Consider the following 57,671-nt stretch of genomic DNA (forward strand, 5'->3'; position numbering starts at 1 on the left):
TGTTTCAAGTGACCACTGCTGCCGCCGTCCTAGCGGCAGCTGCCAATTCATATCAAATATCTCTTTTTATTTTTCTAAGTTCACTCCAAAGCAAATAGTAATAAATACAAAGCTAGCTTAAGACTGATGATTACTAAGTGTAGTGTTTGTCCGTCTCCACCCATACCTTACCGATAGAATTGTAAAACTTTGTAAGAACACCTACTAATAAATATGGGCGACTACACATTTAGATAATCCAAAATCTGTGACGTACTGGCGGGGAGTTGTAAGCCGTCCCCCAGCCCGGTGGCCTGTACTTTATTTACGATGCACCTGTGGATGGTGGCCCCTACTCCTCTTCGGCGAAGGGGTCGATTTTGATTTCGAACCAGAAGGTGGCGCCTTGGCCGGTGATGGATGAGACGCCATATTTGGCACCGTGGAGTTCCAGTACGTTCTTTACGATGGATAAGCCAAGTCCGGTGCCTTGAAGGGCTCGTTTGTGGGTTGTCTTGTCTTTGTAGTATCGGTCCCATACGTATGGGATGTCTTCCTGCTTTACACCATCGCCAGTGTCCACTACTTCGATGCGAAGTGTGTTGCCGATGACCTTTTGAATGACGGTGACCTTTTTGTCTTCGCCGGTGTAGTTGATGGCGTTGTTTACCAAATTGTAAAGAACCTGGTACATCTTCTGCTCGTCTGCATATACGTTGATTTCGTCGTCATATACAAAGTCTATGGTGTAGCCCTCTACTTCGCGAAGCTTGTTGTAACGCTCCAGGACATGACGAATGCTTTCTGTAAAGTTGTATTCCTCTGGCTGAATAGAAATGGTGCCAGCCTTTAGTTTTGAAATGTCCAGCATGTCATTTACAAGACCTGTTAGGCGCTCTGTCTCGTCGATGATAACCTGTACATTCTCTGGTGTGTTCTCGCCAGGGATGTCTCTCATAACCTCAGCGTATCCTTTTATCATAGTAAGAGGAGTTCTAAGATCGTGGGATACGTTGGCGATAAGCTCCTTTTGAAGGCTGTCGGCCTTTCCCAATTCTGTAGCCGCATAATTCAGAGTATTAGAAAGCTCGGCTACCTCCATGTAATCGTTGGCATTGAATTTTACACTGTAGTCTCCTGCTGCAAGCTTCTTGGCACTGTCATTTAGCTTGATGATAGAGCGAGATGTGCTCTTTGCTGTAGCTGCTGCAAGAATGAAAGCAATTATGATAATGATAACAGTGATAATTCGAAGCTGTGCTTTAAGTGTAGTAACTGTAGCGTCGACAGGTGTTAACACTGAGTTAATCATGACAACTTCTTCCTGCCCATCCACTTCGATTATGCGAACATAGATAACAGACTCAGCCATTTCATTACCAATGTTTTGTCTGAACTGCTCCTGCATCATTTCTTTTTCCTGAGGGATTGTGTATTCGATTTTTCCCTCGCCCTGACCAGATTGTTCCTCTGCTGTTTCATCCGCACTATCTGGAGCATTTTCCAGGATATTTTCAGGCTGTTCCCCGTCAGATTCCGGTGTAGCTTCAGATTCTCCATCTACACCCTCTGGCAGTTCCATGCCCGTTCCTTGATTAAGGTTTTCCCTGATGCTTCGCTGCATTTCGCTACCTTTAAACTCAATAACAGCCTCGCCACCATTAGCAACAGCCTCATCGTAAAAGAGACTGAACATAAAATGTGGCAATGAAGACATCTGGGAATTTGAAATATATTCCGCATTATAAAGAGAGTTGCCCTCTGAATCTGTAATAAATACACCCAGGTTGTAGCTTGCTGCAAGCTGGTCAATTTCAGATGCAGGATCATCAGATTCATGAAGAAGCACCTCTACCTTATCAAGAACATTTTCTGTTTCCTTTTGCTTTATCATTTTGTAGAAATCATTCAGATAGACAATCTGAAAAAACCATAGTACTCCTAAAAGTACTATGGCAAAAATCAAGAATATACAAAAGGTTTTCCATTTAATACTAATTTGACTTTTTTTCAATGAGTCCTCCACAATTAAGCCTCGAATCTGTAACCTACTCCTCTAAGTGTAACAAGCAGGCGACGATACTCACCTAGACTGTTTCTAAGTAGCTTTATGTGTGTGTCCAGTGTGCGGTCATCACCATAGTAGTCATAACCCCAAACTTCTGTAATAAGACGCTCACGTTCAAGTGCTATGTTTTTATTACGAACCAGATAAAACAGAAGCTCATATTCCTTTGGCGACATATCTACACGCTCACCATCAATAGAAACTGTTCTGGCAGTAAAGTTGATTTCCAGGCCTTCGTAACGGAAGATATCTACCGCACCTTCATCAGACTTGCTTCGGCTTGTAACAACATTCACACGCATCATAAGTTCCTTTGGTGAGAATGGCTTTACAACATAATCATCAACACCTGCTTCAAAACCGTGGATTCTATCATATTCCTCGCCTCTTGCTGAAAGCATGATAACTGGAATATCCTTTATCTTTTTGATTTCACTGCAAGCTGAGAATCCATCAAGCTCAGGCATCATAACATCCATGATGATAACATCATAATCGCTATTTGCCTTGACCTTTTCTATGGCATCCATTCCATCGCATGCCTCTGCTATTTCGTATCCTTCAAACTCACCGTACTTACGGATAAGCGAACGAATCTTTTCTTCGTCATCTACCACCAAAATCTTTTTCATACTGACCTCCTATAGCTAACCCAGCTTAGATTATTATATAATCCCCCCTAAATGTGAATTCTAAGTGACGATATTAGAATTTTTTACTGAATATATGTCTTCTTTGCTTTACGGATAAAGTATGAGAAAACACACCATACTACAACAAAAGCAATGAGAAATCCTACATTTACTGCATGAGGAAACTTTACGTAACCAGTGTCATTAAGCAATCCCTGAATTCCAAACACAATACAAAGTGCTCCAAAAATAGCTGACTTTGGCATCAAATACTTTGAAAGCCCCTTGATATCCGCACACTTTGCAAGCTCCTCTGCTGTGATCATCATCGGATCAACGATTCCAGCTTTAAGGCTTTTGATACTAACGAACACAAGATATACGCCCAAAACCCCAACAGCAATGTCAAATATTTTCATAAAACCAATATCCATTTTTAATCCTCCAATAAATTATTCTCGCCTATTATTATATAGATTATTTATTCTGTTTTCTATAACAAACAGGCCATTTATTATCTTCAAAAGTTTTCCCTCAATTCCTTGAAAATTAACAAAAATATCAGATAAATCCATTTGAATAAAACCTATTCTTATTGTATTATTATTCTATACTGTGCAGGAGGGATAAGACATATGGATATTACAGGCAAAAAGATTTTAATATGCGATGATTCAGTCCTTGCTAGAAAACAACTCATGGATGCAGTTAAAGAAGTCAGCACAGGTGCTACTTTTATTGAGGGGAAAAACGGAGCAGAGGCTGTAAATTTGTACAAATCAGAAAAACCTGATTTAGTTTTTATGGACATCGTAATGCCAGAAAAAGATGGCAATACTGCTCTATCTGAAATCAGAGAATTCGACAATGATGCAATCATCATTATCGTATCTTCCGTTGGTACTCAGGACCAGCTCAAAAAAGCAATTCAGCTCGGCGCAAAGGACTTTATTCAGAAGCCTTTTGAAAACAATCAGATTAAAGAGATAATCGAGCTTCGACTTGGAGGAAAATAGTCTATGTACACACAATTCTTGGGTAATTATTTGCTTCAAAAAGGAATTGTAAATCAAGAGCAGCTTTTCAATGCAATGTCTCGTCTTTCACAAACACATATAAAGCTTGGTACAATTGCCATTCACGAGGGTTTCATGACCGCAAAAGAAGTGGATGAATGCTTATATGTGCAAACTCGTGAAGACAGACGCTTTGGTGAAATAGCTGTTAATAGAGGATATCTTACAGATGATCAGGTAAATGATTTACTTACAAGACAGACTCCTGATTTTATTTTACTTGGCCAAAATCTTGTTGAAGATGGAATTTTTTCTTACGAAGAGTTAGAGCGTATTCTTTTCGATTATAAAAATGAAACTGAAATATATGATTTAAGTCTAGATGTTGAAAATGAAGAAGCTGTTCACGCCATCATTTCCAATTTCTTTGTTCTTGCAGAAATGCCTGTAAGTGAAGAAAACGTTATGTATTTGGAGCTAATGTTCAACAGCTTAATTAGATTTGTTGGAGAGGACTTTTCTCCTCTCACTCCTATGGTACTTGATGAATTTCCTGTCACATTTGGTGTTTCACAGAAAATATCCAGTGACAGAGAGTTTCTTACACATATTGATTGCGACAGGGAAACAGCCATTGCATTTGCTTCCCGCTACGCAAAAGAAGACTTTGGAGACTTCGATGAGTACGTTGTTGCAGCCCTTGAGGACTTCCTCAACCTCCACAATGGACTCTTCATAGTAAACATTTCCAACGCCTTATCAAAAGACATATCACTTGCTCCACCAGAAATCACCGCCGACGGTGTACTCTACGGAGCCAACAAATGCGTAGACTTTCCAGTCGCCTACCCATTTGGAACCATACACCTTATCATATGCTTTTAGTCTAAGAGAGCTACCCGTAGCCCGCTGGTTACGGTCTCAAGCCTGAGATATTACTTCCGTCGACTAGAACGTCTCCTGAAGCAACACTCAGAGCTTTATACCTACCAGCTCACTTAAACACATAATAAAAGCCAACCTGCAAATGGGTTGGCTCTTTTTACGGCTTTTTACGATTATTAGATTCCGAGGAAACGTTTTACCTCTGCACACATGTCCGCTACTTCTACGACGGTGTCGTGACGAACCTCTGCTGAGCGAATCTCTTCGATGGCATTAGGTACTGCAACCTTTCCAAGCTCTGAAAGCTTGTCTACGAGTACAAAATCTTCCTCGCTTTCATATGCTGAGTCGATTGCACCCATGACAGCACGTGTAAACTTGAATGGGCTGGCTGTTGAAGCAATGACTGTAACCTTGTCATCCTGTGTGTCAGCCTTGAATTTGTTATATACACATGATGCAACACCAGTGTGTGTATCAATGATATAGCCTGTCTTGTCATAAAGATTCTTGATGGTCTCACCTGTCTCTTCTTCTGAAGCGTAGTTTCCATAGAAGCTTTCAAGCTTAGCCTTCATATCTGAAGTAATCTCGTATTTACCAGTTGTCTTAAGAGACTCCATAAGTTCAGAATTCTTTTCAGCATCATCGCCAGCAATGTGATAGATTAATCTCTCAAGGTTGCTAGAGATAAGGATATCCATTGATGGAGAGTTTGTAAGAATGAACTCTCTGTTTTTGTCGTATTCTCCTGTAGTGAAGAAATCGTAAAGGACCTTGTTTTCATTTGATGCGCAAACAAGCTTATCAATAGGAAGTCCCATGTTCTTTGCATAATATGCAGCAAGGATATTTCCAAAGTTTCCAGTAGGAACAACTACATTGATTGTCTCACCTGACTGTACCTTTCCCTCTGAAAGAAGTTTTGCGTATGCGTATACATAGTAAGCAATCTGTGGAACCAAACGGCCAATGTTGATTGAGTTTGCAGATGAGAACTGGAAGCCTGCTGCATCAAGCTCTTTCTCAAGAGCCTTGTCGTTGAACATCTGCTTAACACCTGTCTGAGCCTGATCGAAGTTACCCTTGATACCAACAACATGAGTGTTAGCACCCTTCTGAGTAACCATCTGGCGTTCCTGGATTGCTGATACACCATTCTTTGGATAGAATACAACGATTCTAGTGCCCTCTACATCCGCAAAGCCTGCAAGAGCTGCCTTTCCTGTATCACCAGATGTAGCTGTAAGAATTACGATATCGTTCTTGATATTATTTTTACGAGCGGAAGTAATCATAAGATGTGGCAAGATTGAAAGTGCCATATCTTTAAATGCAATTGTTGAACCATGGAAAAGCTCCAAATAGTATGCTCCATCAGCATAAACAAGTGGTGCAATTTCCTCTGTATCGAATTTGCTATCATAAGCGCTATTTATACAATGCTTAAGCTCGTCCTCTGTAAAATCTGTAAGGAAAAGCTTCAACACTTCATAAGCAACCTCCTGATATGTCATTTCAGAAAGCTTCTCAAGTGAAACATCTAGAGCTGGAATGGATGTAGGTACATATAAGCCTCCATCATCAGCCAAACCCTTTAAAATAGCCTGTGAAGCTGTAATCTGCTGCTTTGATGCATCTCTTGTGCTAACGTAATTGATTCCCATGATTATTCCTCTCTAACTATATTTTTGTTTAACTATTCAGCTAGTACCAAACAGTTACACATACTGTAGCACAGTAAAGCATTAAATGCTAGTAATTTCTGTAAATTACTCTACGGCTTTCAGAGATTCTGTCATGCTTATTTCATCAAGCTTTTTGCCCATTAAAAGATTAATAATAAATGTAAATAATACCGTTAGAACAAAGGCCAATATGTAACTAAATGCAGTGACTCTAACATCAAAGGTAATCAGATCAACAACTATCTCACTCATAACAAAAGCATGGAGAAACTTACCTAAAACAAGTCCCACTGCTGCTCCCATTATCGCCAGGAGTATATTTTCTCTAAATACATATGCACTTGTCTCTTCCTTATAAAAGCCAAGCACCTTTACTGTGGCAATTTCTCTTACACGCTCCGCAATGTTAATGTTAGTCAAATTGTAAACAACAACTGCTGCAAGAGCCATAGCACTTCCTATTACAAGATAAACTATGATGTTCAAGCTCTTCATCATACTGTCTACTCGATCCAAGGTATCAATAGTAGCGGAAACCACAGAAATGCTCTTATTATTCATAAGCTCAGCTCCAACTGAGTGGGCATCCTCATCCTCTTTGATGTTCAAGTACACATTCTTCTTTTCTGGAAGTGTGCCGATGTTTGTTTCATATCCGCTTGTTGTCAAATATACATAGTTGTATATGAAGTTTTCATTTATGGCTGCCACCTTGAAAGTGGTAGCGTTCATAGAATCGGATGATATGGTTACTTTATCTCCAATTTTAATTCCATAACGCTCGCTTAAGCCTTTATTGACAATGATTTCATCATCTTTTAAATCTGCAAATACGATATGCTCATCTGAGCCATCATGCATATCATAGAAGTAGTCAATATTCGCATCATTATCATATACATTTAAATAAACATTCTTGGTATGCTTTCCAGCCTTCAAATCTACCGAAGTGTGATAATAAAGTAAATAATCATCTACCGTATATCCCATATTTTCAAGAGGAGCAACTGTATCTTTAGCACCGTCTTTTAGGGTGATATCCATATCGTACTTAGATATATTTGTAAACTGATTTACAGCAATGTCTGCAATAGAATCGTAAATACCAAATCCTGCCACAAGTAGAGCTGTACATCCGCCAATTCCAAGAACCATCATAAAAAGTCTTCCTTTGTAACGGAAAATGTTTCGAAGGCTAACCTTCTTTAAAAACTTAAGCCTGTTCCAGAACCATGGCAAATACTCTAAGAATATACGCTTGCCTGCCTTTGGAGCCTTTGGACGCATAAGTGATGCAGCCATTTCTCCCATTTCGTATCTGCAGGAAATAAAGGTAACTCCAACAGAGCATACAAAAGCCACTACAAAGCTAATTAAAAGCATGGTAGGACTATAGTAATATGTTATTTCTGATGTGTTGTACATCATCTTGTAGGCAAACCAAATGGCCTTTGGGAACGCAATAGTTCCAGCTATAAAGCCTAATGCAGTACCTATAAATGCAGCTGAACCAGAATAAAATACAAACTTCCCCATGATGCTTCCGTTGCTATATCCTAAAGCCTTTAAAACACCAATTTGGGTTCGCTGGTCCTCAACCATTCTGTTCATGGTGGTCATGAATACAAGCGCCGCAACCAAGAAGAAGAAAACCGGAAATACGTTAGCTATAGCTCCTACAATTGTAGAATCACTTTCAAAACAAACATATCCCACATTGCTGTCTCGCATTAAAAGATATGTATTTGCTTCCTCAATATCTTCGATTTCAGCTTCTGCATCTGCTATCTCAGCCTCAGCATCAGCAATCTTTGTATTGTATTCCTCCAGCCCCTCTTCGTATTCTGCAAGTCCATCATTATATTCTGCAAGTCCATTTGCATACTCCGTCTTTGCTGTTTCAAGCCCCACCTGAAGTGTATAAAGCTGTACGCTAAGCTCTCCTGCAGCTGCCTGCTGGTTTGGATCAAGAAGCAGCATATCAAGCATCGCTTTCAGCTGACTTTCCTGAGCCTCATATTCTTCTATCTGAGCTTTCGCCGAATCTAATTGCTTCTTTGCGCTATCAAGCTCTTCTTTGGCATCAGCCAATTCTGTTGCCCCATCTGCTTTGCTGGTTTCAAACTCTTCCTTAGCATCATTCAGCTCATTATACGCATCTGCTATTATTCGATCATATCTATTATCAGCAGCCTCATCCAAAGCAGCCTGGACCTCATCCTCTTTTTCATCAATAAGGTCCTTATATTCATCAGAATAGATTTCCAAGTCGCTATCAAGCTTCACATAAATATCGGTGTAATACTCTACATCAAATCCACCTTTATTAATGTAAATGAAGCCATCCAACACACCACTTCCAAGAGTAGTGCCACCTCGTTCATACTGGATATATAGTGGTGATTTTACTGTACCAACAATTGTGTACTGGCTGTATTTAAAGTTTTCTCTATCCTCTTTTTCATTATTGCTGGATATTTTTATTGTATTTCCGATAGTGGATTCATCAAACAAATATGAATCTACAAGACACTCATCATCGCTCTCTGGCAATCTGCCTGACTCCAATACTATGGTATTTACGTTAGTTGGAATGCTAATAGCTTTAATGGCATGTGATGAATCTGCATAGTCAGCCAACACATCAAAGGAAACGGAACCTTCTACGTCCCTTGCACTGACATTCTCTGCCACATACTCTACATCTTCCTCTTCAAATCCCAATGTTGATATCAATCTATAGTCATAAAAGCTGGTATCCTTAAAGTACTGTTGCATAGCCTGACGCATAGCAGGATCCGTTACCTTCAGTCCCGAAAAGAATCCAACACCAAGGGCAATGATAAGAACAAGAGCGATATATCGACCTATGGTCTCTTTTATTTCTCTAAAACTTGATTTTGCTAGCATTTATCTTCTCCAAAACAAAATAACCACTAGTAAACTATCTCATCCACACTCTTAGGATGCTCATTCAAAGTAATGTCCACAACCGTGCCTGATTTAACAGAAATAACTCTATCCGCCATTCCCGTGAGAGCATGATTATGAGTAATTACCACAACTGTTTTGCCCTTCTTCTTGCAAGTATCCTGCAAAAGCTTTAGAACCGCTCTACCTGTAGCATCATCCAAGGCACCAGTTGGTTCGTCACAAAGCAGTAGCTTAGGATTCTTTGCAAGGGCACGAGCTATTGCAACTCGCTGTTGTTCACCACCGGAAAGCTGAGCTGGGAAGTTATTCATTCTATCAGCAAGCCCTACCTGAGTCAGAATTTCCTCTGCTGGAATTGGATCACTACAAATCTGAGCAGCCAACTCCACATTTTCCTTAGCTGTAAGATTTCCAACCAGGTTGTAGAACTGAAAAACAAATCCCACATCATATCTACGATAGCTAGTCAGTTCCCTAGGAGAATAGCCAGACACGTCCCTATCAGCCAGATAAACACCTCCCGATGTAAGAGTGTCCATTCCTCCCAGGATATTCAAAATCGTAGTCTTACCTGCGCCGGAAGCCCCTACAATAATGCAGAACTCTCCTTCTTCTATTTCAAAATTAACATCGTGGAGAGCCTCTATCTTCACCTCTCCAGTCTTATATATTTTTCCAACATTCTTAAACTCTACAAAACTCATGAAAATACCTCCGCCTATAACACAAAATGGTGGCTAGCAATTTAATAGTATCACATAAGTGTGACGCAATAGCGAAAAGTAGTGTAAGGATGCTGTATAAAATGCACTTTGTTTCAACCTGCTAGACACATAATATCTGCCAAGTTATGTCAGTCAAGGGCAAGCCTTTGGAGCTTCGCTCCCTTGACTTCATAACTTTTGGCAGATAAATGTTAGTCAAGCAGGTTTGAAACTGGGACTGTGGCGAAGCCACCAGTGCTAAGGGAGTCGGGAGGACACGCGGGCTTTCCAAATCTTTAATTCGGCGTGTCTGTTTTGTAGGTCTCAGACACGCGCTTTGACCATACCTTCAATTCCGCGTGTCAATTTCTGGCTGCTCAAACACGCCGTTTTTCTATTTCTTTATTTGGGCGTGCTTTTTCTTCGCCTATGAGACACGCGGGTTCACTCTTTTTCAATTTTCGCATGCTTTTTGCCCTTCCAAGAGACACGCCATTTCACCGTTTTCTCTTTTTCGCGTGCTTTTTACGCTTCCATGAGACACGCAAATTCGTGTTTTTTTCATTTCCGCGTGTCTGCTATACTTCCTTCGGACACGAAGATTTGAGATATCCTGATTTCTTCGTGTCGCCAGTTTGCCTCTCAAACACGTAAATTCTACAATTCTCTTATTCTTCGTGTCGAAAATCTCTTCTTCTGACACGTAAATTAAAACATTTGCTCAATCTTCGTGTTTTTTTCACTCTCTCATAGACACGAAGATTTCAACTTTCTCTATGTCTTCGTGTCTATGAGCACTTTTACAGACACGTAGATTTCTGTTTTCCCAGTATCTTCGTGTCTTTTCACTTAAAACCCGACACGAAGATTCATCCCATCGCCAATTTTTCGTGTCCTTCCCCTCCCCTAACGCTGGTGGCTTCGCCACAGTCCTAGTTTCAAACCTGCTTGACTACCCTTTATCTGTGGAAGGCTGGAGTGTCAATAGTGCGAAGCACCCGAAGGGCTTGCTATTGATACTACTGGCTTCCCAGATAAACTGTAGCCAGCAGGTTGAAACCAAAACCTTAGGCTAGCCTACATTTTAAACAGGCCGCAAACAAAAAAGGAACTTAGCCATAAAGCCAAGCTCCCTTTATAAATCCTTATGTAATTGCTGTTATTCTACGGAATTAATAAGAGCGAAGATTTCGTCCTTGATTTGTCCGTTTACTTTAAGTGCGTTCTCTCTACTATCCTGGTTTGAATAGAAGTAGAACTTAATCTTTGGTTCTGTGCCTGATGGGCGAATTGCAAACCATGAGCCATTGTCTAAGAAAAGGCGGATTGCATTCTGTGGTGGGATATCCTCGTATCCATTGATGTAATCAATAACCTTTTCAACCTTTGAACCAGCTACTTCTGTAGGAAGGTTCTCGCGGAACCACTTCATCATACGCTGAATACGCTGTGCACCAGGAATTCCCTCAAGGATGATGTTTGGTTCATCCTCTGCGAAGTAACCATACTTAGCGTAGATTTCCTGAAGAACATCCCAAAGAGTCTTGCCCTGCTTGCGATAGTATGCAGCTGCCTCTGCAACCATCATACCAGCTGAGATACCATCCTTATCGCGAATATCTTCGCAGATAGCGTATCCAACAGACTCCTCATAACCAAAGAGATATTTGTATCCATTCTCGTGAAGATATGGAATCTTTCCGCAAATGTTCTTGAAACCTGTAAGTGTTTCAAACATTTCTACGCCATAAGCCTTTGCCATGATAGTAGAAAGTGTTGATGTAACGATAGACTTAACCATAGCTCCCTTTGCTGGAAGTGTGCCGGCATCCTTGTGTCCCTCAAGAACATAATTTACAAGAAGGTATCCTGTCTGGTTACCGTTAAGAGGTACATAGTTGCCCTCGCTATCACGAATCTCAATAGCAAATCTATCTGCATCAGGATCAGTAGCCATAAGAAGCTCTGCACCAAACTTGCGTCCATACTCCTCAGAAAGCTTGAATGCCTTTGGATCCTCTGGGTTTGGATATCCAACTGTTGTAAAGTTAGGATCTGGGTTCTCCTGCTCTGGGACGATTGTCCAGTTTGAGAAGCCTCTATCGTTAAGCATCTGTCTGAATGGAATTGATCCACATCCGTTAAGTGGTGTGTAAACAAGAGGAATAGAAAGATCAAGCTCATCACCTTCATGAATAGCTAAAGCTTCAATCTTATCAAGGTACTCTCTGTCATATTCAGCACCTAAAACGATGATTTTGCCATCCTTAACACCCTGCTCAAAATCTGATTTCTTGATGCCTGTCCAAATATCTACAGCATTGATGCACTCTGTCATACCATCTGCAATTTCAGATGAAACCTGACATCCATCATCCCAATATGCCTTGTAACCGTTGTATTCTCTAGGGTTGTGGCTAGCTGTGATGTTGATACCTGAAACTGTACCAAGACGTCTAATCATAAATGCAAGCTCTGGTGTAGGTCTAAGATCTGGGAATACATAAACCTTGATTCCATTTGCTGCAAAAATACCAGCTGCAAGCTGAGAAAACTCCTTTGAAAAATGACGTGGGTCGTGTGCAATAACAACACCCTTTTCGCAGGCTTCTTTACCCTTTGAAATGATAAAATCAGCAACACCCTGTGTAGCCTTACCAACAGTAAAGAAGTTCATTCTATTAGTACCTGCGCCAACCTTACCACGAAGTCCAGCTGTACCAAAAGAAAGATCCTGGTAGAATCTATCCTCTATTTCCTTTTCATCTCCAGCGATTCCCTGAAGCTCTGATTTTAATGGATCTGTATCTGAAAGCTTTTCAAGCCATTCATTGTAACGTGCTTTATAATCCATAATTCCTCCTAAAACTAAATTAATCACTTAAGTCGATGTCCAAGTTAAGATTAAATGTATATTGTGGATATTTTTCCTTAAGTGCATTATTAATACTTTCAAAAGTCTTTTTTCTATTTGGGTCATCGAATCTGATAACCACATCAAAGTTGACACTCTGATTAGCTTCATCATAGTAGAATCCATGAATCTGCTTAACATAATCGAATGTCTTCACAAACTTTGAAAGCTCTTTTCTAAGTATATCAGCTGGAGAATCCTTTTTGTTTTTGCAGTAGATGCCGATTCCTTCAAGGCCAACACCTGTCTCCTGATATACCTTATGAAAGATTTGTCTTTGAAGCTGATCAAGATGAGCCATTCCCATATCCTCATCAACCTCTATATGTATCGAACCAACGTAACGGTTTGGTCCATAATTGTGTAAGCTAAGATCATATGCCCCTAGAACTTCATCAAAGCTGACAACAGCTCTCTTCACATCATGAGAAAGCTGCATTTCAACACGCTCTCCAAGAATCTGTGAGATTGTTTCTGAAATCATATCGTAGCCTGATTTGATGATGATAACTGAGATGATGGCACCAAGCCAAGCCTCAAGACTTATACCAAATACAATAAAAATGATTGCAGCTACAAGTGTTGTTGCAGAGATAACCGAATCCAGCTTTGCATCCTCACCAGATGCGATAAGTGAACCTGAATTAACACTCTCCCCAACTTTTTTAACGTATGTTCCAAGTACAATCTTTACAACTACAGCAACAGCCACAATAATAAGGCTTGCTGTGTTGTATTCTGGATACTGTGGCTCAATTATTTTCTTAATTGATTCGATAAGTGATGTTATGCCGGCATATGAAACGATAATTGCAATGATGGCAGCAGTGATATATTCAACTCTACCGTGTCCCAGTGGATGCTTTTTATCTGGTGCCTTATTTGCAATTCTTGTACCGACAATGGTAATTACTGATGATAAGGCATCACTTAAGTTGTTTACTGCGTCAAGGACAATTGCAATTGATCCTGTAACAAGACCAACAAACGCTTTAAATCCTGCCAAAAAGCAATTGGCAACAATACCAATCAAACTGGTTTGAATGATCTTTTTATTTCTGTCCATTTTATTTCTTATTCCTTAATCCCTTAACATAATTTGTAAGCTCTTCTTTTGTTTTCTTGTTGAGCTTTTCCATCTTTTTGAGTACAGCATATTCAGCAGTTCCTTCGCTGGCGATGAGGAAATCTACCTCTCCTGCCCCTTTCGAAGGAATTGTGTCCTGAAGTAACTCAAAAGGTGAAACATCTAGTACGTCGCAGATTGCCATAATCTTGTCTGACGATGGATTTGTTTTCTTTCTCTTCCAATCGCTGATAGTGCTTTGTGCAATACCAGTCTTTTCAGCTAACTGAAGCTGAGAAACACCTTTTTCATCCATCAACTTAAAGATACGTTCACTAATAATCATCCTAATACCCCTCCATAACTGTAAAATCCCACGTTAATAACTCTATTGTATATACGATAACACAATATAACTTTATCCTCAAGACAACTGGTGATGTGACTGTTTTTCCACATACATCAGCTTGTCTATAAGTTCTTGGAACTGTTTAGCTGTAAGACTACTGTCGTGATTGTAGCTTTGGAAGCCACAGCTTATGCCAACTCCCTGAGGCCAATTATTGCGAGCGCTCTGCTTTGCAACGTAATCCCTCACCTCATCTATCTTTTCGTTTATCTGATTCATGTCCAATTCATCAGTGATTACGCAGAACTCATCTCCCCCAAAACGTCCTATGGCTGCCGACCTTCCAAAGGTATCTACAAGAATGTCAGCAATAATTTTGATTGCCTTATCCCCTTCCTCATGACCCATACTGTCATTAATATCTTTGAAATTATCAACATCCATCATGATTGCAGTAAAGTCTTTTCCACTGGAAATGGAACTTTTAACCATGTCCTGCATTTTGATATCCAGCCCTCTTCGGTTTAGTACACCAGTGAGGTAGTCGATGTTTACATCCCTGCTTTGATAGTAGAAAAATACAATCAAACATCCCAAAGATATGCCTGCGTATGTGCAATCGATATTGGCAATGAATATCTGTAGCAGTGCTCCGATTAATGATAACGCCGGCAAAAACAATACTGCTGTCTTGTATTCACTCATAATGTGCTTATTAAATACCAGCGCATAAACAAGCAACATGAAAATGAACAACAGCATAAATCCTGCTCTTATAAAGAAGAATGGACCACGATAGTAAATACCATTTTCAAAATAGAAAAACCATTTCAGCCCGAACAACGCTGATATTGAAACGAATACTATATTTAAAACTGCAAAGAGTTCGAAGCAATATCTGATTGGACGTCTATGCTTTAAATCTTCATCATCCATCCAGCAATCCAGATAATACATGGCGTACAATATATCAAGTGGATCCAATAGGAAGATTAAAAAGTACCCCAGATATCCCAAGAATAAATACTTGTCTGGATACATCTCGCCTATACGACCAATAGTTTCAGATAGTAACAAAATCAGTGTGCATACAAGGATTGCCGAATACTTGCGCCCTTTCTGCAACCTGGAAATCTGATTTTGAAATATCAGCAGCAATATTAATAAAAATGATGTAAAAAAATTAAGTATAACCCAGCTCTCTGCCTCAACCATAAAAAGCCTTTCGTAATAGATCTTTAAAGATAAAATATGCTAAAACAAACACTCCGTTTATTTTAGCATATTTATTGTGTAAAACTGTGAATTATTAATTCGTTTTATCGATAATGCTCATTACCTGAGCACTGTATTTAAGCAATTGTTCATTAGCTTCAAAATCCTTCTCCTGAATGATGCGCTTGAATTCTGCAAATTCAAAGTAAAGTCTATGACTTCCATCCGATAGTGAAACCTCTTTTGTTTCTGTATCAGCATCATTGAAAAGAACATCGTATTCTGTCATACCATTTACATGAGGGTAAATACAGATTGTTGCATCAACACCCTGGATTGTAGATGGGCCAGGTGCCACACAATCCTTTGCTCCAATGCAAAGAACCTTGAAATTGCCATAATCTGCAGTTAGTACACCGCTTGTATCTACGCCCTTTTCCATATTTGCATCATATCTTACAGAATCAGGCTCTCCAAATAGGCCAACCATTGCAGATATGTTGTACACATTTAAATCGCGAATAGCTCCTCCGTCATGAGCAGGATCAAATACTGCTGGCACCATTTCGCCGCTGTGGAACTTGCTATATCTACTAGACATCTGGCTGTAGTTAAACACGCAAAGCTTTATATCACCAACCAGCTTAACATCCTGCTGCAGCTGCTTGTAGGCTGGCATATGATAAATACTCATAGCCTCAAAATACATAACGTTATTGGCTTTTGCTAAATCCACAAGCTCCTGAAATTCAGCAAGACTCTTTGTAACAGGCTTTTCGCAGATTACATGCTTTTTAGCCTGAAGTGCTCTCTTTGTGTATTCATAATGCAAATCATTAAGTACACCTACGTATACAACGTCAACGTCAGACTTAAGCATTTCATCATAGTCCGTAAATACGGTATCTAAATGATATTTTGCTGCCATGGCATCCAGCTTATCTTTGCTTTTCTCTCTGCCACAGATATAAATCTTTTCAAACTCAATCTCGTCAATAAACGAAAGCACTTCCCCAACAATAACACCATTTCCTGCTATTCCTAAAACCATTATTCTCCTCGCTTTCTTACTGTTTTATTGCCCATCTCATCTTGGTAGATTTACTTCTAGGATTGATTCTGCATTCCTCCGCCGATGGACGTATCACATCTGAAGAAACATCAGCATATACTCCTGCTTTCTTCAATTCCTTAAATGATTTCTTTACCAGCCTATCCTCTCCTGAATGGAAGGTAAGGATGGCAACTCTGCCACCTGGCTTTAAAATCCCTGGTAACTTTTCAAGGAATGAGTATAACACTTCAAACTCGCTATTAACGTCTATACGAAGTGCCTGGAATACTCTGGCACAACTCTTTTTAATAGCCTGGTCCTTTTCATCCTTTGGAACCTTCCAAAGAGCCTCTGCAATTGCCTCTCGAAGGGCTGTGGTGGTGTCCATAGGATTCCCTTTTGCCATAAGTGTAAACACCTTGTGTGCGATTTCCTCAGCATATGGCTCATCTGAATTTTCTATCATCATCCCAACAAATTCTTCCTCAGTGATGTTGTGAAGACGTTCTGCTGCACTCTCACCATGGTCTGGATCTAGTCTTAAATCCAACGGGCCATCAATTTTATAAGAAAATCCGCGTTCAGGATTATCAATCTGCATTGAAGATACTCCTAAATCCGCAAGAACGAAATCAAACTTGCCTGCCTCTTCGGAAACTTTATCTATGTTTGCAAAATTGATAAGTCTAAACTGGAAGTTGTCCTCTCCGAAACCGGCGGTGCGCAAGCGTTCTACTGTTTTGGCAGATTCGATTGGATCAACATCCAAGCCGTACATAATGCCCTGCCCCTGAAGCTGCTCCAACATCTTTCTTGTGTGTCCACCATATCCAAGGGTGCAATCCAACCCCTGCTGCCCTGGCTGTATCTGCAAGAAATCAAGAATCTCCTGCACCATAATGGAAATATGCATGCCAGCAGGTGTTGAACCCTTGCTGATTACATGCTCAATTGTATCTGCATATTTTTCAGGATTATGCTCTTTATATTTTTCCTCAAACTTTTTTGGATATTTTCCTGAGTAATGAACTCGACGTTTATGCTTTTTCTCTTCCATATTTCTCCATATTTCTAATTTTTTCTTATTTAACAGATCTATTAAATTATAATATAAGGACTCAAACAGTATCAATAGGATTGAAAGTCCTACAGCAGTTTTGCTAAACTAATAGCTGGCGTTTTAAATATTTGACCTACATACAAAGGGGGATACTTATGATAAAAACTATTATTTTTGATATTGGCGGAGTCCTTATTGGATACGATTGGACTGCATATATGATGAAGGAATTTAATAACGATGCTGAGCTAGTTGAGCGAATCAAGGCTAATGTCTTTGGTGAGAAATGGGCTGAGGTTGACAGAGGCGTTCTTACAAATGACGAATTAGTAGCCTCTTTTATCAAGGATGCTCCTGATATAAAGGATGAAATCATTCACTTTTGGGAGACTGCTGGTGATGCTCTGTGGCAGTACGACTTTGCAAAGGATTGGATTCGCGATTTAAAAAATCGCGGCTATCAGCTACTTTACCTTTCAAACTGGTCTTCTCACATGAGGGAAGGCGCACTAAAGCAACTTGATTTTCTTCCAATGCTTGATGGTGGCGTGTTCTCATACGAAGAAAAGCTTATCAAGCCAGATCATGCCATCTATAATCGTATAATCGAAAAATATAATTTAGTTCCTGAGGAATGCGTATTTATTGATGACAGCGAACCAAACGTAATCGCTGCCAGAGAATGCGGTTTGAATGCCGTATGGGCAAAGGACAAGAATCACGAAATTGCCCTTAAAGAATTAGAAGCTCTTTTGCAATAAAAGAGCTTCTATTTTTTTATATTTAATTATTAATTAGCTGTGATAAAGCTTGTTGCCTTCGTAACGTGGCTCACATGTAAGGTGAACCCCAAGCTGCTTAAATACACCTACGTCTACAGAAGAAAGAATAACTGATGAATGTACCTCTGCACCTTCCATCATTGGAATGCAATCATATGCCTTCTTTGCATTTTCGTTGCTGATTGATTCCATTGAAAGAGCAATAAGAAGCTCATTCAAATGAAGGTGTGGATTGTGGTCACCTAAATGCTTTGTCTTAAGATTCATAATAGGTGTAAGAATCTCAGGTGAAATAAGCTTAATCTCATCAGGGATGCCTGCTAAATGCTTTAGTGAATTAAGCATCATAGCTGATGAAGCACCAAGCATCTGAGAAGTCTTACCTGTGATAATCTGACCATCTGGAAGCTCCATAGCTGCACATGGTACTCCAGTCTGCTCTGCCTTGATGTTTGCAGCAGATACAACTGGTCTGTCTGATACAGAAATGCCTGCCTTTTCCATTAAAAGCTCAAGCTTCTGAATAGCTGAATCACTTCCATCGCCCTTGCGCTTAGCAACTACGGCCTCATAGTAACGACGGATGATTTCCTGATTTGATGCATTTCTACAAACATCATCATCAACAATTGCGTTTCCTGCCATGTTTACACCCATGTCTGTAGGTGACTTGTATGGAGATTCGCCAGAAATCTTCTCGAACATTGCCTTAAGAACAGGGAAAACTTCAACATCACGGTTGTAGTTAACAACAGTCTCGCCGTATGCCTCAAGATGGAATGGGTCAATCATGTTGACATCATTCAAATCTGCTGTTGCAGCCTCGTATGCAAGGTTTACAGGATGGTTAAGTGGTAAATTCCAGATTGGGAATGTTTCGAACTTAGCATATCCTGCCTTTACGCCACGCTTTGACTCATGGTAAAGCTGAGAAAGGCATGTTGCCATCTTTCCACTTCCTGGACCAGGTGCAGTAACAACTACAAGTGGACGAGTTGTTTCAATGTAATCATTCTTTCCAAATCCCTCATCAGATACGATAAATGGAATGTTTGATGGGTAACCTGGAATGATGTAGTGTCTGAATACCTTAAGACCGAGAGCCTTAAGCTTTTTCTCGTATGCTACTGCTGATGGCTGCTCTGCAAACTGAGTAAGAACAACAGAACCTACGTAAAGGCCATAGCTTGTAAAAGCATCGATAAGTCTGAGAAGGTCCATATCGTATGTGATACCGATATCTCCACGAACCTTGTTTTTCTCAATATCGCCAGCCTTGATAGCGATTACGATTTCTGTTTTGTCTGCAAGCTCCTTGAGCATAGTGATTTTTGCATCTGGCTTAAATCCTGGCAAAACTCTTGATGCATGGTAATCATCAAAAAGCTTTCCACCAAACTCAAGATAAAGCTTTCCACCAAATTGATCGATGCGCTCTCTAATTCTTTTAGATTGCATCTCTGTGTACTTTTCGTTACTGAATCCTATTTTTCTCATGTTTTCCTTCTTCTAAATAAAATCAAATGATTGAAATATATCTTTTAATGGCTATAAGTTTATCATGGATGGGCTTTTAATCCAATAATTTTAGTATAAAAACAAATCAATTTTTAGCCACTAATAGTTAAATAATTGCTACGACAAATAACTCTGCTCGTTATAGTATCTTATTAGGATTTAAGGTAAATAATGTACTAGGAGGATAAGTATGGAAATTTTAAAAGTAACAGATCCAGAGTTTACCAACTATGGACGAATCATCGAGGGATATGATGCAGAAAAGAAAGCAATCATGGAGGCTTTAAGAGACAACACTCCTATTCCAGAAGGCACAGAGTATGTTGCCGAGGAACCAGCTCTCCAGAGCTTAGCTGCTGCAGACAAGATTTCTAACTCACTCTTTGGTGGCTCTCCAATGCAGTTTGGTTGGTGCAATGGTCACAACACAAAGCTCAACTGCCTCGAGTATCACCGCTCAAGCGAAATCAATTTAGGTGCTACAGATTTCATCCTTCTTCTTGCAAAGAGAGAGGAAATCGTAGATTACAAGCTTGATTCAAGCAAAGTAAAAGCTTTCTTATGTCCAAAGGGAGTGATGATTGAAGTTTATGCAACTGCTCTTCACTACGCTCCATGTCAGGCTCACAAGGATTCAGGTTTCCAGGTATTAGTTGGCCTTCCAAAGGGCACAAATGTTGGCAAGCCTGAGTTTACTGCTGACAATAAGGAGGATACTCTTTTGACTGCTACAAACAAATGGCTTCTTGCTCACGCTGAAAGCTCTGAAGCAAAGGATGGCGCATGGGTAGGAATTACAGGCGAAAATATCGATATCGCTGCTGACATCTAATATCTAAATAAGCATAAAAAATGGCGGATTAAACCGCCATTTTTATTTGTCTTAAATTGCTTCTGAATCCAGCTCCTCATCACTGGAAATAGACTCCATCAATTCCATTTCATGAAGCTCCTGTATATCCTCCAATGCAGAAAGCATAGGCTTTACATCCTTATGAAGAATCTTTCTTTGAACATAGTTTTGAGTAATCTTCATAACTGTTCCGCTAAGTGCAAGCACACCGATAAGGTTTGGAATAGCCATCATACCATTGAGAGTATCTGAAATATCCCAGGCAAGGCTCAAATCCATAGTAGCTCCTACTACGATGAAGGCTACGAAAATCACCTGATAAATCTTTACATTCTTTCTACCAAATAAATATTCAAATCCCTTGCTTCCATACTGGCTCCAGCCAAGTGTTGTTGAGAAAGCAAAAAGCAAAATCGCAATTGCGATAAAGCCGTATCCAAACTTACCAAATACTGTTGAGAAGGCTTCTGCAACAAGTGCTGTGGATACCTGGTCTGAAATTACAACGCCTGTTTCCAAATCTACAAGGCCGCTTGAAAGAACCGTAAATGCGGTAATCGTACATACGATAATTGTGTCAGCAAATACCTCGAAGATTCCCCACATTCCCTGAACTACCGGCTCTCTAACATTCGAGCTGGAATGAACCATTACAGATGAACCAAGACCTGCTTCGTTTGAAAATACACCTCTCTTCATACCCCACTGAACAGCCATGGCAACGCCACTACCTACAATACCGCCGCCAACAGCTCGCATACCAAAGGCTCCCTTTATAATAGAAGTGAATACCGCTCCTGCCTGATCAATATGGACAATACAAACGATTAACGCACAAATCAAATAAATAACTGCCATGAAAGGCACTAGTTTTTCTGTAACTGATGCGATTCTCTTAAGACCGCCAACAATAACAAGGCCACCAAGAATCATAAGGAAGATACCAGTTGCAATAGCTGGGATTCCAAAGGCTGATTTGATGTTTACTGCAATTGAATTTACCTGGCCCATGTTTCCAATACCAAATGATGCACCGATGCAGAAAACGCTAAACAATACTGCTAGCCAAGCTCCCACATGTCTCATTCCCTTTTTAGAACCAAGACCGTCTCTAAGATAATACATGGCGCCACCGCACCACTCATTTCTCTCGTTTCTTCTTCGATAATAAATACCCAACACATTTTCTGAGAAGTTTGTCATCATTCCAAAGAAAGCAACAATCCACATCCAGAAGATTGCACCAGGGCCACCTGAAGCGATAGCTGCTGCAACACCGGCAATATTACCTGTTCCGATTGTAGCTGCAAGTGCTGTACAAAGACTTTGGAACTGAGAAATCTGAGTATCCTCTTTATCTGTGTGTGCTGTAACATGTGAGTCCTTGAAAATACCACCGATAGTATTCTTTATCCAATGCTTGATGTGAGTAATCTGGAAAAACTTGGTCAAACAAGTCATCAGAATACCGGTACCCACTAAAAGAATGAGCATTGGTAATCCCCATACGAATCCATTTACTGCACTATTAACCTTTTCTACGATTGATAAAACTCTTTCCACAGGCATATCTCCCTTTACATCTTATTTGGCTAGTTGCGTCTTGCGCGGACATTTGTCCTCCTACGCAAGACAATTTTAGATATATTCTAACGCTTCACCAAGCTAAAGTAAAGTATTTTTTTATTCTTATAATTTTGTTAGCAATTATTGCTAAGACATACCCCAAAAATGCAGATATAATGTGGGAAAAGTGCCATAAGGAGAACGACATATGACAAGCAAGAATATTACAGATATGACTCAAGGGAACCCAACTAAACATCTTCTGTTATTCGCCCTTCCAACCCTTATTGGCAATATCTTTCAGCAAATATACAACCTTGCAGATTCTATCATCGTTGGCCGATTTGTAGGTGCAAACGCTTTCGCTGCTATCGGTGCCACCAGTTCTATCACATTTCTATTTTTTGCCTTGTGTAACGGAATAGGCGGAGGCGGCGGAATTGTTGTTTCCCAATTTTACGGTGCACACGAAGATGCCAATGTAAAAAAATGTATTGTTAATACTGCATTGATTATGCTTATCGTGCCACTTGTAATAGGTACTTTGGGCTTTATTTTTGTTCCTCAATTTTTACGAATTCTAAGCACACCGGAAAATATTCTTTTTGATGCCATTTCCTACACTCGATATATGTGCGTAGGTTTGCTTTTTGTTTCTTTATACAATTTTCTATCCTCTATGCTTAGAGCTTTGGGGGATTCAAAAACACCTTTATATTTCTTGATTTTCTCAATCGTTTTGAATATCACACTAGATATCATTATGGTTTGTATTCTTCATAAAGGAATTCAAGGCGCAGCACTTGCAACTATTATTTCTCAATTAACATCAGTTATTCTATGTAGCATCCACGCCTATAGAACAAATCCGTATTTCCGTTTTACATGTGATGATATTCAGCTTTCTCGTCAGATGTGTTACCGCGTCATACGACTTGGTGTACCTATGTCTATTCAATTCGGCTTGATTGCTATATCATCAATGGCTGTTCAGCGAATTGTAAATTCCTACGGCACTATCGTGGTTGCCGCTTTCACTGCTACAAACAGAATCGAGCAACTGATACATCAGCCATATACAACACTTGGCACCTCAATTTCTACCTTTAGCGGGCAGAATTTCGGTGCCAAGAAAAATGATCGTGTACTATCAGGATACTATTCGGGAATACGCATCATGATTATACTGACTCTTCTATTAATTTTTATTATGCAGTTCTTTGGTCGCGCCATCACTGGGCTTTTTGTAGATGATGAAGCCATCATCTCGCTTGGTGCCATGGGCCTTCGAATCACTAGCCTGTTCTACCTTGCACTTGGAATGATTTACGTCATTCGCGGTGTCCTAACCGGAATCGGCGACGCCTTCTTTTCATTGTTCAACGGAATTGTCGAGATCATCTGCCGTTTTACCATTCCAGCATTATTCTGTAGCTACCTAGGCTTTGGTGAAACCGGAATTTGGATTTCATCAGGCGTTGTTTGGCTCATTAGTGGCGTTACTGCATGGATTAGATACCTTACCTACTTTAGAAGCAAGATTTCCGTTGAAACAGGTACCTCTATTTAAAATACTTGAATATCAAAGCTTACCTGGAATATGTCTGTGATACTTAACGTATTTCCGTATTCACGTTCCTCTAATTTTTGATTGAAGCCAACTCTATCGCATCGTCCATACCATGGTTCGATACATACAAATGGTGCGTGCTTTCCTACTGGAGACCATACACCAAAAAGTGGTGCATCAAACTTAACTGCTATTACATCCTGACCGTTGTCATCAATGAGTGTCACCTTATCTGATTGTCTATCCTCAATGATAAGGGCGTCTCTGCTGAAAAGCTCATCTGACATTGCAAGTACTCCATTTTCAAGCTCAAACTGCTTCTGTTCATCTCCTAAGCAGCCACTGCCATCATCTGCAATAATATTTGCGGTAATCTTTGCATTAGGCTGATTGTCTTTTTCGAATCGGAGTGTATAAGTATCTAAATCGCAATTGAATGCTGGATGCCCGCCAATCGAGAAGTACATAGTTTCTTCGTTTGGATTTTCAACCTTCCATTCAACATTTACAGTATCATTTACCAATCTGTAAGTAATTACAAGTAGGAATGAAAATGGATATTTCTTTCTCGATTCTTCGTTATCTTTAAGTAAAAAAACAAGCTCATTTTCAGTCTGTCTGCCAAGCATAAAATCCATATCTCTGGCAAAACCGTGCTGCCCCATTTCATATGTCTGGCCCTTAAACACAGACTTCTTCTGATAGTAGTTTCCTACAAGTGGGAAAAGCACTGGTGCTGTACGTCCCCAGTATGCAGCATCTGCCTGCCACATAAGCTCCTTCTCATCAGCTTTTCTAATAAGTGATTTAATCTCAGCTCCATGCTCAGCAACTGTAAGCTTTATTTTGTCATTTTCTAATGTGTAGTTCATAATAACGTGTCCTTCCGATTATAGTTCCATTTCATAGCAAAGCATTGGTTGCTCATACAACTCACATTCCCCAACCTTATTAAACTTAAATGCTGAATAGCATTTAAGCGCTTTTAGATTATGCCTATTTACTAAGAAATGAAGGCTCTTATAGCTTCTATTTTTTAGCTCTTCCAGGCCTTTTTCAATCATCTCTTTAGCTAAGCCTTTGCCTTGGCAATCTGGACTAACCGCAAGCCTTGAAAGCTCTCCACCTGGCTGCAATTCATCTGTCCAGCAATCTAAATTATTAACAGAATCATCGTCGTCTATTGAAATAGCAGCAATTATCTTGCCCTCTTCTCTCATTACAAGCAAAGCATCCCTGGATAAATCAAAATCTATCTCTTCCATTGTAGGATAGTATTCATTCCAAGGGCAATATTCCCTACCAAGCTGTGCCTTATAAAGTTTAAGAATCTCCTCTTTGTCTTTTACTGTAGCTTTTTCGATTATTCGCATGTTGGCCTCCCTTTCTTGCTAGACACATTATGTCATTTTGTGTCTGTTCAAGCAAGAAATATCACTCAGGAACTTCATTTTTGATTCTATGCTCTGCTTCCTTAACAGCTACACAGTCTGCAAAACGTTTTGGCCACATCATCTCATTGTAATATCTGTATGTAGTCTCAGCATCCATATAGTCATTGTCAAATGTAGAGTTGCATCCAGCTGGAACAATAACCTTATAGCCTCTATCAAAGGCTGACTTTACTGTGGCATCTATGCAGAAGTTTGTCTGGAGGCCTACTATCATAAGTTTCCTTGTGCCAGTCTGCTGTAAATAAGATACAAAGTTTGGATTACCAAAGCAGCTATTCACTGTCTTGGTAAAAATACGCTCTTTTCCTATTGGCGCAACCTGATCTGCAATTTCATAGTCCTCATCACCTGCAGAGAAACCTGAACCTGGGCCATCGTCATGCTGTACATAAATGACCTCTACATCATTCTCTCGTGCTGTCTGTATCAGCCTTGCTGTGTTATCTATAAACTTCTGATAATTGTATAATCGCTCATCTGTAATTCCTTTTTGTACATCAATAACCAGTAAAACCATTATTGCCCCCGTTTCTATAAGTCAGCCACATCTACTACTTTTATTCCATTTTGCTTGAGAAGCTCAACAAACACTCCATTTCCAGGTATTAGATTTCCTGAAAAAGTTCCATCATAAATAGTATTAACCCCACAGGATGGACTCCTTGATTGTAGTATCACAAGCTCTGCATTCTTATCTAAAAGAGTTTGCAACGCTTTCTCAGCACCATCTCTAAATTCAGCATCCACAGAATATCCATCCTTGTGCTTTACAACACCATCAACTATTTCTGCTGATTCCCTTGGTGTAGGGAGCCCGCCTAAAACTTCAGGGCAAACAGGCACAACCTCATGCCCCTTTACATATTCAAGTGTCTTTTCACTATAATTATTGCCCCCATTGTATTTGCAGTTCTCCCCTAATAAACATGCACTAACGCCTATGACCATATTAGTATTCTCCACTATTCCCATTCCAAGCTTTTATTGCACACATTATGTCATTTGTCGTTCTATAAATCAATAATTATCATACGCAATATTTCATTATTTCTCGTATAACATCCTTACTATTAAGCGGAATATCAAATGTTTCCATAGACAAAATCAAATTATCCCCTAAGTGATAGCCACTTCTGCTGTAATCATAGATTTTTAGCATGTTCTTTTTGGCATAGTCTTCGTTGTCAATTAACCCTAGATGTTCCCAGTAAATAGTCTTTCTTTCTCTTATATTTAGAACTGCAAAATCCGGGTATACGATATGTCCGATAGAAAGTTCTAGATACGGTTCATATACATAAGGCACATTATATTTTGCAAACAAATCAGCTATTATCTTTTCTGACTTTGATCTAACTCTTTCCCCATTATTTGTTTGGATTTTACCATCCTCAAAAAATGTGTTTTGATTTCCAGCATGTTCCTGCTTCCAGCGCTCTATATACATTTCATCTGTTTCTATAATTGGCACAACTATATTTCGCTTACTTAAGGGAAGCTTATTATAAATAGAATGAATATCCTCAAAGTCACACCTTTTAATAGTCTTTTCGATTTCCTTTTCCATTTTCTTAAGCTTACTATTTACTGCCGCCTCATAGTCACGCTGTATCATCTTTTTTACCAGTGTATATTCACCGTTCTTTGCATATTTGCTTTCACCTGTTTCAGGATCAACGAAATAATACTGAACACAGTTATTGCTTGTGGATGACCTAATTCTCTTATTAGGAAGCCCCCTATACTTGGCAAGATTCTTCTGTGATTTCTGTAATAACTGATTTATTTCCGTCTGTTTTTCTATTAATAATTCCTTGTAATCTTTCAAAACCTCTTTTTTCTATGAAAAATATTGGATTTTTTTGATTTCCTACGGTTGAGATTAGTTTTTTGTAATCTCAACCGTAGCGATTTCTTCAAATCATCAAAATACCTACGGCTATTCTTTGAACTCGAAAATCTTACCCGTAGGTCACCAACTGACACTACGGTTGTAATCACATAAACGCAATAATAGCCGTAGGTAAAACTCATAATCACTACTACTGCTCTTTATTACTACGGTCGAATAATAGAAATACTAATTTGAACCGTAGTATTTTCGTATGATTGGGATTTTTTCTCTGAAAATAAAATAAGACTCTTTAAAATGTTATAAATAAAAGTTAACGAAAAAGATTTCCATATAATATAACGTCAGAATTCAAATTTGTCAACAACTAGCTCCTATATTCCCGTATCAAATGCCCTATACAAGCCTAATTCGCTTATACATCTGGGAACGCCCCTTCATCAATCATTTCTATCATAATATCCGCAAACTTAGGGTCAAACTGGGAGCCTTTGCCCTTTTCAATTTCCCCGCGGACCACTTCAACAGGTAGTGCTCCTCTATAGCTTCTGGTGCTGGTCATGGCGTCATAGGCGTCGGCTACAGCGATGATTCTGGCTTCCTCAGGAATATCGTCGCCAGCAAGGCCCTCTGGATAGCCTTTTCCATCGTATCTTTCATGATGCCATTTAGCGCCTGCTGCAAGGGAAGGCATTTCCTTTATATTGCCCAGAATCTTGCCACCAATGCCCGGATGCTTCTTAATCTTGGCAAACTCTTCGTCTGTAAGTCTTCCTGGCTTGTTAATAACTTCATCAGGAACTCCTATTTTTCCAACATCATGCAGAAGCCCCATCATAAAAATCTGCTCCTGGTGCTTCTCATCATAGCCATATCTCTTTGCTATCTCTTTTGAATAAATCGCTACTCTTCCTGAATGGCCCTTTGTGTAGTTGTCTTTGGCATCGATGGCATCTGCTAGGCTTTCAACTACGTGCAAAAAAAGGTTCTCGTTCTCCCTTGTTTTCTCCTCAACCATGCCTTCAAGATTTCTCTGGAGCCTGATAAGTTCCACAGCATGCTTCACTCTAAGCACCAGCACGCTTGCCACAAAAGGCTTTCTAATAAAGTCCATTGCACCAAGTGAAAGCCCCTTTGTCTCTGTATCCTCATCTTCATTGCCTGTCAGGAAAATCACAGGTGTATCCCGCCAGCCAGCTTCACACTTTTTAAGCTCTTTAACAACTTCAAATCCATCCATTTCAGGCATACTGATATCCATAAGGATAAGGTCTGGAGCCGGATTTTCCCTGGTGTACTCCAAAAGTGCCTTTCCGGATTTCAAAACTACTGCTTTGAGTCCAGAGCTTGTAAGGGTATTCCAAGCCTTTTTTAAAATAATAGGATCATCGTCTACAACTACAATCTGTGGTATCATTTTTTGCCTCCCCTATGCATTCCTCCTGCTAGTTTATACCGGATTTTAATAGTGGTATACTCAACTTATGGAGGAGTACGATTTATGAATATTAATATACCTGGTATTGATGTAGAAAAAGCTATCAAAAACGCTGGTTCAGAGGAACTCTTTTTGGAGCTCCTAGGTGATGTATACAAATTAATGGATGACAAGATTGCTTCAGTAGAATCCAATCTTGCATCCGGGAATATATCCAACTATACCGTCGAAGTACATTCACTAAAAACCACCTGCCGCATGATTGGAGCCATTGAGCTTGGCGAGGATTTCTTTACTCTAGAAAAACTCGGCAAGGACAATGACGTGGATCAAATCAAAGCACTTACACCAGGTGTCTTAGATACATTTAAAGGTCTAAAGCCTTATCTTGAGCCATTTGCTTTAAATAGCCTTGGGCCTCAAAAAAGCTTTGATAGAGAGGCCCTGTCAAATAATCTAAATATGCTCATCGCTGCTGTGAACGACTTTGATTTAGGAAGTGCAGAAGATACTGCAAAACAGCTTCTTTCCTATAAATGTGATGAAGCTCTTTCAACCCAAATCAAAGACTTGGATAAGCTCGTTTCTAATCTTGATTTCGATGAAGCAAAAGGGCTTGCACTGCAAATCCTTAGTAGCTTATAGGCCTACTCCGTCGGTATTGAACCATAGTTTGCAACGGCTTCATCCACTGTCATTTCTCCATTTACAATTGCGTAGGCTGCTGCTCTATATTGCTTTACGGCTGTATCGAGAAGCTCTGTATCCCTGAAGTTTACAGTTCTAGCCTCTGGAAAGTCTGCCAGGGAAGCGTACACTTCATCAAGGGAATAATCTGTGGTAGGTGTAATAAGACGTTTTTCTGCTGCCATGAGTCCAAGCTCTTTTTCACTTGTAAGGAATCTGATAAACTCATTTGTCATGTCCAGGTTTACACTGTTTTTATTAACGCAGAATAATATGGAAACTGAATCCATATAGTATCCACCTTCATCTCCAGAAGGTGCTACGTAAAAATCATAGTTGAAAGGATTAGCCGAAAAAGCTTCGGACTGTCCTTCTCTCTTTTTTGTTCCAGAAACAACATCGCCTGAGCAAAGCATCATAGGAACATCTCCTTCGAAAAATCTCAAGATTACTGAATTGTAGTCATCTTCGATTTCCGCTGAACATTTAGCAACATCTATACATCCTGAGTCTACAAGATCTTGTAGTCGCTCTAAAGATGGCCTCATTGCCTCACCTGCTGATGGTTCCAAATTATTAAGGCCCTCCTCTATACTTCTATCATCCTTTACAGTCTTGGCAAACATAGGATAGCTAAATGCATAGCCGATACCTGGCGTAGTTGTTGTGTTTGCTCCCATAAGAGGTGATTCATAGCCAGCTTCTTTGAGCTGTTGGCATACATCCTTCAATTCCTCAAATGTGTTCGGAACCTCAAGGCCTTCCGTTTCAAAAATGTCCATATTTACAAGCATTCCGTAGGATGTGGCAAATACAGGCAATGTGAGGATTTCTCCATCATCCATCTCCCATTTAACGCTAGAACGAATGCAATCTAAATTGATTTCAAGCTCAGGGTCAGACAAAATCTCTGCCCCATCAAACAGTGATGCAAATTGCTCATCCCCGTACATCCATGGCTGCACAACGTAGATATCTGGTGGCTCCTGGCCTGCAAGTGCAGGACCGATTGTATTTCTGTAATCATCCAGATATGTGTACTCAATCTCCCCATTTGGATAGTGCTCGTAAAATCTGTCGATGGTGCTCTCCAATGATTCAAAGTTTGAATAGGTTCCCACCACAGACAGCTTATACTCAGTGTCTGCTTCATATTTAGGGGAGAACTGGTTCGTTGAATTTTCTTGCTGATTAACCTGAGTCTCACTTTGTTCCAGACTCTGATTTTGAGTCTGTCCACAGCCTGCCGATGTAATCGCCAGCATTGATATGAAAGTCATAGCTAATATTGTTTTAATCTGTTTATTCATGTTCTCTCCTTTCTTTATCAGCAACCTTTGCAAAGAAATCATCTATTAAAGACGTGATTTCAGTTTCACTCTTCTCCTTAAAACTATCTCGAATAATCTTGTCCGGTTCCCCTTCAGCCAGATTATCCAGCTTGTCATCCATGATAATCAGGTCCGCCTCATGAGACTTTAAATAGGCTGTAGCCTGGGCCGTAGATTTTGACACTGCCACCTCGTATTTATTCGATAGCAATTCCATAAGCTTACGTAAGAATTGGATATCTTCGTCCACTAACAGGATTTTATACTTCTGCTCAGGCTCTCTATCCACCTGCTTTATCAAATCCGAAGATATGTATGTGCAAAGCATATTCTCAAGCCTGCTTGTATCAATAGGCTTAGTGAGGTAATCATCAAAGCCTGCATTTATATACATTTCCCTCATTCCGGATACCGCATTTGCGGTAAGGCAAATGACAGGCGTTTTAGCGTTCGGCGTGTCAGTGCACTCTTTCATTTCCTTTATAGTTTCAATACCATCCTTATCAGGCATCATATGATCCAGGAAAATCACGTCATAGAAATTACGTTTAAATAAAGTCAGGCATGCATCTCCGCTTTCCGCCGTATCTATCTGTATCTTAGTTTCCCTAAGTAGATTTCCAAAAACCTTAAGGTTGATTTCATTATCGTCAACTACAAGGATTCTTGCATCTGGCGCCACAAAACGTACTTTGTACTGCTCTCTTTCCTTAAGAAAACTCTTGTAAGCCGAGTCAAATTCCCCTAGCGGCTCCCATTTCACAACCTTTTGTTTTAAATCAAAGGAAAAAACAGACCCCCGACCATACTCACTTTCTACCTGTATTGAGCTTCCCATCATATCCAAGAAGCTTTGGGCAATGGCCATCCCCAGGCCAGTTCCTTCTATGTTGCGATTCTTCTTTTCATCAATTCGCTCAAAGGCTGCAAATAATTTGTCCAAATCCTCCTTTTTAATGCCAATTCCTGTATCCTCCACACTCACGTGAAGCATTACATAATCAGGATTGTCTTCACATTTAGTGCTGTTGATTGAAAAGGTTACGCCACCCTCTTTTGTATATTTCACAGCGTTTGAAAGAATATTGGTAATTACCTGCTTAATCCTTATTTCATCACCGTGCAAACATCTTGGAATATTTGGGTCCACATCTAGCTTGAAAATAAGATTCTTTTCGTCAGCCTTCCTCTGAACCATATTTACAATATCATTCAAAAGTGATGCGCAATTATAATCCACATTAATGATTTCCATTTTCCCTGCTTCAATCTTTGAGAAGTCGAGGATATCATTGATAATTCCAAGAAGCGTATTTCCTGCGGCCCTGATATTTTCTGAATACATTAGGATTTCGTCATCGTGGCTGTCTCTTAAAATCATTTCATTCATGCCGATTATGGCATTCATTGGAGTCCTAATATCATGTGACATGGTAGACAGGAAATAGGATTTTGCTTCATTTGCCTGGTTTGCAGCCTCAGCCGCCACCGTTAGCTTGCGGTTGAAATTAAGAAGTATCATCAGGTTAAAATGAAGAAGAATCAAAAGTCCTGCAACAACGATTCCCAGGATTAGCCAGTCAATGGACCTGTTAAGGGTTAGCTCGTAAGCTGGAATGTAAGCAACCAAAAACCATGAATCCAGACCGCTTAAAGGGGTATAGGCTATCACGCAATCCTCGTCCTTGGAATTGTGGATATGCATGGAACCAATGTCAGTGCGAATCGTCTCTACCACCTGGTTATATTCCTGGGCTGACATCGGATTATAGGACTTAAAATACTCAAAGAAATTGCTATTTTTCAAGGACTTTCCATGAATCATGTAGTCCCCATCCCAATCTATTAGGGATATTTCCACATTTTCATACTCACCCTTCAAAAACACCAGCTTCTGCTCCAGACGGCTTACAGGAACCACTCGAATTATAAGGGCGTCTCGCATCTCTTCTGTCTCACTATCCAAGACCTTAATGTTGTTTAAAAAAGCGATAGACTGGACACCATTCAATGGATTGGTGTACGCCCTAGTTAGATTGACCGCACCATCCACGTTACTGATTTCCAAGTTTTCAAAAATATTAATATGGGAATAATTTACTGAGTAATCCGATGGATCTGTAGACCTGGCGTTAGTGGAAATGCCCGCCATAGAGCCATCGTCTATATAGATAAGATGTCCTGAAATCTCAGGAGAAATTTTTGCTTTTCGAATATAAGAAATGGCCTCATCAACTGTCATAGGAGTCCCTGCCTCCGCAGACCCGTTGATGTAATTAGCCCAAATATCACACAGATGCTGCTCATCCTCCAAATAATTGGCGACAATCTGCTCTGTTGTGGTTGTCATTTTCTCAAAAGACGCAATCGAAGACTGATTTGATTCTACCGCTCTATCGTTAGCATACTTCACGATAATGAAAAGAATCAAACCTACTATCAAAATATTAATGATAACAATATATCTTTTCTTCAACTCTCGTCCCCTGTACTTAGTTCACAATTAACTTATAATGTACAGGTTAATTATAACATTTAACATGCAGGGAATTTGTTAACAAATCTTTAATTAATACATATTTCTAGATTTCAAAGTCCAGACAGCTTCTGATTTTAGTGTAAGGTCTCACCTTTCCATCTGCCACAGCAACATGCTCTGGATGTACGGCATAGCCTTTAAGAGCCTCCTCACTTTCAAATGTAGAATCAAGCATTAAATCTGCATTTGAGCTTGCAAGACCATTGATGTTCACTTTGATATCAATCATTCCTGGGATTTTTCCGGCCAAGCCTTCTAAACCTTCTTTGATTCCAAGCTTTACTTGCTCCTTTTCCTCAGCTGAAAGCTCATCCTTAAGTGTCCATAAAATAATGTGTTTTACCATGTCTATTCTCCTTTTATTAGTTGTTTCGTTACTTAAGTGCCTGTGCCCACTCGGCCTCTTTGAAGCCCAGAAGAACTGTATCCTCAGTAATGACAAGCGGGCGTTTTACAAGCATTCCATCTGTTGCTAAAAGATTAAGCTGTTCTTCCTCACTCATATCTGGAAGCTTCTTGGAAAGCTCCATCCCTCTGTAAAGCTGGCCGCTTGTGTTGAAGAATTTCTTAAGAGGCTGATTACTTTTTTCATATGCAGCTTTGAGAGTAGCTTTGTCTGGATTGTTGCCTTTGATATCAATTAAATCATACTTGATTTTATTATCATCAAGCCACTTCAGAGCCTTTTTACAAGTAGTACATCTTTCATAACAATACACTTTAATCATAATCCTAGTCCTCCTATTTTAAATATTATTAATATCCATTCCGAATTTACCAAGATCTACCTTTCCGTTTTGGACAACGATTCCATCTGCCTCTAATAGATTCTGCTGAACGCCAGCTCCTCCAAATACGTACTCATCCGCCAGCTCACCTTTGGAGTTTACCACTCTATAGCAAGGAATGTTTTCAAAATCTGGATTTTTGTGTAAGGCATTCCCCACTGCTCTGCTCATTTTAGGATTGCCTGCCATAGCAGCCACCTGGCCGTATGTAGCAACCTTGCCCTGTGGGATTCGTTTCACTGCTTCGTATATACGTTTTGTAGGAGAATCCGTCACGAGATCAAAGCTTTCTGCAATCATGCGCTTAACATCATCATCTGGAATGCTTCCATCTAGAATTACAGTATTCCAATGCTCCTTATTCTGATGATACCCCGGAATTACCGCATCATAAGTGCGCCTCCAGAAATCTCTCCATTCAGGGTCACATTTCAGATTCAAACAAATCTGCCCGTCTTTTTCATATGACCAAAGGAACGCCTTTTTACTTGGCTTCACCCTAATGAGTTGCCAGTTAGGATCGTGAAATGGCGCCTCCTGATATGTATAAGGAAATGTGAGCCCGTAGCTTAATGCTTCCTCTCTGGTTTTCATTATAGTCCCCCTCTACCAAACAAATGGAATAAGCCTATATTTTACCCGCTCTTTGTACTGCTTGTATCCAGCAAGCCCTTCTTCTAGGACCTTCTCCTCATTTCTAATACGCTTTACAATGATTGGAAGATATACAAGCATTATTACAAATGAAAAAATAGAGCCTAGGATAATTGGCATAGCTAAAAATAGCAGAACTGTTGCCATATACATTGGATGGCGCACTATTCCATATAGGCCTGTATCAACCACCTTCTGGCCTTCCTGCACTTCTATGGTTCTTGAAAGATATTCATTTTCCCTAAGTACTTCGGCATACAGCGCATAGGCTAACAAAAAAAGTATCGTGCCTAAAATCGTCACCCACGCTGGTAGCACCAGCCATGAAAATCTGAAATTCAAACCTGCAACTATGAAGGATAACAAAAACATTAGACCGCTGAACAAGACCACTTCCTTTTGCTCCATCTGTTCTTCCTTTGCATTTAATCGCTTCCGCAAAAGCTCTGGATTTTTCTTCATCAGAATCAATCCCGCTACAAACATAGGAATAAAAAGCACTCCCATAAGCAACCAGGCCTGCCAAAAGGCAAAGCTTCCTGCCGCTGGAAATAGCAGCAGTCCCACTAATATCACACCTGCAAAAAATTTAATTAGTGCCGAAATCAGTAATTTATTTGTCATAGCTTGCTCCCCCCAATAATCAGCTTACATCCAGCTGTTTACAATTGCTATTTCCTCAATATATCCTGCATCATCATTTGGTGTTTCCAAAATAAATGGAAGATTTTGAAGAGTAGGATGTGTTGCAATTCGTTTCATAGCTTCCATTCCAATGCAGCCCTGGCCTAACTTCTCATGGCGGTCCTTTGCTGCTCCGCATTCATTTTTACTATCATTAAAATGAATTGCCTTCAATCTGTCCAAACCGATGATTTTATCAAACTGTGTAAGCACACCATCAAGGTCATTTACGACATCATAGCCACCATCCCAAACATGGCATGTGTCAAGGCAAACTCCCAGTTTGTCACTAAGCGTAGTGCGGTCAATAATTTCTCTTAATTCCTCAAAAGTTTTGCCCACCTCTGAACCTTTGCCAGCCATAGTCTCTAAGAGCACTGTGGTCTGCATCTCAGGGAAAAGTGCTTGATTCAAGCCATCAGCAATCTGCTGAATTCCTATTTCTGGCCCTTGGCCCGTGTGAGAACCTGGATGGAAATTGTAGTACTGATTTGGAACCTGCTCCATCCTTTGCAAATCCTGCTTAAGCATATCGAGAGCATTCGCTCTGGTCTCTGGCTTTGCAGAGCAAAGATTCATAGTGTAGCTGGCATGAGCTACAAGTGTACCAAATTTCTTTTCCTGCAATATTTGCTGAAGCTTTTCAACATCTTCTGGCTCTATATCCTTTGCTTTTCCACCACGTGGATTTCTTGTAAACCATGCAAATGTGTTTCCTCCAAAATCCACCATCTGACGTCCCATTGCTTCATATCCGTTTGTCACTGATAAGTGACAGCCTATATATATCATTAAAAATCTCCTTAGTTGTCATATTTTTCCGACATGCTTATGCTTCCTCAACAAACATTCCGGTAAGTCTTGGTACATTAAATCGGCTTACAAACAAATCGCATTTGCATAAAAATGTGAAAAAAGCATGGTGCCCTTCCCCCGCAAAGGATTCATAATTTGCCTGCCCTTTAGATAGAATAACATCAGCATTATCTATTGCTTTTTTCGCTTGCTCCGGAAGCATTTTATAGACAGTTCCTGCAATCTTCTCACCATTTGTAATTACAGTAAATTCATCTGTCAAACCAACATATTTTGCATCTTCTATAGTAGCATCATTATATGCTTCACCGCCACGAACCATTACAGTTATTTCAAGATTTGGGAACTGCTTTTTAAGCTGGCGTAGAAAAAGCTTATCAAGGACAATCTCTCCACAATTATCTGTAAGAAGTAAAAAAGATTTTCCCTTGCTGCACTGCTTGCCAAAAGAATCAAATGTTGCCTGCTCATCAACTCTCATGTCAGTGTCGTTGAATAACTCTAAAAATGTATTTTCATCTACATCCTGCATCACACCAAAATCAATGTAGTTTCCAATTCGAGCCATCACAAGAGCAGTAGCAAGCGGATTATCGCTTGCTTCTATTTTCTCTTCTAAGCCCTGTTCCATAGAAAGTACTAAATCATTATATTTTTTATTGATGTCTCTAAAACTAGGCATTGGTCCAATGTATTTTTCATATGCCTTATTAAATGCAAAATTCATCTCTGCACTACATGCATTTTCATCACGATTATCAAGTATATTTTTAACCTCTTTCAAATATTCCTTGTCATCAGTCTTTAGCTGTTGTCTATCATACATGCATTTTGCACAACTTGGTGTAAGTTTCATCTAGTAAAAGCTCCTCTTCCATATGCAAACTCTTGGGCCTGCCTTGCAATTGATTATACCAAATTAAGCGTCAACTGTTCATATCTCTCGGGTAAATCATTCATAAATCTGAAGCAATCATTAGGCTTATAAAGGATGTTGTGAGATTTGCAGGTATCCTCAAAAAGACTCATAAGCTTTGCATTGTTAGGACTTGGTACATTATAGGAATTGCCATAGGTTCTAATGTATTTTTCTTTCAATCCTGGAAAATTTTTATCCAATGCCTCATAAAAATATTCCCTGTCACCTTCCCTCAAGGTCACGCCCATATCAAAGCAAATAATGCCCTTCACACCTACGCGAATACATTCTTCTAGTATCGCATTTACGTTTTCTTCTGTATCGTTTACAAAAGGAAGAATTGGTGTCAGCCAAACCACTGTTGGAATGCCACGCTTTTGCATCTCCTCTAACACCTGTATTCTCCGTTTCGTGTTGCAAACATTTGGTTCTAGAATAGCGCACAAGTCATCGTCATAAGTAGTCAATGTCATCTGCACTACTGCCTTTGCCTTCTGATTAATTTCATCCAAAAGATCAATATCCCTAAGAATCCTGTCTGACTTTGTCTGAATCGCTATGCCAAATTCATATTTAGAAATGATTTCTAAGCATTGTCTTGTGAGCTTTAACTGCTCTTCGCAGTGCATATATGGATCTGACATAGAACCCGTGCCAATCATACATTTTTTTCTTTTTGATTTAAGCGCGGCCTCTAAAAGCTCTGGGGCATTCTGCTTCACCTCAATATCCTCAAAGGCATGGGTAAACTGATAGCATTTGCTTCTGCTATCACAATAAATACAGCCGTGAGTGCAGCCGCGATATATGTTCATACCGCATCGGCCATTATTTGCAGTTAATATCCCCTTCGCATTTACGAAATGCATTTGTTGCCTCCTGCCTTCCTCATTATTAATCCGCATTATAACAATATTGTGAATTGTCGTCCATATCTACAACAAAAACTCCCGTATTTTCTCTTCTACAAGCCTAACATCAATTGGTGCATCTGATGACTCCATAGTTGTAATCAAATCTCTTCCTTGAAGGTAACCATTTTTCTCATAATTATGTATCTTCTTAAAATTCTTTGTAGCATAATCCATATCCGAAAGAATCCCTAGATGTTCCCAATAAATAGTCTTTCTTGTAATTGTATTCAATGCGACAAAGTCAGGATATACCGCACTATAGCCCAGTTCTAACATCGGCTCATATTGATAAGGAACATTATACTTATCCAAGGAATCAGCAATAATCTTTTCCGACTTTGATCGTACCATCTCTCCTCGGTTTGTCTGATATAAACCCTCTTCTGGGAATGGATTCTGCTGCCCCGGATGTTTTTCTAACCAGTTTTGAATATATATATCATCAGGCTCTATTAGTGGGGTTACAATACTCTTTCTAGCACTAGGCAAATTCTCATATACAGCCTGAATTTCACTGATATCATAATTTGCAATAAATTTAATTAATACCTTTCTCAAATACAATAATTTGTTATTAACTGCATTTACATAATCCCTTTGAATCAAATTCTTAACAAGCTTACTTTTATCCTTCCCTGCATATTTACGTTTTCCTGTCCCTTTTTCGGTTATGTAATATTGGTTGCATCCTCTGACTGTGGACGCTTTTATTCCATGCTCTGGAAGATCTTTTAGTTTCGCTAAGTTTTTCTCATTAAGTTTTATCAAATCATCCAGTTCTCTTAACTGTTTTTCTAATTCTTCTCTATAATTTTTCAACTCTTACTCCTCTTTCTAAAAAAATCATCCCAAACAGAGTTTTTACCAGTTGGGGATGCATAATATTTTTTTTCATTTTTCAATCATGCAACCCGTATCCCCTTTACATCATTCTGGGATGCATGATTGTCTTATAACTTCATCTCCTATCAATATTAAACTCATCCTAAAAAGCACATTTGTCCTTTTGGGATGCATAAGTACTCTCAGTCATGCATCCCTAATTGTAATTCAATCCTATTGGGTTGCATTCATTAATTAGCATATGCATCCCTAATTACATATAACTTTATATTGGATGCATAACGCCAAAATATCCGAAATTGGGAATACTATCAATGAAACTATCACATGAAAAAGTTATAGATTTGTATAAAGAAAAAATGATATGCAGTAATATAACTCCAGATATATAAATTGTCAACACCTATTTATATCCTCTATTCATACGCACAAAAAAAGCCGTAGCAAATGTATTGAATACATTCACTACGGCTCATTTTATTGTCACTACACTTCCATACACCTCTCAAAGCCTTGTAAATACTGGCTTTGCAAGAATGCTGGTATTATTCCATCTCCACAGTTCCTGGTGGCTTAGAAGTCAAATCGTACATTACGCGGTTGACGCCCTTAACCTCGTTGATGATGCGGCTCATTACACGCTGAAGAACTTCGAATGGAATCTCAGAAGCTTCTGCTGTCATGAAGTCTACTGTTTCAACGGCGCGAAGTACTACTGCGTAGTCGTATGTACGCTCGTCGCCCATAACGCCTACTGAGCGCATGTTTGAAAGTGCTGCAAAGTACTGATCTGGAAGCTTTGCAAGGCCTGCCTCTGCAAGCTCTGTACGATAAATATAATCAGCATCCTGAACGATGCGAACCTTTTCTGCTGTAACCTCTCCGATGATACGAATACCAAGGCCTGGGCCTGGGAATGGCTGACGGAATACAAGGTATTCTGGCAAGCCAAGCTCTAAACCGACCTTACGTACTTCGTCCTTGAAAAGATTGCGAAGCGGCTCGATGATTTCTTTGAAATCAACATAGTCAGGAAGACCACCTACATTATGGTGAGACTTGATAACTACTGACTCACCGCCAAGGCCTGATTCAACAACGTCTGGATAGATAGTTCCCTGTGCAAGGAAATCAACAGTGCCAATTTTCTTAGCTTCTTCCTCGAATACACGAATGAATTCCTCGCCAATGATTTTACGCTTGCGTTCTGGCTCTTCGACGCCTGCGAGCTTTGCGTAATAACGCTCTGCTGCATTAACACGAACAAAATTAATATCAAATGAGCCTTCTGGACCAAATACTGATTCTACCTCATCGCCCTCGTTTTTACGAAGAAGACCATGATCAACGAAAACACATGTAAGCTGCTTTCCAATTGCCTTTGCAAGAAGCGCTGCTAGAACAGATGAATCAACACCACCAGAAAGAGCAAGAAGCACTTTTCCTGAACCTACGCGCTCTCTAATTTCTCCGATTGTCTGCTCAACAAAGGAATCCATACGCCATGTGCCAGCTGTCTGACAGATGTTTCTTACAAAGTTGTGGAGGATTTCCTTTCCACGAACAGTGTGGAGTACCTCTGGATGGAACTGAATAGCGTAAAGCTTTTTATCTTCACAAGCTGCTGCTGCAACTGGGCAATCATTTGTGTGAGCAATGATATCAAACCCAGGTGCCACTGAAGAAATGTAATCAAAGTGGCTCATCCAAACAACTGTTGAGTCCTCAACACCTGCAAAAAGAGTATCCTTTGATCCGTCAATAAATGTCTCAGTTTTGCCATATTCACGAACTGGCGCTTTCTCAACCTTACCACCAAGAACATGCATCATAAGCTGTGCGCCATAGCAAAGACCAAGCACTGGTATACCAAGTTCAAAAAGTTCCTTAGTATAGGTAGGTGCCCCTTCCTCATAACATGAATTAGGACCTCCTGTCAGGATAATTCCTTTAGGATTCATCTCTTTAATTTGGTCGATAGGGGTACGATAAGAATAAATCTCACAATAGACATTACATTCTCTGACACGACGTGCCACAAGCTGATTGTATTGTCCGCCGAAATCAATAACAATGACTTTCTCTTGATTCATAGCAGCTCCTTACTAGATAAATTTTTCTAAAGTATAGATGAAATTTTCAAAATCTTCAACAAAAAAACTTAATATTAACAGGATTTCATTCGATACAATATTTAGATATGAAGAAAAAGGAGTTTCTATGAGTGTAAGCGTAACCAATTCATTAAGCATAAGATTGTTTTACAATCACTACTCATCGGTAGCAAGTGGCTCTACTAGAAAGAATTCTACCACTGGTACCCTTTCTTTTGCTGACGCTACTGCTTTACGCAACGCCGTCAGAAATCTCCAAGATTATAAATTCGAAGATGTAACCAAAGACCAGATTCAGGAGAAGCTTAAAGCATTCACTGACACCATGAACAATACCCTTGAATCTGCAGCTAAATACGGCAAAGGAAACTCTTCTGTAAAACATGCCGCATCCACTATTAAAAACCTTAATACTCAATATGCTTCTGATTTGGCTAAAATTGGTATTACTGTAAATAAAGATGGCAGTATGTCACTATATGAAAATGCTGCCAAAAACTACTCTGTCAGCAAGTTCTCAGAGTTCTTTGATAAGGACTCACAATACTTGTCTGATTTATATAGCGCTGCAAAGCGTATTACTAGAAGGGTCGATGTGCGAATTTAACTTGAATTTTTGCCTCTATTCGACTACATTTATTATGTAATATTTTGTTTATTCGGAGGCAATAAAATGGCTTTTGGTAAATCCTCAAAACGAGGACTTAAAATAATCATCGTAGGATGCGGTAAAGTTGGCCGTACCCTTGTTGATAGACTTTCAAAAGAAGGTCACGATATTGTAGTAATCGATCAGAAACAGGATCGAATCGATAATCTTACAAATCTATACGACATAATGGGAATTCAAGGAAATGGTGCCAGCTACAGCATTCAGGTTGAGGCTGGCATTAAAGATGCAGACCTCATTATTGCCGTTACAAACTCTGATGAGCTGAATCTACTATGCTGTACAATTGCAAAGCAGGTAGGTGACTGCGCTTCTATCGCCAGAGTTAGAAATCCTGACTATTCAAAGGAAATTTCATATCTTCAGGAGAAGCTGGGTCTTGTTATGATTATCAACCCAGAGTTTGAAGCTGCTAGAGAGATTTCATCTATTCTCTCATTGCCATCTACTCTTGAGGTATCTTCATTTGCTCATGGCCAGGCTGAGCTTGTTGAGTTTGCCATTGAAGAGGGAAATGTTTTGGATGGTCTCACTATCAAAGATTTGAGCTCAAATATTTCCAGCAAGGTTCTGATTACTGCTGTAAAACGCGGCAGTGATGTTGTAATCCCTTCCGGTGATTACACACTTCGAGCAGGTGATATTGTATGTGCCGTTGGTGCTAGACGATTTGCACGTACCTTCCTCAATGAAATTGGATTCAAAACACGACAGGTTCGTGATTGCTTGATTGTTGGTGGTGGAAAATCTTCTTTCTACCTTGCAAAGCTTTTGCTCCAGGCCAGAATCAATGTGCGCATTATCGAGCGTGATAAGGAGCGCTGTGAGGAGCTTTCTGTTATGCTTCCAAAGGCTACCATCATTAATGGAGATGGCGGTGATGAGGCATTACTTAGAGAAGAAGGCATTGAATACGTTGAAAGCTTCGTTCCTCTCACTGGAATTGATGAAGAAAACATCCTTTTAACTCTTTATGCTAATCAAGTTAGCAATGCAAAGGTTGTTACAAAGGTTAATAGAATCAGCTTTGACAACGTATTGTCTCAGCTCAACTTAGGATCAGTGGTTTACCCACGACACATCACAGCAGAATCAATTATCGCTTATGTACGTGCAAAGAGTGCGTCAGGCGATGGTGATGATATTCTTACACTCTACCACCTATTCGATCAAAAGGTAGAGGCTATTGAGTTCAATATTAGTGAGCAGTCAAAGGCAACTGGAGTACCATTCTCTGTTCTCCAATTTAAGGACAATGTGCTTATCGCCTTTATCAACCGCAACGGTACAATCATCATCCCTAGCGGTTCTGACACTATTGAAGTCGGTGATACTGTAATGGTTGTCACAACCCACACTGGCTTCGGCTCTATACTTGATACATTGAGGTAATCGGATATGAATACTTCCGTTATTCGTTTTATTTTAGGATATGTTGTTGGATTCTTAGGCTTGTTCCTGATGCTTCCTATCATGGTAGCTCTCATATATCACGAAGATGTATGGATTTACTATGCAGTTGTTGCATTTCCTTGCCTTATCATCGGAATCCTAAACAGCTATTTCCGTCCAAAGAAATTTGTTTTCTATTTAAAAGAAGGATTCTTCTGCACAGGCGCATCTTGGGTTGCCCTTTCTGTAATCGGTGCCCTTCCACTTCGCCTTAGCGGAGAGATTCCACATTATGTAGATGCTTTATTTGAGGCAGTTTCCGGATTCACCACCACTGGTGCATCCATCCTTGATAACGTAGAGTTGCTTACTCACGCCTCACTATTTTGGCGAAGCTTCACTCACTTTGTTGGTGGTATGGGAGTTTTAGTATTCCTACTTACAGTCATTCCACTTGCCGGTGGTGAGGGCTCTCAGTTCAACCTGATGAAAGCAGAATCACCTGGACCTTCTGTTGGAAAGCTTGTTCCTAAGCTGAAAAACACTGCCCAGATGCTTTACCTCATCTACATTGGACTTACACTTTTAGAATTTATACTTCTGCTTATTGCAGGCATGACACCATTTGAAGCAATCAACACCTCTATCGCCACAGCTGGTACTGGTGGATTTGGTATCTACGCTGATAGTATTGCCGGTTTCAACGTTGCATGTCAGTGGATTGTAGCAATATTCATGTTTATATTTGGTGTAAACTTCAACTTTTACTACTACCTACTCTTCCATCACGCAAGAGATGCTTTCAGAATGGAAGAAGTTAAAATGTACACCGCACTTACAGTTGGTTCTATTGGAATCATCACTATAAACATTTTAAATAGTAGTGCAAACCTTTTTGAAGCTGTGACAAAAGCAGCATTCCAGGTAACATCAATTCAGTCATCTACTGGTTTCTCTACTGCAGATTTTGCCCAGTGGCCACAGACTAGCCGATGTGTACTTGTACTTCTGATGTTTATTGGTGCCTGTGCAGGTTCAACTGGTGGTGGTATAAAGGTATCGAGATTCGTCCTTATGGGAAAGGCTGTACACAAAGAGTTAATCAGCTACATCCATCCTAGAAGCGTCAGAAAGACTCGCATGGATGGCAAGCCTGTTAACCATGATACAATCCGTTCCAACAACGTATTTTTTGGAACATTCATGCTCATCTTCTTTGTAAGTGTATTTGCACTTTCATTCGAAGATTTAGATTTTTCAACTATATTTACAGCTGTTATCGCTACAATGAGTAATATTGGACCTGGACTTAGCATGGTTGGTCCTGCAGCAAACTTTGGTTTCTTCAGTGATTTTTCAAAGATTATCCTTATCTTTGATATGCTTGCAGGTCGACTTGAATTGTTCCCAATTCTCATGCTCTTCCATCCTAATATATGGACTGATTTGTTTAAGAAACGTCGCTGTAAAGAATTGAAACACGCAGGAAAAGTACTTAAAAAATGAAATTAAATACAACTATTTTAGAAATGACTGATGCCTATTTGCATCAGTCATTTTATCAATCTAACGAAAAACTAAATATTATAGACTGTCGAGATATTGAAGGCACCAGATGCTATCTTGACGATGTAGCCAAGGCAGAGCTTATAAAACGAATAAGTAACGAACCAGCCGATGGTATTCACTTTATCGATTCCGGCAACTACCACTATCTCACCCTTCTTTGGTTGAGCAAAATAGATGTAGATTTCAATCTGGTTTTATTTGATCATCATCCTGACGATCAGCCACCAAGTTTTGGCATGATAACCTCTTGTGGCGGCTGGGTGTTGGAGGCAAAGGAGACATTGCCTCACCTAAAGAACGTTTACACCTTTGGTGTTGGTGATATGCCTGATATTTCTGATATTCCCACTGATTTACCACTGTACATTTCTATCGACAAGGATGTACTATCCACCGATTATGCCATCACAGATTGGGACCAGGGAACAATGACCTTGCCTGAAATGACAGATATTCTGGAAAAGATTTTTTCCACACATGAAATATATGGTGTAGATATCTGTGGAGATTCCGGAGAAATGGCAGAAAATGGGGTTCCAATCAATAGTCAGACAAATGCAACTCTTTTTGACTTTTTGTCACAAAAAAAATAAAATATAAGTAAGAAAAGTATCAAATCAAATGTGATTGGAGGGAACAACTATGTATCCAGTAATTACCATCTCAAGAGAATTTGGCAGCGGCGGTCATAGCATAGGCGAGGCTGTGGCAAAACAGTTGAACATCCCATTTTATGACGGAGAAATTGTTAATCGCGTAGCAGTAGAAAGCGGTTATGCAAAGGAACTTATAGAGACTCAGGGTGAGTACACTTCATCCACAGCAATGTGGTTTGATATCTCTGCGGCAGGAACAATGTACTTCCAGAGCCCACAGGACGAAATCTTTATTGCGCAGAAAAAGGTAATCCTTGACTGTGCAAGCAAAGGACCATGTGTAATTGTTGGACGTTGTGCTGATTATATCCTCAGAAAAGAGGGTGTTCGTTGCATGAATGTTATGATTCACGCAGATATGGAGCATAGAAAGAAACGTGTTTTAGAGCGCTACGAAAATATCGAGAATGTCAGCATTGAAAAGAGACTCGCAAAAAAAGATAAGCAGCGTAAAACATATTACAAGTACTACACTGACAAGAACTGGGGCGACTTCCGTGAATATGATGTAATCCTTGATAGCGGCACCCTGGGTGAAGGAATGTGTGTAAAGACAATCTGTGATTTAGCTGCAGCTTTCCCAGAATAAATAGAAATAAAAAAGCAATCAAAAAAGCTAAATGTTACATAGACAAACCTTAGTGTTTCTCCGCTTAGCGTAGAATGCTTCGCTTGAGAAACCTAAGAGTTTGCCTATTACATTTAGCTTTTTATTGCATTTTATGAAGACGGCCCTGTATAGGCATCAGTATTAATACGAATAACACTCCATAAAACAACGACAACACTGCTACCGCCATGTTTGGCCCAATTGTATCTGGTGACTCACTCCACACTATAGCAAGCACTGCTACAAATCCCATTATGCTGGAAAGTATTCCGCCAAGGATTGCCCCTCTCTGGGCGTATTTTACAGCAAATTCGCATTCTGCAGCTACCACTGCAACATCGTCCTCTATCTCTGCTTTCTTTCCAAAAATCAGCTTAAACGCTCCCAGAAAGCTTTTCATCTGTCCACCTGCTCCTAAAACAATAAGCTGTATAGCAAGCACAAATACTACAGATGGAATATCAAGGAAATATACTACTCTGCTTCCGCTGACTGTAACTATACCAATCAGCCCTAACATCAACAATACAAAGCCTAATGCTAAACCTAACACTACTGATTTTTTGTCATTCTTATTTTCCTGAACATCCTTTACTAAACTAACCATTATTTCTTCCGCCTTTCCACTATATGCCTCTGCGTTCAGGCGCTCACCGGATAACAGCTCATTTACATTAATATCAAGTGCCTTGCACAGTTCTGGCATGATGCTGGTGTCAGGCAATCCTTTGCCAGTTTCCCATCTGGAAACTGCTTTATCACTGACTCCCACCTGATCTGCCAATTGTTTTTGTGTAAGTCCTTTTTCCTTTCTCATTTCAGAGATAAATGAACCTGTCTTTATTAAGTCTAACATGTGACCTCCTGCCGCTACTTTAATTACACCTTTAGGCTATAAGAAAAGACGCCTAGAATAAACCTATGTATGCTAGAATCCGCCTAGAATCTGACTCCACGAAAACTAGAACTCCCTAGATTACTGACTCCCAGAACTCCACTGCCCTATCAAGCCAGCCTTCAGCCTTTGTGCGAATGCCAAGGCCGATGCCGTGAGGTACACCAAAGTACTTCTCATAGATATGATTAACGCCATGTGCCTTGAGGGCGCTTTCAAAAACATCAGCATGACGACTTGCAGGAACAAGAACATCCCACGAGCCTGAATACATGAATGTTGGTGGATAATCATCCTCGATATATTTCTGCACATCAAGAAGCACTCGACCTCTTCTGATGTGACGCAATCCAAACATATGGAAGCTGCCTCTGTTGCTAAGCCAAATGCCCATCAAACCAATCCAAATGTTCCAGTAAGGATGATGTAACCAATCGTTTACGCATGTCCAAGGATATCCTAATATGACAGCTCCAGGCTTAGGCAATTGGTAATCCATATAACCAAACTTGTGACTGGAAAAGATTCCCGCCAGATTTCCACCTGCTGAAAATCCCATCAATGCATAGCCGTCTAAAGAGACACCGTATTGGTCCTGATTTTGCTGAATCATCTGTAATGCTGTGCCTAAATCCTGCATTGGAGCAAAAGCTTCGCAATCACGTCCCGTGCGATACTCAAGCACAAAGGCATTTACTCCCATTTCATTAAGAGTTGCCGCAACAGGATATCCCTCCTGTCTTGTGCAAAGATGTGCATAACCTCCACCTGGAAGAACAACTACAAATCGCTTGCTCTTAGGGTTATCTGCTGGAAAATACATAAGCCTAACATCTCTTTTATGTTTATCCTTAGACATTTCCTCCATGGAATACACCGGAATTTGCCTAAATCTACCGGATGCCTGCAGCTCTTTTACTCTGGCTCTACCGCCCTTCACATTATTTGATTTATGCTCAATATAATACATTCTAGCAATCGAATAAACCGTAAATAGGAATGTAAGAATAAGATACGCGATAATCAGTGTTCTCACCGTCTCGCCAAATCCGTTTGCAAATAAATAAATATTTCGCATTGTCTTCCTCCGAATTAAAAAAGGTGCTACCTCAGTAGCACCTTTTATTATAGCATTTTTATCTGTGCTTGAAAGCAACCTTAATACGCTGCTTTAATCCGTTTGGAAGAACATACTTAAGCTTGTCCTCAGATGGAGTCATCTTTGAACACTCTGGATGCTCTCTGTAAAGCTTGATAGCATCGAATTCGCACTTAGTTGTACATACACCACAACCAATACACTTATTCTCATCTACTACTGAAGCACCACACTTGAGACATCTAGCTGTCTCTTTCTTGATCTGCTCCTCTGTAAGCTCTACTGTCTTATCGCGGAATGTAAGCTCTCCATCAACAGTTGTCTTTGAAACGCCTGGAATCTGACGTGCGCTGTGATCATAATCACCAATCTTGATGTTTTCTTTATCAAGCTCGATGAAGTCACGACGGTTACGTCCGATTGTAAGTGAGCTGTGTGGCTGTACAAATCTGTGGATTGAGATAGCTCCCTCACGACCGGCTGCGATAGCATCGATAGCAAAACGTGGGCCTGTGTACATATCACCACCAACAAAGATATCTGGCTCATCTGTCTGGTATGTAAGAGCATCAGCCTTAGGGCCTCTCTCGATAACAACCTTAGAACCCTTGAAGAGATCTCCGTATACGCTACGCTGTCCTACTGAGAAGATAACGTGCTTACACTCTACAGTGATTGTGTCATTCTCATCGTACTGTGGAGAGAATCTACCTGTCTCGTCCTTAACACGAGTACACTTCTTAAGAACGATTCCCTTAACAGCTCCTGCCTCATCAACAAGAACCTCCTTTGGTCCCCATCCACAGTTAAGCTCAACGCCCTCTGCTTCAACGATTTCGATTTCCTCTGGAGATGCAGGCATGATGTCTCTGCTCTCAAGACAGAACATAGAAACCTTTTCGTTTCCAACACGTCTAGCAGAACGAGCAACGTCGATAGCAACGTTACCACCACCGATAACAACAAGGTCACCCTTGATATCGTATTTCTCGTTCTCTGAGCACTCGTGAAGGAAATCGACAGCTGTTGCTGTACCGATAGCATCATCACCTGGTACGCCTGGCTTGTTACCACCCTGGCAACCAATAGCTACGTAGAATGCCTTGTAGCCCTGGCTACGTAACTCATCAAGTGAAATATCCTTACCAACTTCAACGCCACACTTAATCTCTACACCAAGCTCCTTGATGATTTCGATTTCAGCGTCGATAACGTTGTTCTCAAGTACGAATGATGGAATACCGTAACGAAGCATACCACCTGGATACTTGCTCTTTTCAAAGATTGTAGGCTTGTAGCCCTTAAGTGCTAAGAAGTAAGCACAAGAAAGACCTGCAGGACCTGCACCAATAATAGCTACTTTCTCTGTGAACTCACCCTTCTGTGAAGGAACGATCTTCTTAGGGATGTAGCGTGTCTCTGACTTAAGATCCATCTCTGCTAAGAAACGCTTAACTTCATCGATTGCAATTGCCTCATCGATTGTTCCACGTGTACAAGCTGCCTCACAACGTCTGTTACATACACGACCGCAGATTGCTGGAAGTGGATTGTCCTGCTTGATAAGAGCAAGAGCTTCTTTGTAACGTCCCTGAGCTGCCATACGAAGGTAACCCTGGATAGCGATATGTGCAGGACAAGCTGTCTTACATGGAGCTGTACCTGTGTCATAGCAGTTGATTCTGTTTGTGTCACGATAGTTGTCGTTCCACTCGTCTGTTGACCACTTGCGCTCTGTTGGAAGAACCTGCTTTGGATACTCAACCTGTGAGCCATCAGCCTTGCAAAGCTTCTGACCAAGCTTAACAGCACCAGCTGGGCAGTTTTCAACACACTTACCACAAGCAACACAGTCCTCTGCTGTAACGTGAGCAACATACGCTGAACGTGACATATTTGGAGTATTGAAAAGCTGTGATGTACGAAGTGCATAACATACATTTACATTACAGTTACAGATAGCGAAGATTTTATTCTCGCCATCGATATTTGTGATCTGGTGAACGAAGCCGTTGTCCTCAGCCTGCTTAAAAATATCAAGAGCCTCTTCCTTAGTGATGTAAACACCACCCTTGTTTGTCTCAACAACGTAGTCTGCCATATCACCAACTGCGATACACCATCCTTCTGGATCATCAGCGCAGCCCTCGTCATATGTCTTTCTAGAAAGACGGCAAGAACATGGTGACTTAGCATACTTTCCTTCGTATTTATCGAGCCAGTAAGAAATCTTCTCAAGTCCGATTGCTTCCTGCTCCATTGAAATAGCGTCCTCTACAGGGATAACGTGCATACCAATACCAGCGCCTCCTGGTGGTACCATGTGTGTAAGTCCCTCAAGTGGAAGACGGCTCATTCTCTCAAAGAAACGTCCCATCTCAGGATGCTCAGCCAAGAAATCCTGATTCATGTTTGAGAACTCTGCAGAACCTGGAACGAACATAGGAAGTACCCACTGCTTTTCGTGAGCTTCGTTCTCATAGTTCCACTCTAAAAGACCTGTCCAGCTAGCTTTCTCAAGTCTTTCCTCAAGTGTCTTTTCATCAAGGCCAGTGATTTCAAGAAGCTCCTTGAATGTCTTTGGCTTTCTAATGCCACCCATAGAAAGTGCAAGCTCTGCAATTTCCTTTGTAGGTGCAAGATTTGCTACAGCCCAGTACTCTGGATCGTACTTTGTAATCTTCTGAAGACCAAGCTTGATTTTAGCTCTATCTGTGATTACCTTTCCAAGCTGAAGAATTTCTGGGCGTAGATCTTCATCCTTTAAATCATTTACCCAATCAGGATAAAAATCGCCCAAATTGTCTGGTCCGATACCCATATTAATTTCCTCCTTTAATTGCCCTAAAAAAAATAATATTTATACTTCCCTCAAAAAGTCTCAATTCCAAGCATTAAGCCTGCCACTGCTGAACCTGGCCCCTCAACCAGTCAACCCATTCATCAAATCCTTCGCCAGTTTTTGCTGAAACAAAGATAACCTTTGCATTAGGATTAAGACTGTGGATTCGTTCCACAACAGCCTCCTTTGAGAATTCGCTAAACACTGGAAGTGTGTCGCATTTGTTGATAAGCACTACATCACACACTGAAAACATCAGTGGGTACTTAAGTGGTTTGTCGTCTCCCTCGGGAACAGAGAGAATCATGGCGTTCTTTGATGAACCGGTATCAAATTCCGCTGGACAAACTAAATTACCAACGTTTTCCAGGAAGACAAGATCTAAGTCTTCTGTTCCAAACTCATGCAAGCCCTGGCGGGTCATATCTGCATCGAGATGGCACATGCCTCCTGTATGTATCTGAATTGCACGTGCTCCTGCCGCAGTAATTGTGGCAGCGTCCACATCAGAATCAATATCTGCCTCCATTACACCGATTTGCATTTCGTCCTTAAGACGTGCGATTGTTTGGCATAATGTGGTTGTTTTGCCAGAACCAGGAGCTGACATCAGATTAACAAGAAATGTTTTCTGTTCTTTAATCTCCTGTCTGAGCTTATCAGCATCTGCATCATTGTCTTCAAAGATACTCTGCTTAACTTCGATGATTTTGTAATCTAGCATAAGCTCTCCTAACCAAATTCTGTTAGTAAACTCTAACTCATTTTTTCAGTTTCCTGTATATATAATATACTCTAATTGATAAAAAATTGTCAATAAGTTTTTTCGCCACAAACCGGTATAAATTCTAGGACAAAGCTACTTTATTACACAGGGTGTGTATTATCACTGTGAATTCTTTGTGAACACGGGCTTTGTACAAATTTTATTCACCATTTCAAATTATAATCTGATAATAGGATGATTTTCCTTTGAAAACTACTATTTCGGGTGATGAGATATGAAAAAAAGAGTATGTTCGATTTGTCTTTTAATTACATTAATATTTAGCATACATTCTACCACATTTACCAGCACTGCGCTCACTTCAAATGAGCCTTTATACCCATATTTACAACTTCTTAATACGGACCAGCTCTCCGTATATAATCAGATTTACCAAAATATCATGAACTTCAATGACGAGCTATTTTTGTTGGATACTCCTATATCTGAAAAAAGCCTGGAAGATACAATGAATTCTCTATTCAATGATCATCCCGAGCTTTTCTGGGTGTACACATCTTATCAATATGCCGTAGATTCATCTAATATCGTTCATAAAGTTCGACTGAAATTCTGCATTACAAAGGATGAATTGCCACAGGCCCAAGCGAATTTCAATGATGTTTTGAATTCGCTGGTTTCTGGAGCAAAGCAATTTACCAGCCAAGTGGACCAGGAGAAATATTTGCATGACGCTATCTGTCAAATGAACACCTATGATCCTGACAACCATATGAATCAAAGCGCTTACTCTGCTCTTACAACAGGCACCTCAGTATGTGCCGGATACGCCAGAGCATTTCAGGCAGCCTGCCAGCGCCTTGGCATCACCTGCTATTATGTAACTGGAATCTCTATGGGAAGCACCCACGCATGGAACGTGGTTAAAATTGATGGAAAGTTTTACAACGTAGATTTGACCTGGGACGATTCAATCTCTGAATGTATCGGAGTAACATCCTACGACTATTTCAATAAAAGCGACGCCGCTTTTGCTTCCGACCACAGTCGCTCTAGCCTATCCGGAAGAATCGTGGCTTGTAACTGAGTATCTACTCTAGCTAAAATATTGAATTGCTATAATTTTAAGATTTTACTCTTATTTATAGCAGTTTTAGGCTGATATTCACTATAAATATCAGCTTTTTCTTTTGTCTATAGCAGTTCCAGATTAATCTTTGCTATATATTCCAGCTTTTTCTTTGTTTTATAGCATTTTCAAGCTGTCAACTGCTATAGATTTTGGCTTTACCTCATTCTTATAGCATTTCACTCCAAATATCTGCTATAAAATCAAAAAATCCTTGTATCTTATAGCAAATCAGCTTTGATTCCTGCTATAAATACAAGGATAGTATGAATCTTATAGTTATATCACTCGCTCAGCTATGATTACCAAGCGTTGTGTTGCTATGTATATTGGTGTGCAAGTGTAGAGAGTGAGTGTTTCTTTGCCTTCGATAGGTTCTAGAATCTCCACATCTGTAGGGTCCACCACCTGAATGTCTGTAACCACATATGTGTATGTTTCTGTGGCTGAATCCAGATAAATCAAATCATCTATTTCAACTTCATCAAGACGATTAAAGTATTTACCAAAGTTGTAATTGCGATGACCTGCGATTACGCAATTTCCTTCCTCTCCTGCAAATGCAGTTCCCGATTCATGTCCAAGAGAATCTGATAACACATCTCTTTCAGTGCCCTCTCGCACAGGATTTTCTGAATCGATAGATGGAATTCGGAGGATGTAGAGCATGTCTCCTGTAACTGCATCATTACCTTCTGTTTCTGGTGATGCAACACCGCTTTCAATCTTTTCTTTGAACTCTTCAACAGTATTCTTTTTTGAATAATATTGCTTTAGGTTTAATGCAATAGAACTGAGCAATAAGCCCAGTCCCAATGCGATTAACGTTAAACCTATTATCTTTTTAATAGATTGTTTACTTGTCATATTCCTTTTTCTTTCCAAGTGTCAAATACAAACCAACAAGGATAAGTGCCACTGCTGTGAGGTATCCAAACAATGTACCTACAAAACCACCTGTCTTTGCAAGGCGAGGTGCTGATGTATTCTGAGAATCATCGCTTAGATCAGTTCCCATAGCAATATCATTTTCCTTGAGAGTGAGTCCATCGACACCATCAACTGTTGTCTTACTACTACCGTAATAATTGTTAGCTGTGTATGTAGCACCGGCAGAAAATCCTACATCCGTTGATCCTGTGGATGGCTGTGTTGACGCTATAGCTGGAACTGGTTTACGCTGCGGTGTAACAATTTTTCCAATAGTTGAAAGTGATGAATCATTAAATATTCCATCCTTATTCTTTGTCTGAATTATACTTTCACTTGTTCCATCTTCTAAAATTGTCTCCCCTATAACCTTCATTGAAATTGGATTAACCGAATTATATCCTTCAATCTCTCCTTCAGGCTTAAGTACATATTCATCCTGATAATTCATATTGTATATATATTCGTTTGTTTCAGGATTAATCTCACTTGGTTCAACTCGTTCTAACTTATTTGTATCTTTATTAAACCTATATAACACAAATTTCATAGCAGAAAACATACTAGGATCCATTCCTAGTGTATCAGGACTGATTGTCACTGTTGCAGTCTTATCTGCATCATAATCATCATACATTGTAATCTTAGCATTCTCTGCCGTAACATAATCACTGTTTTCTTCATCAAATATTTCAAGTTTTAAATCAGTGGTAACTCTAAACTTTATTGATTCGGCCTTTCTATATCCGAGAGGTGCCTGATTCTCAATTAATGAATAAGTTCCCTCAGGTAATGAAATTTTCTCTGCAATTCCATCCGATACCCATGATGCCATCTCATCATTTGATGTAACTTCAATTATTTTAAGCTGAGCACCAACTAATTCATTACCTTGACCTGTAGATACTTTACTAAACACAATATTAGTTCTGTTTTTAGATATGCTAACCATATTTATAGTATCAACAGGCACACCTGAATCACCAGATACAACCTGCACCTGAAGCTTGTCATTTTCATCCTTTACGACTGTAAATCTGATATTAGAACCAGAATTATAACCAGTTGGAGCTTCTTCAGACAAAACATACTCACTATCCAAATATACTTTTACATTCTTTGGATTAATATCTTTACTATTCCATGTGATAGTATCTGTACCATCCTTAATAAGCTTCATTTTAGATCCTGCAAGAAGCTCACCATCCTCGGAATTCTCACGGCTATAAATATCTATTGTTATTGAAAGCTTTTCATATTCAAATGGAATAATTTGCTCATTAGACTTTCCTGCAACAAATTCCTGTGTTTCTTTATCTGAAGCACTTTCATACCCATCTGGACCAACAACTTCTTTGATAGTATATTTCTTTCCAGCTGTAAGTTTAACTGTAACAGCCTTTGCAACGCCATTATCCTTTGTTATAAGATGAAGAACCTCAGAATTAGAATCAGGGTCAATTACTGAATACTCAACTCCTGAAAGCGGCTCTCCTGCTTTATTATTTGCTGTTACCGTCAGGTAGAGAGCGCTGGTAAACTCTGCTCCAACATTAAACTGACTTTTTACGTCAACCTTTGCAGAAGCACTTTCATATCCTATAGTAATGATTTCAATACTGTTACTACAGTCTGTCAACTTTGTATCAACAACAGATGCATTGTAAGTAAGCTTATATACTTTATCTGTCTGTGGCAACGTAACATCCAGTACAGTGTTTGCCCCATTGCTTGAGACTTTCTTAGCATAGTTAGAGGCATCCACAAGGTTTTCATCTGTAACCTGACCATCCGCATCAGATATAGTGCACTCGTAAAGCTGGACTGACAGGCTATCAAGCTCTAATGAAGAACCAATAGTGTCTCTTACTGTGAAACCTTCTGGCAACTGATTTCTTGCTTTATTTATGTATACTGTGTAAGTAACATTACCTGTAGATTTGTCACCTTTACCAGTCTTAGACAAAACAGAGTTATTAATTGCTATGTTGTTTGATGTTACTTCTACTTTTTTATCGTTTGTTTTTAATATGTCCTCACTTACAAGTGTGGCTGTGTCATTAATTGTAAAGCTACCATTATTAACAGTCTGATATTTATCGCTAACTACTTTTGCAGTAAACTTTACTTTCTTTAAAGCATCATCGCCTGCTGCAATATCTCCAAGATTTACAACAATGTTTCCATTTGAATCATTTGTAGTTTTAACTTTGGTCCCATTAACTGTTACACCTGTCTCTTCCAAAACTTCAAGCTCATAATTGTCATATTTAAGCTGATTAGTAAGGACAACATTCTTCATGTCCATCTTGTTGGCGTCAACTATGATTTCACAATCAACAGTATGGTTATTGTAATTATAGTTTGAAATAGCAACCTGCAAGACATCACTTGTATAGGTTATTTTAGCTTCATCTGTCTGTGGTTCACTATTCTCAACAGCTATCAATGAAACTTTATTAGAAAATGCTGTTCCATTATTATTTGTTGTCCAAACATCCCTTTGTCCATCAACAAGCTTTGTCTTCATTTGAAAGACAGCTTTTTTATCCTGAAGCTTGTCAGCAAAGTCAAGAATAACATCATTGCCACTAGTATTAAGATTTACATCGTTCGATGTAAGTGTTGATTCTATATTCCCACCAACTGTATATATACTAATATCTCCAATTGAACCTGTTACATATTCCTGATTTGCTGGAATAATATCAGTAACTGTTACTGATGTTATATCCTGATATTCTTGGTTGACTGCCACTTCCCATGTAAGCTCATGAGTTGCGGGGTCGTAGGATTTTCCAGTTATTTGTATACCAGCCTTAAGATTTATACTACTTTCAGCTTTTACAGTAGGACCAGTAAATGTTCCCTCTCCATCTCCAAAATTATAGTCATATGTTATCCATGCATCATTCTTTGGATTTGATGTGTGATTCTTCTTTAAATAACCTGTCTGATAATTGGCAATTTGGGATTTGTATGTAATAATCCATTGGCCATCACTATTTGGATTTTCCAAATCTACCTTCCAGCTATAGTTATCAGAAGATGTTCCATTTGTCACCGAAACAGTAGAACCATTAACTTTAACATCACCTGCTAAAGTCATATTGGCACCATCTCCACCAAAGAGATCATACAAAGTAACATTCTTAATATCATAACCATTATTAGAAACAGTTATTTTCCATTCAATAACACCATTTGAATCTATAGTCCCTACAGATTCTTTTTTTAACCATTCCTTGACCTTTGTTTCGAAGGAAATACTTGCATCATTTCCTGTAACAATATCATCACCATTAGAATCTACAAGCTTTGGAGTTTCGTTAATTGTCGAACCAATAGTTGTTTTGTTACCGTTAACAATACCATTTGTCAAACCAAAATTTACAGTTGAATCATAGGTAATAGTTGTTATTCCATCAGCTGTATAATTTGGTGTCTTAAACTCAACTATAAGGTTAGTCCCCTCAATTTTTATATATAATGGTGTAGCTCCTTCTACTTGTACGCTGCTTTCATTGACAGTTTCATCTTTGGAAAGTTCAGCAACATATTTATACCCACCTGTGTAAGATTCTGGCCTAGAACTATTCTTTATAGTAGCAGTCCAACTTGCAGTACTATCATCTTTTTTTGAACCAGTCAAACTAATAGTAGGTGGCTCTTTCTTAAACTCAGAAATCTCAAAGGTATAGGTCTTTCCATCTGGTAAAACAATTTCCTGCTTGGCGTTTTCATCTTGTGGATCAAGCTCAAAACTCAGTCCAAAAGAACCATTTACAATCCCTTCATATGATGTTGTTAGATTAAATCTAACTTCTGCTTTAGTATTAGCTTCATTTGGAACTATACTGATAGTTCCAAGTATCTCACCTGATTGCAAATCCTTTACATCTGCTGTTTCTGCGTCTAAATTGATTTCTGAAATATCAATTTCAGCAAGCTTATAGGAATGATCTTTCTTTAAAGATTCTGAATCATCTGTATTGATTATCAAATTAGAAAAACTGTAAGTAGCATTAAAAGTCTTTGCTTTAGAAATCTCAATAGAAGTGTTATCACTAATGATTTTTCCATCAACCTGTATTTCAACACTAATCTCAAAGTCTCCAACCGTTGTCGGGTTAGTCTCGTCTGTTATATCAACTATGGCATACGTGGAAAAATGTTCTGCCTCAAAGCTAACCTTGCCATCGCCAACACTTGAATCTACAGACTCGGCCGACTGCATGGAATCCGCTATATGAAATACTTCCATAT

At 39.6% G+C, this 57,671-nt stretch carries 49 protein-coding genes (1 of these 49 running past the window's edge); 12 read left to right on the forward strand and 37 right to left on the reverse strand.

Translation table 11 applies throughout. The features are described 5' to 3' along the window. Positions 1-331: 331 nt before the first annotated feature. From CRN97_RS05040 to CRN97_RS05050, 3 genes are all read right to left on the reverse strand, one after another. The gene (locus CRN97_RS05040; RefSeq protein ID WP_074788799.1) at positions 332-1,993 is read right to left on the reverse strand and encodes a sensor histidine kinase; all 1,662 of its coding nucleotides are present in this window, start codon (positions 1,991-1,993) and stop codon (positions 332-334) included. A 14-nt stretch (positions 1,994-2,007) separates the two neighbouring features. Further along, positions 2,008-2,679, reverse strand: a complete 672-nt coding sequence (locus tag CRN97_RS05045; RefSeq protein WP_074788798.1) for a response regulator transcription factor — start codon at positions 2,677-2,679, stop codon at positions 2,008-2,010. Positions 2,680-2,762: 83 nt separating this feature from the next. Further along, positions 2,763-3,113, reverse strand: a complete 351-nt coding sequence (locus tag CRN97_RS05050; protein ID WP_074788797.1) for a hypothetical protein — start codon at positions 3,111-3,113, stop codon at positions 2,763-2,765. Between the two features lie 201 nt (positions 3,114-3,314). On the opposite strand from CRN97_RS05050, the gene CRN97_RS05055 reads away from it, so the two are divergent. Continuing rightward, positions 3,315-3,695 carry a response regulator gene (locus CRN97_RS05055; protein ID WP_074788796.1) on the forward strand — a complete coding sequence of 127 codons (381 nt, stop codon included), beginning with the start codon at positions 3,315-3,317 and terminating at the stop codon, positions 3,693-3,695. A 3-nt stretch (positions 3,696-3,698) separates the two neighbouring features. Continuing rightward, positions 3,699-4,580: a chemotaxis protein CheX gene (locus CRN97_RS05060; protein WP_074788795.1), complete on the forward strand. Its 882-nt coding sequence runs from the start codon at positions 3,699-3,701 to the stop codon at positions 4,578-4,580. 176 nt (positions 4,581-4,756) lie between these two features. On the opposite strand, the gene thrC is transcribed toward CRN97_RS05060, so the two are convergent. The 9 genes from thrC to rsmH form a co-directional block, all read right to left on the reverse strand. After that, complete coding sequence (thrC, locus tag CRN97_RS05065) at positions 4,757-6,247, reverse strand: threonine synthase (protein ID WP_074788794.1); 1,491 nt, start codon at positions 6,245-6,247, stop codon at positions 4,757-4,759. Between the two features lie 105 nt (positions 6,248-6,352). Continuing rightward, positions 6,353-9,178: an ABC transporter permease gene (locus tag CRN97_RS05070; RefSeq protein WP_097076092.1), complete on the reverse strand. Its 2,826-nt coding sequence runs from the start codon at positions 9,176-9,178 to the stop codon at positions 6,353-6,355. A 26-nt stretch (positions 9,179-9,204) separates the two neighbouring features. After that, positions 9,205-9,906 (reverse strand): ABC transporter ATP-binding protein, encoded by a 702-nt coding sequence (locus CRN97_RS05075; protein WP_074788792.1) that lies wholly within the window; start codon positions 9,904-9,906, stop codon positions 9,205-9,207. Between the two features lie 1,159 nt (positions 9,907-11,065). After that, positions 11,066-12,760, reverse strand: a complete 1,695-nt coding sequence (locus CRN97_RS05080; protein WP_097076093.1) for a phospho-sugar mutase — start codon at positions 12,758-12,760, stop codon at positions 11,066-11,068. Between the two features lie 19 nt (positions 12,761-12,779). Next, on the reverse strand, positions 12,780-13,886 hold the full coding sequence (locus CRN97_RS05085; RefSeq protein WP_097076094.1) for a cation diffusion facilitator family transporter: 1,107 nt from the start codon (positions 13,884-13,886) through the stop codon (positions 12,780-12,782). Position 13,887: 1 nt separating this feature from the next. Beyond that, positions 13,888-14,232 carry a helix-turn-helix domain-containing protein gene (locus CRN97_RS05090; protein ID WP_033153681.1) on the reverse strand — a complete coding sequence of 115 codons (345 nt, stop codon included), beginning with the start codon at positions 14,230-14,232 and terminating at the stop codon, positions 13,888-13,890. 78 nt (positions 14,233-14,310) lie between these two features. Further along, positions 14,311-15,312 carry a diguanylate cyclase gene (locus CRN97_RS05095; protein ID WP_179670684.1) on the reverse strand — a complete coding sequence of 334 codons (1,002 nt, stop codon included), beginning with the start codon at positions 15,310-15,312 and terminating at the stop codon, positions 14,311-14,313. Between the two features lie 232 nt (positions 15,313-15,544). After that, the gene (locus CRN97_RS05100) at positions 15,545-16,501 is read right to left on the reverse strand and encodes a Gfo/Idh/MocA family protein (protein WP_097076096.1); all 957 of its coding nucleotides are present in this window, start codon (positions 16,499-16,501) and stop codon (positions 15,545-15,547) included. A gap of 16 nt (positions 16,502-16,517) precedes the next feature. Continuing rightward, positions 16,518-17,561: a 16S rRNA (cytosine(1402)-N(4))-methyltransferase RsmH gene (gene rsmH, locus CRN97_RS05105; protein WP_097076097.1), complete on the reverse strand. Its 1,044-nt coding sequence runs from the start codon at positions 17,559-17,561 to the stop codon at positions 16,518-16,520. A gap of 158 nt (positions 17,562-17,719) precedes the next feature. On the opposite strand from rsmH, the gene CRN97_RS05110 reads away from it, so the two are divergent. Beyond that, complete coding sequence (locus CRN97_RS05110; protein ID WP_044937450.1) at positions 17,720-18,325, forward strand: HAD family hydrolase; 606 nt, start codon at positions 17,720-17,722, stop codon at positions 18,323-18,325. Positions 18,326-18,358: 33 nt separating this feature from the next. Here CRN97_RS05110 and CRN97_RS05115 read toward each other — a convergent pair whose 3' ends face one another. Continuing rightward, positions 18,359-19,843, reverse strand: coding sequence for a DUF1846 domain-containing protein (locus CRN97_RS05115; RefSeq protein WP_074788786.1), 1,485 nt, complete (start codon positions 19,841-19,843; stop codon positions 18,359-18,361). A gap of 211 nt (positions 19,844-20,054) precedes the next feature. On the opposite strand from CRN97_RS05115, the gene CRN97_RS05120 reads away from it, so the two are divergent. Continuing rightward, the gene (locus CRN97_RS05120) at positions 20,055-20,696 is read left to right on the forward strand and encodes a DUF4867 family protein (RefSeq protein WP_097076098.1); all 642 of its coding nucleotides are present in this window, start codon (positions 20,055-20,057) and stop codon (positions 20,694-20,696) included. A gap of 51 nt (positions 20,697-20,747) precedes the next feature. Here the strand turns inward: CRN97_RS05120 and CRN97_RS05125 are convergent, their stop codons facing one another. Beyond that, positions 20,748-22,280, reverse strand: a complete 1,533-nt coding sequence (locus CRN97_RS05125) for an alanine/glycine:cation symporter family protein (RefSeq protein ID WP_330400083.1) — start codon at positions 22,278-22,280, stop codon at positions 20,748-20,750. 211 nt (positions 22,281-22,491) lie between these two features. Here CRN97_RS05125 and CRN97_RS05130 point away from each other — a divergent pair, with 211 nt between their 5' ends. Beyond that, on the forward strand, positions 22,492-23,853 hold the full coding sequence (locus tag CRN97_RS05130; RefSeq protein ID WP_097076100.1) for an MATE family efflux transporter: 1,362 nt from the start codon (positions 22,492-22,494) through the stop codon (positions 23,851-23,853). Here CRN97_RS05130 and CRN97_RS05135 read toward each other — a convergent pair. The 6 genes from CRN97_RS05135 to CRN97_RS05160 form a co-directional block, all read right to left on the reverse strand. Beyond that, complete coding sequence (locus tag CRN97_RS05135; protein WP_242962002.1) at positions 23,850-24,725, reverse strand: aldose 1-epimerase family protein; 876 nt, start codon at positions 24,723-24,725, stop codon at positions 23,850-23,852. The two genes, CRN97_RS05130 and CRN97_RS05135, sit on opposite strands and share 4 nt — an antisense overlap. Before the next feature lie 18 nt (positions 24,726-24,743). Next, the gene (locus tag CRN97_RS05140) at positions 24,744-25,226 is read right to left on the reverse strand and encodes a GNAT family N-acetyltransferase (protein WP_097076102.1); all 483 of its coding nucleotides are present in this window, start codon (positions 25,224-25,226) and stop codon (positions 24,744-24,746) included. A gap of 61 nt (positions 25,227-25,287) precedes the next feature. Continuing rightward, positions 25,288-25,824, reverse strand: a complete 537-nt coding sequence (locus CRN97_RS05145; protein ID WP_097076103.1) for a cysteine hydrolase family protein — start codon at positions 25,822-25,824, stop codon at positions 25,288-25,290. A 14-nt stretch (positions 25,825-25,838) separates the two neighbouring features. Further along, positions 25,839-26,255 (reverse strand): DUF523 domain-containing protein, encoded by a 417-nt coding sequence (locus CRN97_RS05150; protein ID WP_097076104.1) that lies wholly within the window; start codon positions 26,253-26,255, stop codon positions 25,839-25,841. A 79-nt stretch (positions 26,256-26,334) separates the two neighbouring features. Next, the gene (locus CRN97_RS05155) at positions 26,335-27,135 is read right to left on the reverse strand and encodes a hypothetical protein (RefSeq protein ID WP_097076105.1); all 801 of its coding nucleotides are present in this window, start codon (positions 27,133-27,135) and stop codon (positions 26,335-26,337) included. 439 nt (positions 27,136-27,574) lie between these two features. Beyond that, entirely contained in the window at positions 27,575-28,576 is a 1,002-nt protein-coding gene (locus CRN97_RS05160) for an HD domain-containing phosphohydrolase (RefSeq protein ID WP_097076106.1), read from the reverse strand. Between the two features lie 84 nt (positions 28,577-28,660). Between CRN97_RS05160 and CRN97_RS05165 the strand changes: the two genes are divergently transcribed. Beyond that, on the forward strand, positions 28,661-29,242 hold the full coding sequence (locus CRN97_RS05165; RefSeq protein WP_097076107.1) for an Hpt domain-containing protein: 582 nt from the start codon (positions 28,661-28,663) through the stop codon (positions 29,240-29,242). Between the two features lie 2 nt (positions 29,243-29,244). On the opposite strand, the gene CRN97_RS05170 is transcribed toward CRN97_RS05165, so the two are convergent. The 11 genes from CRN97_RS05170 to guaA form a co-directional block, all read right to left on the reverse strand. Then, positions 29,245-30,594 carry an ABC transporter substrate-binding protein gene (locus tag CRN97_RS05170; RefSeq protein WP_179670685.1) on the reverse strand — a complete coding sequence of 450 codons (1,350 nt, stop codon included), beginning with the start codon at positions 30,592-30,594 and terminating at the stop codon, positions 29,245-29,247. Beyond that, complete coding sequence (locus CRN97_RS05175; protein WP_097076109.1) at positions 30,587-33,091, reverse strand: response regulator; 2,505 nt, start codon at positions 33,089-33,091, stop codon at positions 30,587-30,589. Before CRN97_RS05175 ends, CRN97_RS05170 begins: the two co-directional genes overlap by 8 nt. A 106-nt stretch (positions 33,092-33,197) precedes the next feature. Continuing rightward, positions 33,198-33,500: a Dabb family protein gene (locus CRN97_RS05180; RefSeq protein WP_044937419.1), complete on the reverse strand. Its 303-nt coding sequence runs from the start codon at positions 33,498-33,500 to the stop codon at positions 33,198-33,200. Between the two features lie 28 nt (positions 33,501-33,528). After that, positions 33,529-33,882 carry an arsenate reductase family protein gene (locus CRN97_RS05185; protein WP_097076110.1) on the reverse strand — a complete coding sequence of 118 codons (354 nt, stop codon included), beginning with the start codon at positions 33,880-33,882 and terminating at the stop codon, positions 33,529-33,531. A gap of 18 nt (positions 33,883-33,900) precedes the next feature. Further along, positions 33,901-34,536, reverse strand: a complete 636-nt coding sequence (locus CRN97_RS05190; RefSeq protein ID WP_097076111.1) for a methylated-DNA--[protein]-cysteine S-methyltransferase — start codon at positions 34,534-34,536, stop codon at positions 33,901-33,903. A gap of 12 nt (positions 34,537-34,548) precedes the next feature. Beyond that, complete coding sequence (locus CRN97_RS05195; protein WP_097076112.1) at positions 34,549-35,220, reverse strand: methyltransferase family protein; 672 nt, start codon at positions 35,218-35,220, stop codon at positions 34,549-34,551. 24 nt (positions 35,221-35,244) lie between these two features. Next, the gene (locus CRN97_RS05200; protein ID WP_097076113.1) at positions 35,245-36,072 is read right to left on the reverse strand and encodes a deoxyribonuclease IV; all 828 of its coding nucleotides are present in this window, start codon (positions 36,070-36,072) and stop codon (positions 35,245-35,247) included. A 37-nt stretch (positions 36,073-36,109) separates the two neighbouring features. After that, positions 36,110-36,952 (reverse strand): damage-control phosphatase ARMT1 family protein, encoded by an 843-nt coding sequence (locus CRN97_RS05205; RefSeq protein WP_097076114.1) that lies wholly within the window; start codon positions 36,950-36,952, stop codon positions 36,110-36,112. A gap of 53 nt (positions 36,953-37,005) precedes the next feature. Next, positions 37,006-37,884 (reverse strand): SPL family radical SAM protein, encoded by an 879-nt coding sequence (locus CRN97_RS05210; protein ID WP_097076115.1) that lies wholly within the window; start codon positions 37,882-37,884, stop codon positions 37,006-37,008. Between the two features lie 66 nt (positions 37,885-37,950). After that, positions 37,951-38,748 (reverse strand): PDDEXK family nuclease, encoded by a 798-nt coding sequence (locus CRN97_RS05215; RefSeq protein WP_097076116.1) that lies wholly within the window; start codon positions 38,746-38,748, stop codon positions 37,951-37,953. Positions 38,749-39,317: 569 nt separating this feature from the next. Beyond that, a complete protein-coding gene (gene guaA / locus CRN97_RS05220) occupies positions 39,318-40,865 on the reverse strand; it encodes a glutamine-hydrolyzing GMP synthase (RefSeq protein WP_097076117.1) in 1,548 nt (515 codons plus the stop codon). A 127-nt stretch (positions 40,866-40,992) separates the two neighbouring features. Between guaA and CRN97_RS05225 the strand changes: the two genes are divergently transcribed. The 5 genes from CRN97_RS05225 to CRN97_RS05245 all read left to right on the forward strand — a co-directional run bounded on the left by CRN97_RS05225 (position 40,993) and on the right by CRN97_RS05245 (position 45,762). After that, complete coding sequence (locus CRN97_RS05225; protein WP_097076118.1) at positions 40,993-41,493, forward strand: hypothetical protein; 501 nt, start codon at positions 40,993-40,995, stop codon at positions 41,491-41,493. 66 nt (positions 41,494-41,559) lie between these two features. Then, positions 41,560-42,948 carry a Trk system potassium transporter TrkA gene (gene trkA, locus CRN97_RS05230; protein ID WP_074788765.1) on the forward strand — a complete coding sequence of 463 codons (1,389 nt, stop codon included), beginning with the start codon at positions 41,560-41,562 and terminating at the stop codon, positions 42,946-42,948. 6 nt (positions 42,949-42,954) lie between these two features. Then, entirely contained in the window at positions 42,955-44,454 is a 1,500-nt protein-coding gene (locus CRN97_RS05235; RefSeq protein WP_097076119.1) for a TrkH family potassium uptake protein, read from the forward strand. Continuing rightward, positions 44,451-45,110, forward strand: a complete 660-nt coding sequence (locus CRN97_RS05240) for a hypothetical protein (RefSeq protein ID WP_097076120.1) — start codon at positions 44,451-44,453, stop codon at positions 45,108-45,110. Before CRN97_RS05235 ends, CRN97_RS05240 begins: the two co-directional genes overlap by 4 nt. 49 nt (positions 45,111-45,159) lie before the next feature. Continuing rightward, positions 45,160-45,762, forward strand: coding sequence for a cytidylate kinase-like family protein (locus CRN97_RS05245; protein WP_044937393.1), 603 nt, complete (start codon positions 45,160-45,162; stop codon positions 45,760-45,762). Between the two features lie 121 nt (positions 45,763-45,883). Here CRN97_RS05245 and CRN97_RS05250 read toward each other — a convergent pair whose 3' ends face one another. The 4 genes from CRN97_RS05250 to hypB form a co-directional block, all read right to left on the reverse strand. Continuing rightward, a complete protein-coding gene (locus tag CRN97_RS05250; protein WP_097076121.1) occupies positions 45,884-46,639 on the reverse strand; it encodes a helix-turn-helix domain-containing protein in 756 nt (251 codons plus the stop codon). 115 nt (positions 46,640-46,754) lie between these two features. Further along, positions 46,755-47,756 (reverse strand): alpha/beta hydrolase, encoded by a 1,002-nt coding sequence (locus CRN97_RS05255; RefSeq protein ID WP_097076122.1) that lies wholly within the window; start codon positions 47,754-47,756, stop codon positions 46,755-46,757. A gap of 58 nt (positions 47,757-47,814) precedes the next feature. After that, entirely contained in the window at positions 47,815-50,598 is a 2,784-nt protein-coding gene (locus tag CRN97_RS05260) for an FAD-dependent oxidoreductase (RefSeq protein WP_177175592.1), read from the reverse strand. A 73-nt stretch (positions 50,599-50,671) separates the two neighbouring features. After that, positions 50,672-51,343: a hydrogenase nickel incorporation protein HypB gene (hypB, locus tag CRN97_RS05265; protein WP_074788759.1), complete on the reverse strand. Its 672-nt coding sequence runs from the start codon at positions 51,341-51,343 to the stop codon at positions 50,672-50,674. A 277-nt stretch (positions 51,344-51,620) separates the two neighbouring features. Here hypB and CRN97_RS05270 point away from each other — a divergent pair, with 277 nt between their 5' ends. Beyond that, positions 51,621-52,433 carry a transglutaminase domain-containing protein gene (locus CRN97_RS05270; RefSeq protein ID WP_097076123.1) on the forward strand — a complete coding sequence of 271 codons (813 nt, stop codon included), beginning with the start codon at positions 51,621-51,623 and terminating at the stop codon, positions 52,431-52,433. Between the two features lie 321 nt (positions 52,434-52,754). Here CRN97_RS05270 and CRN97_RS05275 read toward each other — a convergent pair whose 3' ends face one another. Both CRN97_RS05275 and CRN97_RS05280 read right to left on the reverse strand, forming a co-directional pair. Continuing rightward, entirely contained in the window at positions 52,755-53,342 is a 588-nt protein-coding gene (locus CRN97_RS05275) for a class D sortase (RefSeq protein WP_097076124.1), read from the reverse strand. Continuing rightward, a protein-coding gene (locus tag CRN97_RS05280; RefSeq protein WP_097076125.1) for an MSCRAMM family protein crosses the window boundary here: on the reverse strand, positions 53,332-57,671 show its 3' portion. It continues 631 nt past the right edge of the window; only the last 4,340 of its 4,971 coding nucleotides appear in the window; its start codon lies off the right edge, out of view — the gene reads right to left on this strand; the stop codon is at positions 53,332-53,334. The genes CRN97_RS05275 and CRN97_RS05280 overlap by 11 nt, the downstream gene beginning before the upstream one ends.

The sequence above is a fragment of the Pseudobutyrivibrio ruminis DSM 9787 genome, from assembly GCF_900218035.1.
Lineage (GTDB): Bacteria > Bacillota > Clostridia > Lachnospirales > Lachnospiraceae > Pseudobutyrivibrio > Pseudobutyrivibrio ruminis.

Excerpts from the sequence above, each read along its gene's own strand:
- CRN97_RS05045 (WP_074788798.1), bottom strand. The coding sequence starts at position 2,679 with ATGAAAAAGATTTTGGTGGTAGATGACGAAGAAAAGATTCGTTCGCTT.
- CRN97_RS05050 (WP_074788797.1), bottom strand. The coding sequence starts at position 3,113 with ATGGATATTGGTTTTATGAAAATATTTGACATTGCTGTTGGGGTTTTG.
- CRN97_RS05055 (WP_074788796.1), top strand. The coding sequence starts at position 3,315 with ATGGATATTACAGGCAAAAAGATTTTAATATGCGATGATTCAGTCCTT.
- CRN97_RS05060 (WP_074788795.1), top strand. The coding sequence starts at position 3,699 with ATGTACACACAATTCTTGGGTAATTATTTGCTTCAAAAAGGAATTGTA.
- thrC (WP_074788794.1), bottom strand. The coding sequence starts at position 6,247 with ATGGGAATCAATTACGTTAGCACAAGAGATGCATCAAAGCAGCAGATT.
- CRN97_RS05070 (WP_097076092.1), bottom strand. The coding sequence starts at position 9,178 with ATGCTAGCAAAATCAAGTTTTAGAGAAATAAAAGAGACCATAGGTCGA.
- CRN97_RS05075 (WP_074788792.1), bottom strand. The coding sequence starts at position 9,906 with ATGAGTTTTGTAGAGTTTAAGAATGTTGGAAAAATATATAAGACTGGA.
- CRN97_RS05080 (WP_097076093.1), bottom strand. The coding sequence starts at position 12,760 with ATGGATTATAAAGCACGTTACAATGAATGGCTTGAAAAGCTTTCAGAT.
- CRN97_RS05085 (WP_097076094.1), bottom strand. The coding sequence starts at position 13,886 with ATGGACAGAAATAAAAAGATCATTCAAACCAGTTTGATTGGTATTGTT.
- CRN97_RS05090 (WP_033153681.1), bottom strand. The coding sequence starts at position 14,232 with ATGATTATTAGTGAACGTATCTTTAAGTTGATGGATGAAAAAGGTGTT.
- CRN97_RS05100 (WP_097076096.1), bottom strand. The coding sequence starts at position 16,501 with ATGGTTTTAGGAATAGCAGGAAATGGTGTTATTGTTGGGGAAGTGCTT.
- rsmH (WP_097076097.1), bottom strand. The coding sequence starts at position 17,561 with ATGGAAGAGAAAAAGCATAAACGTCGAGTTCATTACTCAGGAAAATAT.
- CRN97_RS05110 (WP_044937450.1), top strand. The coding sequence starts at position 17,720 with ATGATAAAAACTATTATTTTTGATATTGGCGGAGTCCTTATTGGATAC.
- CRN97_RS05115 (WP_074788786.1), bottom strand. The coding sequence starts at position 19,843 with ATGAGAAAAATAGGATTCAGTAACGAAAAGTACACAGAGATGCAATCT.
- CRN97_RS05120 (WP_097076098.1), top strand. The coding sequence starts at position 20,055 with ATGGAAATTTTAAAAGTAACAGATCCAGAGTTTACCAACTATGGACGA.
- CRN97_RS05130 (WP_097076100.1), top strand. The coding sequence starts at position 22,492 with ATGACAAGCAAGAATATTACAGATATGACTCAAGGGAACCCAACTAAA.
- CRN97_RS05135 (WP_242962002.1), bottom strand. The coding sequence starts at position 24,725 with ATGAACTACACATTAGAAAATGACAAAATAAAGCTTACAGTTGCTGAG.
- CRN97_RS05140 (WP_097076102.1), bottom strand. The coding sequence starts at position 25,226 with ATGCGAATAATCGAAAAAGCTACAGTAAAAGACAAAGAGGAGATTCTT.
- CRN97_RS05145 (WP_097076103.1), bottom strand. The coding sequence starts at position 25,824 with ATGGTTTTACTGGTTATTGATGTACAAAAAGGAATTACAGATGAGCGA.
- CRN97_RS05150 (WP_097076104.1), bottom strand. The coding sequence starts at position 26,255 with ATGGTCATAGGCGTTAGTGCATGTTTATTAGGGGAGAACTGCAAATAC.
- CRN97_RS05160 (WP_097076106.1), bottom strand. The coding sequence starts at position 28,576 with ATGATACCACAGATTGTAGTTGTAGACGATGATCCTATTATTTTAAAA.
- CRN97_RS05165 (WP_097076107.1), top strand. The coding sequence starts at position 28,661 with ATGAATATTAATATACCTGGTATTGATGTAGAAAAAGCTATCAAAAAC.
- CRN97_RS05170 (WP_179670685.1), bottom strand. The coding sequence starts at position 30,594 with ATGAATAAACAGATTAAAACAATATTAGCTATGACTTTCATATCAATG.
- CRN97_RS05180 (WP_044937419.1), bottom strand. The coding sequence starts at position 33,500 with ATGGTAAAACACATTATTTTATGGACACTTAAGGATGAGCTTTCAGCT.
- CRN97_RS05185 (WP_097076110.1), bottom strand. The coding sequence starts at position 33,882 with ATGATTAAAGTGTATTGTTATGAAAGATGTACTACTTGTAAAAAGGCT.
- CRN97_RS05190 (WP_097076111.1), bottom strand. The coding sequence starts at position 34,536 with ATGAAAACCAGAGAGGAAGCATTAAGCTACGGGCTCACATTTCCTTAT.
- CRN97_RS05195 (WP_097076112.1), bottom strand. The coding sequence starts at position 35,220 with ATGACAAATAAATTACTGATTTCGGCACTAATTAAATTTTTTGCAGGT.
- CRN97_RS05200 (WP_097076113.1), bottom strand. The coding sequence starts at position 36,072 with ATGATATATATAGGCTGTCACTTATCAGTGACAAACGGATATGAAGCA.
- CRN97_RS05205 (WP_097076114.1), bottom strand. The coding sequence starts at position 36,952 with ATGAAACTTACACCAAGTTGTGCAAAATGCATGTATGATAGACAACAG.
- CRN97_RS05210 (WP_097076115.1), bottom strand. The coding sequence starts at position 37,884 with ATGCATTTCGTAAATGCGAAGGGGATATTAACTGCAAATAATGGCCGA.
- guaA (WP_097076117.1), bottom strand. The coding sequence starts at position 40,865 with ATGAATCAAGAGAAAGTCATTGTTATTGATTTCGGCGGACAATACAAT.
- CRN97_RS05225 (WP_097076118.1), top strand. The coding sequence starts at position 40,993 with ATGAGTGTAAGCGTAACCAATTCATTAAGCATAAGATTGTTTTACAAT.
- trkA (WP_074788765.1), top strand. The coding sequence starts at position 41,560 with ATGGCTTTTGGTAAATCCTCAAAACGAGGACTTAAAATAATCATCGTA.
- CRN97_RS05235 (WP_097076119.1), top strand. The coding sequence starts at position 42,955 with ATGAATACTTCCGTTATTCGTTTTATTTTAGGATATGTTGTTGGATTC.
- CRN97_RS05240 (WP_097076120.1), top strand. The coding sequence starts at position 44,451 with ATGAAATTAAATACAACTATTTTAGAAATGACTGATGCCTATTTGCAT.
- CRN97_RS05245 (WP_044937393.1), top strand. The coding sequence starts at position 45,160 with ATGTATCCAGTAATTACCATCTCAAGAGAATTTGGCAGCGGCGGTCAT.
- CRN97_RS05250 (WP_097076121.1), bottom strand. The coding sequence starts at position 46,639 with ATGTTAGACTTAATAAAGACAGGTTCATTTATCTCTGAAATGAGAAAG.
- CRN97_RS05255 (WP_097076122.1), bottom strand. The coding sequence starts at position 47,756 with ATGCGAAATATTTATTTATTTGCAAACGGATTTGGCGAGACGGTGAGA.
- CRN97_RS05260 (WP_177175592.1), bottom strand. The coding sequence starts at position 50,598 with ATGGGTATCGGACCAGACAATTTGGGCGATTTTTATCCTGATTGGGTA.
- hypB (WP_074788759.1), bottom strand. The coding sequence starts at position 51,343 with ATGCTAGATTACAAAATCATCGAAGTTAAGCAGAGTATCTTTGAAGAC.
- CRN97_RS05270 (WP_097076123.1), top strand. The coding sequence starts at position 51,621 with ATGAAAAAAAGAGTATGTTCGATTTGTCTTTTAATTACATTAATATTT.
- CRN97_RS05275 (WP_097076124.1), bottom strand. The coding sequence starts at position 53,342 with ATGACAAGTAAACAATCTATTAAAAAGATAATAGGTTTAACGTTAATC.